Source organism: Blastococcus sp. SYSU DS0539, from assembly GCF_054050855.1.
The window spans coordinates 1-44,403 of sequence record NZ_JBJHAF010000019.1; the positions used below are offsets into that span (position 1 = coordinate 1).

Annotated in this window: 44 protein-coding genes and 1 tRNA gene; 16 read left to right on the forward strand and 29 right to left on the reverse strand. The window is 74.8% G+C overall.

Features of this window, described 5'->3' with window-relative positions; translation table 11 throughout:
* Positions 1–127: 127 nt before the first annotated feature.
* The 4 genes from ACI790_RS18720 (at position 128) to ACI790_RS18735 (ending at position 3,882) form a co-directional block, all read left to right on the forward strand.
* Positions 128–1,654, forward strand: a complete 1,527-nt coding sequence (locus ACI790_RS18720) for an AMP-binding protein (protein ID WP_456571296.1) — start codon at positions 128–130, stop codon at positions 1,652–1,654.
* Between the two features lie 9 nt (positions 1,655–1,663).
* Positions 1,664–2,170, forward strand: a complete 507-nt coding sequence (locus ACI790_RS18725) for a mycothiol transferase (RefSeq protein WP_456571297.1) — start codon at positions 1,664–1,666, stop codon at positions 2,168–2,170.
* 969 nt (positions 2,171–3,139) lie between these two features.
* Positions 3,140–3,682, forward strand: a complete 543-nt coding sequence (locus ACI790_RS18730) for a hypothetical protein (protein WP_456571298.1) — start codon at positions 3,140–3,142, stop codon at positions 3,680–3,682.
* A 53-nt stretch (positions 3,683–3,735) separates the two neighbouring features.
* Entirely contained in the window at positions 3,736–3,882 is a 147-nt protein-coding gene (locus ACI790_RS18735; protein ID WP_456571299.1) for a hypothetical protein, read from the forward strand.
* Here ACI790_RS18735 and ACI790_RS18740 read toward each other — a convergent pair.
* Both ACI790_RS18740 and ACI790_RS18745 read right to left on the reverse strand, forming a co-directional pair.
* On the reverse strand, positions 3,879–4,913 hold the full coding sequence (locus tag ACI790_RS18740) for an ion channel (protein ID WP_456571300.1): 1,035 nt from the start codon (positions 4,911–4,913) through the stop codon (positions 3,879–3,881). The two genes, ACI790_RS18735 and ACI790_RS18740, sit on opposite strands and share 4 nt — an antisense overlap.
* A 36-nt stretch (positions 4,914–4,949) precedes the next feature.
* A complete protein-coding gene (locus ACI790_RS18745) occupies positions 4,950–6,071 on the reverse strand; it encodes a glycerate kinase (protein ID WP_456571301.1) in 1,122 nt (373 codons plus the stop codon).
* Positions 6,072–6,110: 39 nt separating this feature from the next.
* On the opposite strand from ACI790_RS18745, the gene ACI790_RS18750 reads away from it, so the two are divergent.
* On the forward strand, positions 6,111–7,298 hold the full coding sequence (locus ACI790_RS18750) for an acyl-CoA dehydrogenase family protein (RefSeq protein ID WP_456571302.1): 1,188 nt from the start codon (positions 6,111–6,113) through the stop codon (positions 7,296–7,298).
* Positions 7,299–7,390: 92 nt separating this feature from the next.
* Here the strand turns inward: ACI790_RS18750 and ACI790_RS18755 are convergent, their stop codons facing one another.
* Positions 7,391–7,651 carry a hypothetical protein gene (locus tag ACI790_RS18755; RefSeq protein WP_456571303.1) on the reverse strand — a complete coding sequence of 87 codons (261 nt, stop codon included), beginning with the start codon at positions 7,649–7,651 and terminating at the stop codon, positions 7,391–7,393.
* A gap of 174 nt (positions 7,652–7,825) precedes the next feature.
* On the opposite strand from ACI790_RS18755, the gene ACI790_RS18760 reads away from it, so the two are divergent.
* From ACI790_RS18760 to ACI790_RS18775, 4 genes are all read left to right on the forward strand, one after another.
* Positions 7,826–8,131, forward strand: coding sequence for a hypothetical protein (locus ACI790_RS18760; RefSeq protein ID WP_456571304.1), 306 nt, complete (start codon positions 7,826–7,828; stop codon positions 8,129–8,131).
* A 28-nt stretch (positions 8,132–8,159) separates the two neighbouring features.
* The gene (locus tag ACI790_RS18765) at positions 8,160–8,933 is read left to right on the forward strand and encodes an esterase/lipase family protein (RefSeq protein WP_456571305.1); all 774 of its coding nucleotides are present in this window, start codon (positions 8,160–8,162) and stop codon (positions 8,931–8,933) included.
* A gap of 54 nt (positions 8,934–8,987) precedes the next feature.
* Positions 8,988–9,272, forward strand: coding sequence for a hypothetical protein (locus ACI790_RS18770; protein WP_456571306.1), 285 nt, complete (start codon positions 8,988–8,990; stop codon positions 9,270–9,272).
* A gap of 100 nt (positions 9,273–9,372) precedes the next feature.
* The gene (locus ACI790_RS18775; RefSeq protein WP_456571307.1) at positions 9,373–9,783 is read left to right on the forward strand and encodes a VOC family protein; all 411 of its coding nucleotides are present in this window, start codon (positions 9,373–9,375) and stop codon (positions 9,781–9,783) included.
* A gap of 64 nt (positions 9,784–9,847) precedes the next feature.
* Here ACI790_RS18775 and ACI790_RS18780 read toward each other — a convergent pair whose 3' ends face one another.
* The 3 genes from ACI790_RS18780 to bluB are packed head-to-tail and all read right to left on the reverse strand — an operon-like array spanning position 9,848 to position 12,893.
* Positions 9,848–10,654: an adenosylcobinamide-GDP ribazoletransferase gene (locus ACI790_RS18780; protein WP_456571308.1), complete on the reverse strand. Its 807-nt coding sequence runs from the start codon at positions 10,652–10,654 to the stop codon at positions 9,848–9,850.
* Positions 10,651–11,196 carry a bifunctional adenosylcobinamide kinase/adenosylcobinamide-phosphate guanylyltransferase gene (locus tag ACI790_RS18785; RefSeq protein WP_456571309.1) on the reverse strand — a complete coding sequence of 182 codons (546 nt, stop codon included), beginning with the start codon at positions 11,194–11,196 and terminating at the stop codon, positions 10,651–10,653. Before ACI790_RS18785 ends, ACI790_RS18780 begins: the two co-directional genes overlap by 4 nt.
* A complete protein-coding gene (bluB, locus tag ACI790_RS18790; protein WP_456571310.1) occupies positions 11,193–12,893 on the reverse strand; it encodes a 5,6-dimethylbenzimidazole synthase in 1,701 nt (566 codons plus the stop codon). Before bluB ends, ACI790_RS18785 begins: the two co-directional genes overlap by 4 nt.
* 280 nt (positions 12,894–13,173) lie before the next feature.
* On the opposite strand from bluB, the gene ACI790_RS18795 reads away from it, so the two are divergent.
* Positions 13,174–14,712, forward strand: coding sequence for a phosphatase PAP2 family protein (locus ACI790_RS18795; protein ID WP_456571311.1), 1,539 nt, complete (start codon positions 13,174–13,176; stop codon positions 14,710–14,712).
* 52 nt (positions 14,713–14,764) lie between these two features.
* Positions 14,765–15,676 (forward strand): alpha/beta fold hydrolase, encoded by a 912-nt coding sequence (locus ACI790_RS18800; RefSeq protein ID WP_456571312.1) that lies wholly within the window; start codon positions 14,765–14,767, stop codon positions 15,674–15,676.
* Here the strand turns inward: ACI790_RS18800 and ACI790_RS18805 are convergent.
* Complete coding sequence (locus ACI790_RS18805) at positions 15,646–17,142, reverse strand: molybdopterin-dependent oxidoreductase (RefSeq protein ID WP_456571313.1); 1,497 nt, start codon at positions 17,140–17,142, stop codon at positions 15,646–15,648. The two genes, ACI790_RS18800 and ACI790_RS18805, sit on opposite strands and share 31 nt — an antisense overlap.
* Positions 17,143–17,368: 226 nt before the next feature.
* On the opposite strand from ACI790_RS18805, the gene ACI790_RS18810 reads away from it, so the two are divergent.
* On the forward strand, positions 17,369–18,727 hold the full coding sequence (locus ACI790_RS18810) for a class I SAM-dependent methyltransferase (protein WP_456571314.1): 1,359 nt from the start codon (positions 17,369–17,371) through the stop codon (positions 18,725–18,727).
* On the opposite strand, the gene ACI790_RS18815 is transcribed toward ACI790_RS18810, so the two are convergent.
* Both ACI790_RS18815 and ACI790_RS18820 read right to left on the reverse strand, forming a co-directional pair.
* The gene (locus tag ACI790_RS18815) at positions 18,724–20,418 is read right to left on the reverse strand and encodes a flavin monoamine oxidase family protein (RefSeq protein ID WP_456571315.1); all 1,695 of its coding nucleotides are present in this window, start codon (positions 20,416–20,418) and stop codon (positions 18,724–18,726) included. The two genes, ACI790_RS18810 and ACI790_RS18815, sit on opposite strands and share 4 nt — an antisense overlap.
* Complete coding sequence (locus ACI790_RS18820; RefSeq protein ID WP_456571316.1) at positions 20,415–20,786, reverse strand: nuclear transport factor 2 family protein; 372 nt, start codon at positions 20,784–20,786, stop codon at positions 20,415–20,417. Before ACI790_RS18820 ends, ACI790_RS18815 begins: the two co-directional genes overlap by 4 nt.
* A 106-nt stretch (positions 20,787–20,892) precedes the next feature.
* On the opposite strand from ACI790_RS18820, the gene ACI790_RS18825 reads away from it, so the two are divergent.
* A complete protein-coding gene (locus ACI790_RS18825; RefSeq protein WP_456571317.1) occupies positions 20,893–21,297 on the forward strand; it encodes an MmcQ/YjbR family DNA-binding protein in 405 nt (134 codons plus the stop codon).
* A gap of 24 nt (positions 21,298–21,321) precedes the next feature.
* On the opposite strand, the gene ACI790_RS18830 is transcribed toward ACI790_RS18825, so the two are convergent.
* The 3 genes from ACI790_RS18830 to ACI790_RS18840 form a co-directional block, all read right to left on the reverse strand.
* On the reverse strand, positions 21,322–22,461 hold the full coding sequence (locus tag ACI790_RS18830) for an FAD-dependent monooxygenase (RefSeq protein ID WP_456571318.1): 1,140 nt from the start codon (positions 22,459–22,461) through the stop codon (positions 21,322–21,324).
* Positions 22,458–23,057: a TetR/AcrR family transcriptional regulator gene (locus tag ACI790_RS18835; RefSeq protein WP_456571319.1), complete on the reverse strand. Its 600-nt coding sequence runs from the start codon at positions 23,055–23,057 to the stop codon at positions 22,458–22,460. Before ACI790_RS18835 ends, ACI790_RS18830 begins: the two co-directional genes overlap by 4 nt.
* Positions 23,058–23,268: 211 nt before the next feature.
* Positions 23,269–23,341: transfer RNA gene (locus ACI790_RS18840), tRNA-Asn, on the reverse strand.
* A 135-nt stretch (positions 23,342–23,476) separates the two neighbouring features.
* Between ACI790_RS18840 and ACI790_RS18845 the strand changes: the two genes are divergently transcribed.
* Positions 23,477–23,686 (forward strand): hypothetical protein, encoded by a 210-nt coding sequence (locus ACI790_RS18845; protein WP_456571320.1) that lies wholly within the window; start codon positions 23,477–23,479, stop codon positions 23,684–23,686.
* 7 nt (positions 23,687–23,693) lie between these two features.
* On the opposite strand, the gene ACI790_RS18850 is transcribed toward ACI790_RS18845, so the two are convergent.
* The 10 genes from ACI790_RS18850 to ACI790_RS18895 all read right to left on the reverse strand — a co-directional run bounded on the left by ACI790_RS18850 (position 23,694) and on the right by ACI790_RS18895 (position 35,031).
* Positions 23,694–24,251: a hypothetical protein gene (locus tag ACI790_RS18850; RefSeq protein WP_456571321.1), complete on the reverse strand. Its 558-nt coding sequence runs from the start codon at positions 24,249–24,251 to the stop codon at positions 23,694–23,696.
* On the reverse strand, positions 24,248–27,082 hold the full coding sequence (gene dnaG / locus ACI790_RS18855) for a DNA primase (protein ID WP_456571322.1): 2,835 nt from the start codon (positions 27,080–27,082) through the stop codon (positions 24,248–24,250). The genes ACI790_RS18850 and dnaG overlap by 4 nt, the downstream gene beginning before the upstream one ends.
* Positions 27,082–27,555 (reverse strand): hypothetical protein, encoded by a 474-nt coding sequence (locus ACI790_RS18860; RefSeq protein WP_456571323.1) that lies wholly within the window; start codon positions 27,553–27,555, stop codon positions 27,082–27,084. Before ACI790_RS18860 ends, dnaG begins: the two co-directional genes overlap by 1 nt.
* A 13-nt stretch (positions 27,556–27,568) precedes the next feature.
* Positions 27,569–28,192: a YdcF family protein gene (locus tag ACI790_RS18865; RefSeq protein ID WP_456571324.1), complete on the reverse strand. Its 624-nt coding sequence runs from the start codon at positions 28,190–28,192 to the stop codon at positions 27,569–27,571.
* A gap of 67 nt (positions 28,193–28,259) precedes the next feature.
* Positions 28,260–30,965, reverse strand: a complete 2,706-nt coding sequence (ppdK, locus tag ACI790_RS18870; protein WP_456571325.1) for a pyruvate, phosphate dikinase — start codon at positions 30,963–30,965, stop codon at positions 28,260–28,262.
* A gap of 176 nt (positions 30,966–31,141) precedes the next feature.
* Entirely contained in the window at positions 31,142–31,582 is a 441-nt protein-coding gene (locus ACI790_RS18875) for an Rv0361 family membrane protein (RefSeq protein WP_456571326.1), read from the reverse strand.
* A complete protein-coding gene (dusB, locus tag ACI790_RS18880; protein WP_456571327.1) occupies positions 31,579–32,739 on the reverse strand; it encodes a tRNA dihydrouridine synthase DusB in 1,161 nt (386 codons plus the stop codon). Before dusB ends, ACI790_RS18875 begins: the two co-directional genes overlap by 4 nt.
* A 121-nt stretch (positions 32,740–32,860) precedes the next feature.
* Positions 32,861–34,264, reverse strand: coding sequence for a glycine--tRNA ligase (locus ACI790_RS18885; RefSeq protein WP_456571328.1), 1,404 nt, complete (start codon positions 34,262–34,264; stop codon positions 32,861–32,863).
* Between the two features lie 71 nt (positions 34,265–34,335).
* A complete protein-coding gene (locus tag ACI790_RS18890) occupies positions 34,336–34,731 on the reverse strand; it encodes an HNH endonuclease (protein ID WP_456571329.1) in 396 nt (131 codons plus the stop codon).
* Positions 34,732–34,755: 24 nt separating this feature from the next.
* A complete protein-coding gene (locus tag ACI790_RS18895; RefSeq protein ID WP_456571330.1) occupies positions 34,756–35,031 on the reverse strand; it encodes an antibiotic biosynthesis monooxygenase family protein in 276 nt (91 codons plus the stop codon).
* A 60-nt stretch (positions 35,032–35,091) separates the two neighbouring features.
* Here ACI790_RS18895 and ACI790_RS18900 point away from each other — a divergent pair, with 60 nt between their 5' ends.
* Positions 35,092–35,517, forward strand: coding sequence for a Fur family transcriptional regulator (locus ACI790_RS18900; RefSeq protein WP_456571331.1), 426 nt, complete (start codon positions 35,092–35,094; stop codon positions 35,515–35,517).
* Between the two features lie 30 nt (positions 35,518–35,547).
* Here ACI790_RS18900 and ACI790_RS18905 read toward each other — a convergent pair whose 3' ends face one another.
* On the reverse strand, positions 35,548–37,143 hold the full coding sequence (locus ACI790_RS18905; protein WP_456571332.1) for an AMP-binding protein: 1,596 nt from the start codon (positions 37,141–37,143) through the stop codon (positions 35,548–35,550).
* A 182-nt stretch (positions 37,144–37,325) separates the two neighbouring features.
* Between ACI790_RS18905 and ACI790_RS18910 the strand changes: the two genes are divergently transcribed.
* Positions 37,326–38,201 carry a LysR family transcriptional regulator gene (locus ACI790_RS18910; RefSeq protein ID WP_456571333.1) on the forward strand — a complete coding sequence of 292 codons (876 nt, stop codon included), beginning with the start codon at positions 37,326–37,328 and terminating at the stop codon, positions 38,199–38,201.
* Here ACI790_RS18910 and ACI790_RS18915 read toward each other — a convergent pair.
* The 6 genes from ACI790_RS18915 to ACI790_RS18940 all read right to left on the reverse strand — a co-directional run bounded on the left by ACI790_RS18915 (position 38,182) and on the right by ACI790_RS18940 (position 44,258).
* Complete coding sequence (locus ACI790_RS18915; RefSeq protein ID WP_456571334.1) at positions 38,182–39,096, reverse strand: LysR family transcriptional regulator; 915 nt, start codon at positions 39,094–39,096, stop codon at positions 38,182–38,184. The two genes, ACI790_RS18910 and ACI790_RS18915, sit on opposite strands and share 20 nt — an antisense overlap.
* Before the next feature lie 84 nt (positions 39,097–39,180).
* Positions 39,181–39,945, reverse strand: a complete 765-nt coding sequence (locus ACI790_RS18920; RefSeq protein WP_456571335.1) for an SDR family NAD(P)-dependent oxidoreductase — start codon at positions 39,943–39,945, stop codon at positions 39,181–39,183.
* Positions 39,946–39,976: 31 nt separating this feature from the next.
* Positions 39,977–41,107 (reverse strand): thiolase family protein, encoded by a 1,131-nt coding sequence (locus tag ACI790_RS18925; protein WP_456571336.1) that lies wholly within the window; start codon positions 41,105–41,107, stop codon positions 39,977–39,979.
* A gap of 157 nt (positions 41,108–41,264) precedes the next feature.
* Complete coding sequence (locus ACI790_RS18930; protein WP_456571337.1) at positions 41,265–42,041, reverse strand: SDR family NAD(P)-dependent oxidoreductase; 777 nt, start codon at positions 42,039–42,041, stop codon at positions 41,265–41,267.
* A gap of 23 nt (positions 42,042–42,064) precedes the next feature.
* A complete protein-coding gene (locus ACI790_RS18935; RefSeq protein ID WP_456571338.1) occupies positions 42,065–43,261 on the reverse strand; it encodes a CaiB/BaiF CoA transferase family protein in 1,197 nt (398 codons plus the stop codon).
* Positions 43,254–44,258, reverse strand: a complete 1,005-nt coding sequence (locus ACI790_RS18940; RefSeq protein WP_456571339.1) for an NADPH:quinone oxidoreductase family protein — start codon at positions 44,256–44,258, stop codon at positions 43,254–43,256. Before ACI790_RS18940 ends, ACI790_RS18935 begins: the two co-directional genes overlap by 8 nt.
* Positions 44,259–44,403 lie beyond the last annotated feature (145 nt).

Below are 44,403 nucleotides of genomic sequence, written 5' to 3' on the forward strand. Positions count from 1 at the left end.
CACGCGCCCCCCCCCCCGCCCCCCCCCCCCCCCCCCCCCCCCCCCCCCCCCCCCCCCCCCCCCCCCCCCCCCCCCCCCCCCCCCCCCCCCCCCCCCCCCCCCCCCCCCCCCCCCCCCCCCCGCGGCGGTGGCGCTGAGGTACTTCGACGGCACGATCACCCGGCAGGAGCTGGACGAGCTCAGCGACGGGCTGGCCGCCGGGCTGCTCGCGCACGGGTTCGGCCCCGGTGACCGGCTCGCGGTCTACCTGCAGAACGTGCCGCAGTTCGTCATCGCGATGGTCGCCGCCTGGAAGGCCGGCGGCACCATGGTCTCGATCAACCCGATGAGCAGGCAGCGGGAGCTGTCCTACCTGCTCAAGGACTCCGGTGCCGTGGTGCTGCTCTCCCTCGAGTCGCTCTACGACCAGGTGGCCCGCGAGGTGGTGCCCGACACCGACGTGCGCCTGGTGCTGACCACCAGCGAGCTGGAGTTCCAGACCCGGGACGACGAGCGGCTGTTCGCCGGCACCAGCCGGCAGCGGCACGAGGGCACGACCGACCTCCTCGAGCTCGTCGCGGCGCACCGCGGCGAGGTCCCGCCGCCGGTCGGCCTGCGGGCCGACGACGTCGCGTTCCTGACCTACACGTCGGGGACCACCGGCGTGCCGAAGGGCGCGATGAACACCCACCGGAACGTGGTGTTCACCGCGCAGGTCTACCGCGACTGGGTGCACGCCGGGCGGGACGGCGCCATCTTCGGCGTCGCCCCGCTGTTCCACATCACCGGGCTGATCGGGCACATCGCGGTCAGCCTGCTGGTGCCGGCGCCGCTGATCCTGGCCTACCGGTTCGAGCCGCAGGTGGTGCTCGATGCGTTCGCCGAGCACCGGCCGGCCTTCACCATCGGCGCCATCACCGCGTTCAGCGCGCTGCTCAACGCACCGGGGTTCAGCAAGGACCACTTCGCGTCGTTCACCTCGGTCTACTCCGGCGGCGCGGCCATCTCCCCGACGGCCGAGCAGAACTTCCTGGCCGCGACCGGCAAGCAGGTGCACAACGCCTACGGCCTCACCGAGACGACGTCGCCGATGACGGTCACGCCGTTCGGCGCGGCCTCACCGGTGGACCCGACCTCGGGCGCGCTCTCGGTGGGCGTCCCGGCGCCGAACACGATCGTGCGCATCCAGGACGACGAGGGCCGCGACCTCCCGCTCGGCGAGATCGGGGAGATCGTGGCCGAGGGGCCGCAGGTCGTCGCCGGCTACTGGGGCAAGCCCGAGGAGACGGCGGCGAACCTGCCCGGCGGCGCGCTCAAGAGCGGCGACGTCGGCTTCATGAACCCCGACGGCTGGGTGTTCATCGTCGATCGCAAGAAGGACATGATCAACGCGTCGGGCTACAAGGTGTGGCCGCGCGAGGTCGAGGACGTGCTGGCCGAGCACCCCGCCGTCCGGGAGTCCGCGGTCGTCGGCGTCCCCGACGAGAAGCGCGGTGAGACGGTCAAGGCGTTCGTCAGCCTCAAGCCCGGGGCCACGGCCACCGAGGAGGAGCTGATCGCGCACTGCAAGCAGCGCATGGCCGCCTACAAGTACCCGCGCAGCGTGGTCGTCGTCGACGAGCTGCCCAAGACGGTCACCGGCAAGATCCTCCGCCGGGAACTCCGCGAGCAGTAGGACGACGACGTGCGCACCGCCGAGCTCCTGGAGCACGCCTACGACCAGGTGCACGAGACGGTGCACCGCAGCCTCGACGGCCTGACCGCCGACGACCTGCACCGCCGGCCCGGCCCGGCGACCAACCCGATCGGCTGGCTGGCCTGGCACCTGCTCCGGGTGCAGGACGACCACCTGTCGGACGTCGCCGGGCACGGGCAGACGTGGACGGCGCAGGGGTGGGCCGACCGGTTCGGCCTCCCCTTCGCCCCGGACGCGACCGGCTACGGGTTCGACGCCGAGCAGGTGGCCGCCGTCCGGATCCGGTCGGTGGACCTGCTGACGGGCTACGCCGGCGACGTGCATGCCCGGTCGGTGGAGTTCCTGCGCGGGTTGTCGGACGCCGACCTCGACCGGGTGGTGGACCGCTCCTGGGATCCGCCGGTGACCCTCGGGGTGCGGCTGGTCAGCGTGCTCTCCGACGACCTCCAGCACCTCGGCCAGATCGGCTACGCCCGGGGTCTGCTGGGGGTCTGAGCCGGCCGGCCCGGACAGGCGCGATGCCGTCCCGGAACAACTCCCGGACACCCGTCGCGCCGGTTACCGTTCCGCCACTGCCGCCCGGCCGTTCTCCGGGCTCGTCGACGCTGGCGGTGATGACGATGACCACCCCGCCTGAGCCCCCGGTCGGGGCCGTGCCGGCCCCCGGGGCAGACCTTCCCGCGCCTGCACCGGGAGCCGCTGCGGTGCGGCGGCCGTCGCCGGTTCCGCGCGATCCCTCCGCCGTCCGGCCGGCGGCCCGGCCGGCGCGCCGGCGCGTCGCGCGGAAGCGGACGACGACGCCGGAGCCGTCGCCCCTGGCGCACTGCTCCGCCGAGCTGGCGGCCCGCCGCCGGTTGCGCGCGCTGGCCGTTCTGACGGGCGGGCTCGGGTCCGCCGCGCTGGTGACGCTGAGCGGGATCGGCGGGCCCGCGGCCGGGTTCGCGGCGGGGTCCGCGGCGGGGTCCGGCGCCCTGCAGGTGGCGGTCGACGACCGGGCGGACGCACGGGCCTGGCTGCCGTCCGAGGACGCCGGCATGGGCCCGCTGGTGATCCCGACGATCGGCGTCCTGCCGCCGGGAGCCGACGACTGGTTCCTTCCCCGGTGCACCACCCGTACCCCTCGGCGCCCCTCTCCCGCCGGTCGACCCGCAGGTCCCGGCACAGCCGCCCGTCCCCTCGCCGCCGGCGCCACCGCCCGCCGCCGATCCGGCGGGCGCCGACGCGTCCGAGGAGCCGGCTGCTGCGGCGTCGGCGGAACAGGTGCCGCCGGCGGAGCAGCCCCCCGCCGAGCAACCACCGGCCGAGGTGCTTCCTCTCGAGGGGCCACCTCTCGAGGATCCGCTCGCCCAGGCACCGCCGGTGGAGGAGCCGCCTCTCCAGGACCCGCCCGCCGGGGAACCGCCTCCCGAGAAACCGCCGGTGGAGGAGCCACCTCCCGGGCAGCCGCCCGCCGGGGAACCGCCCGTGGACGCATTCTCCGTCGGGGAGCCGCCCACCGCGGAACCGCCGGCCGAGGAGCCACCGGCCGAGGAGCCGCCCACCACGGAACCACCGGCCGGGGAGCCGCCCACCGCGGCCCCCGAGCCCCCGGCCGCGGTGCTGGTGCCCGGGGAGGCCGTGGAGGTCCGGAACCCCGCGACCGGCGGCCTCGTCCTCTCCGTGACCGTGGCCGAGGTGCTGCCGGGCGTGTCCTGCACCGATCCGGCCGTCGTCGCGAACAACGGCTCGCTGGTGGCGGTGCGGGTCACCGTGACCACCGGCGCCGACCTGACCGTCCTGGGTGGCGAGCACGACCTGGGAGCCGGCGAATTCCGGCTGGACGGCGACGACGGCACCGTGGCGACCGGCAGCGCCCCGGCCGGGGTCTGCGACACCGGGGCGACGCCCTTCCCGGGCGGTCCGCTCGGGCCGTCGCAGGAACTGACCGGCACCGTGGTGCTGGACGTGCCCGCCCTCTCGGGCGTGGTCCGTTACCAGCCGGAGTGGCTGACCGCCGGGGACGCCTGAGCCCCGGCGACGACCGAGGAGCGGAGCACGCCCTCCTGCGGCAGGGTGGGGGCATGACCACCCCTTCCGAGACGCCACAGCCCCGCGACATCGCCCTGGAACAGGAGACGCCCGAGATGGCGGCGTCCCTCGAGGAGCAGAGCTCGTCGCCCGAGGCGCCGCAGGGCGACGAGAGCGACGTCGCGGGCCACCCCTCCTAGGAGCGGTGCCCGCCGGTCAGCTGCCGGGCCGGGATGCGGTGGGCGGCGACGTAGTACAGCGTCGTCCCCGCCGCCAGGCGGGTGTCCCACGGCGGGCTGACCGCGAGCCCGTCGGGGTCGCGCACCGCCAGCACGGTGGCGCCGAACGCCGTGCCGAAGTGACGCTGGCACTCGCCGAACGTGGCGTGCGGGAAGTCCGGGGGCACCGTCAGCGAGTAGGTGTTGCGCCCGCCGTGGGTCATCAGCTCGCTGTAGACCTGGGTGATGCCCGGGTCATTCGCCTCCTCGGTGAGCAGGAACGGCATGTGCCACTGGGCGCCCTGCACCCCGGCGCTGACGTAGCGCAGCGTGTCCAGCCGGCCCAGGTCGCGCAGCGCCGCGACGAGGTGGACCCCCGGGTGGGCGTGCTCGACGGCGACCGCGACCGCGAGCGTCTCGTTGTCGTCCCGGGCGTCGATCACCACCGTCCGGGCCTCCGGCACGCACGCCCGCTGCATGACGTCCTCGTGGGTGAGGTCGCCGCGGACGAAGTGCACCGCCGACTGGTCCGGCATCGGGTTCTCCGGGACGTCGTCCCAGGCGCACAGCGCGACCTGGGTGCGCCCCTCGGCGGTCAGCTCCGCGATGATCCGCTCGGTGCGCCCGGGCCAGTAGCCCAGCAGCACCACGTGGTCGGACATGTCCAGGGGGACCACACCTCTCAGGCGCCGGCCCCGCACCGACTGCAGGGCCTCGGACAGCTGCGTGAACAGCAGGGTCAGGGTGACGATGCCGCCCACGATCACGTAGGCGCCGATGACCCGGCCGCCGATCGAGCTGGGGAAGACGTCGCCGTAGCCCACGGTCGCGGCGGTGACCAGGAAGTACCACCAGTACGTGCCGGAGGCGGTGATCCCGCTGCCGGCCGGCTCCACCAGCGTCATGGCCAACCAGCTGGAGAGGAAGACGAACACCGCGACCGCCAGCGGCAGCCGCCAGCCGCCCAGTCGCAACCGCACGAACCGCGTGAAGCGGTGGAGGAGGAACGGCAACGGAACTCCTGGGGGCGGGGGCCGGGACGAGGCAAGCTACCGCGGCGCGGCCGGGGGCAGCAGCGCACCGACCACCCGCGCGGCGAGCTCGGGCAGCAGCGTCGCCGCCTCCGCGCGGCACCGGGCCACGTCGGGCTCCACCTCGGTCAGCGCGTGCGCGGCGACGAACCCCGCCGCGCGCAGCCGCTCCGCCGGCAACCGCACCGCTCCGGCCAGCGCGAGGCAGGGCACGCCCGCGGTCCCGGCCCGGGCGGCCACCTCGGCCGGGGCCTTGCCGTGCAGCGTCTGCTCGTCCAGCGCGCCCTCCCCGGTGATGGCCAGGTCTGCGCCACCGAGCGCGTCGGAGACGCCCATCAGGTCGCACACCAGGCCGGCTCCGGACACGATCCGGCCGCCGACCGCCAGTGCCCCCGCCGCCGTGCCGCCCGCGCCCCCGGCGCCGGGTACGGCGGCGACGTCGGCGCCCAGGTCCCGGGCGAGGACGGCGGCGTAGCGGGTCAGGGCCGCGTCCAGCGTCCGCACCTGGTCGGGTGCGGCGCCCTTCTGCGGAGCGAAGACGTGCGCCGCACCCGAGGGCCCGGTCAGCGGGTTGTCGACGTCGGAGGCGATGACCAGCTCCACCCCGGCCAGCCGGGGGTCGAGCCCGCGCGCGTCGGCCCGGGCGAGGGAGAGCAGCCCGCCGCCACCGGCGGGGACGTCGCGCCCGTCGGCGTCGAGCAGCCGGATGCCGAGCGCCTGCAGCATGCCCGCGCCGCCGTCGGTGGTCGCGCTGCCGCCGATGCCGAGCACGATCCGCCGCACCCCGCGGTCGAGCGCGGCGACGATCAGCTCACCGACACCCCGGGTGGTCGCGGTCAGCGGCGCCGGTGCGGCCAGCCCGAGGCCGGCCGCGGTCGCGAGCTCCAGCACGGCGACGCCCGGCCGCAGCGCGAGCAGCGCCTCCCGCGGCCGCCCGTCCGGCCCGCTGACGGTCACCGGGTCCGGCCGGAATCCTGCCGCCAGAGCGGCGGCCACCGTGCCCTCACCGCCGTCGGCGACCGGCCGCAGCACCACCTCGACGTCGGGGCGCACCCGGACGACGCCACGGGCGGTGGCCTCCGCGGCGTCGGCGGCGGTGAGGCTGCCCTTGAACGAGTCGGGTGCGATCACGACGTGCACGACGGGCAGCATGCCCCGCGGCGTCGTAGCGTCGAACGGGTGACCGACTCAAGCCCCGACTTCTACGCCATCGAGGACCTGCTCGAGCCCGCTGAGATCGAGATCCGCGACCGGGTTCGCGCCTTCTGCGACGCAGAGGTCATCCCGTACATCAACGACTACTGGGAACGCGCGGACTTCCCCTTCGAGATGGCGCAGAAGCTGGCCGGGCTCGGCATCGTCGGCGGCACGATCGAGGGCCACGGCTGCCCGGGCATGAGCAACGTCGCCGCCGGCCTCGTCGCCGCCGAGCTGGCCCGCGCCGACGGCAGCATCGGCACCTTCAACGGGGTGCACAGCTTCCTGGCGATGCAGTCGATCGCCGTCCTCGGGGACGACGAGCAGCGCGCGCGCTGGCTGCCGGAGATGGCCCGCCTGGAGAAGATCGGTGCCTTCGGCCTGACCGAGCCCAAGCACGGCTCCGACGCCGTCGGCCTGGAGACCTCGGCCCGCCGCGACGGCGACAGCTTCGTCCTCGACGGGCAGAAGAAGTGGATCGGCAACGGCTCGATCGCCGACTACGTGATCATCTGGGCCCGCGGGGAGGACGGCAAGGTAGGCGGCTACGTCGTCGAGAAGGGCACTCCCGGCTACGAGGCGACGGTCATGACCGGCAAGACGGCGCTGCGCGCGGTGTGGCAGGCCGAGATCACCCTGACCGACGTGCGGGTGCCGGCGGAGAACAAGCTGGCCAACTGCCACTCGTTCAAGGATGTCTCCTCGATGCTCGACCGCACCCGCTACACGGTGGCGTGGCGCGCGCTGGGCCTGGCGACGGCCTCCTACGAGCTGGCGCTGGCGCACGCGCTGCAGCGGGAGCAGTTCGGCCAGCCCATCGCCGGGTTCCAGCTGGTGCAGGACAAGCTGGCCCGGATGCTCGCCGAGATCACCTCGATGCAGCTGATGTGCTGGCGGCTGTCGAAGCTCGCCGACTCCGGCCGGATGACCGCGGCGATGGCCTCGCTGGCGAAGATGAACCACGCGGCCAAGGCGCGGGCGATCGTGGCCGACGCCCGCGACATCCTCGGCGGTGACGGCATCCTGCTCGACCACCACATCGCCCGTCACCACGCCGACATGGAGGCGATCTTCACCTTCGAGGGGACCGACTCGGTGCAGGCGCTGATCGTCGGCCGCGCGATCACCGGGATGTCGGCGATCAGCGGGCGGAAGCCGGAGCAGCGCTGACCGACCAGGGCTGCACGGCCATCGCCGTGGAGCCCCGGGCAGGCAAGAGCCCCGGGTCCCTCGAGCGGGATCCGGGGCTCGGTCGCGCCGGCTCAGCGGGCGCTGGTCAGCCGGTTGTCGACGGCGGTGAGGCGCGCGCACTCCGGGCAACCGGTGCGGCCGACGCCGACCCGCTCCCACTTCTGCGTGCCCCACACCTGGACGATGGCACCGCACACGGCCAGCTCCACCTCGCCGTCGAGCTCGGCCGGCGGTCGGTGGGCCTCCACGGCGTGCCAGGGGTAGGTCTGCTCGGTCTGCGTCCCACCCGTCCAGCGGTCGGGACGGGCGAACCCCACGGCGTACGTTTCCACGAGGTTAACGATTCCCCGGCCGCCCGGCGTCCAATCCCCCTGATCGGGCGAAAACGGCTGCCCGGCAACCGACTGCCGCCGCCACGCTCCGCAGTCGCCGCCCGCGGGGCCGACCCCGGCGGGTGACGCGCTGGGCGCGCTACCGTCGGAGTCCTCGCGGGAGGAGCACGCACGATGGATCCGATCAGCCTGCTGGTGGGTGCGGCGCTGCTCGGCGCCGGCTTCGTCGCCGGGCGGCTGGGCCGGGGCCGGCAGACGGCTCCTCCCCCACCGGTGACCCCGCTGTGCGGCTGCGGGCACACGCTCAGCCAGCACGACACCGAGACCAACACCTGCTACGCCGAGCTGCGCCGCGACACCTACGACAAGCGCGGCCGCTGGTCGGGGCACAGCTGGGTGCCCTGCACCTGCCGCCAGTACGTCGGCCCCCGCCCGATCGACGAGGTGTTCGTCCCGCGCGTGCTGCCGCCCGGCGACTGATCCACCGGTTTCCGGGCATCGAGGGCAGGTGAGTCCTCGATCCGAGCCGGCCCGCCGCGAGCGCACCGACACCCTGCTCGCCCTCACCGAACCCGCGCGCGCCCTGGTCAGCGCCGGGGCGCTGGCCGCGGGGATGCCGTTGCTGCGCCTGGCGCCGCGCGGGGAGCCGCACCCCGTCGTCGTCCTGCCCGGCTGGCTGGCGTCCGACGTCTCCACCCGCACGCTGCGCCGGTGGATCGGCCGCCTGGGCTACCCCACGGTGGGCTGGGACCTCGGCCGCAACCACGGGCCGCGGCCCGAGGTCGTCGACGGCGTCCGCGCGCTGGTGCAGCGGCTCGCCGACGAGCACGGCGGGCCGGTGAGCATCGTCGGTCAGAGCTTGGGCGGCATCTTCGCCCGGCGGCTGGCCGAGCGCAGCCCGCGGCTGGTCCGGCAGGTGGTGTCCCTCGGCTCCCCGTTCTCCGGGGTCGCACCACGGCCGCGCCGGGCCGCCGGCCGCGACGGCATGGTCCGGGAGTACCGCCGGCTGCGGGCGGTGCAGGAGGTTCGTCCGGCCCGGGCGCTGCCGGTGCCGAGCACCTCGGTCTACTCGCGCTGGGACGGCGTGGTCGACTGGCGCACCTGCCTGCAGCAGGAGGGGCCGCGCAGCGAGAACGTCGCCGTGCACGCCAGCCACCTGGGTATGGGCGTGGACCCGGCGGTGCTCTGGATCGTGGCCGATCGGCTGGCCCAGCCGCGGGACGGCTGGCAGCCCTTCGTCCGGCCGACCCGGCTCGGCGCGCGCTCGCTCTTCCCCGAATAGTGAGCGGGGCCCGGCCGAGCCGCCTCCGTGCCGGGCGGATGCCAGGATCGCCGGATGGCGACCTATCGGGTGGTGGTGACCTGCACCGTCGATGTCGTGGACCAGGAGGCGTTGCTCCACGCCGGCGCGGCCGCGTGGGAGGCGTCGGCGGGCGGGTGGGCGGTCCGTGCCTCTGACGAGGGAGATGTCGCGGCGGCCACGGCCGAGGAGGCGGCGGCTGTCGCTCCCGGCCCGGAGGCCAGCATCGCCTTCCTCCTGGGCGCCCAGCCGTACCCGACCGTCCCAGGGGTGCGGTTCGGCACGTCGTCCGTCGACGTCCAGCCAGGCGCCGGCCTGTAGCTCGTAGTGCGGCCGCCCCGGCGAGGGAGAGTGCGGCGAGCCCCGCGGGGCTCGTCGGGGTGCAGCGACGCCGCTGCACGCCCCGTGCGACGCTCCGGTGATGTCGTCGTCCGTGTCGCACACCAGCGTCGACTGCACCGACGCCTACGCCCTGTCACGGTGGTGGCGAGCCGTGCTCGACTACGTCGAGGACCCGGACGATCCCAACCGGCCCGGCCAGGAGGAGCGCCTGATCGGGTCGCGCGACGGGCATCATCACCTGCTGTTCGTCGAGGTCCCCGAGGCGAAGCGGGTGAAGAACCGGGTCCACCTCGACCTGCGTCCGCGCGAGGATTCGCGCGACGACGAGCTGGCCCGCCTCCTCGCCCTCGGCGCGACGGCTCTCGACGACCGCCGCAAGCCGGACGGCACGGGATGGGTGGTGCTCGCCGACCCCGAGGGCAACGAGTTCTGCATCCTGCGCAGCGAGGCGGAGGTCGCGGCGACGAGCGGGTCCTCGGGCGGCGGCTGAGCGGGCACGATCCCGGCCGTCGTCGCGGACGGACGGCCGGCGCCAGCGCGCGGTGCCGCCGGGCTCAGGTCCAGGTGACCCCGGCGGCCAGCACGACCAGGGTGGCGGTGGTGGCCGTCTCGACCACCGCGCCGAAGACGTCGCCGTTCACCCCGCCGAGGCGCCGGGCGGCGTGCCGGGCCAGCAGGGCGGCGACCAGCAGCGCGACGACGACGGCGGCGGCCGACCACAGCGCCTCCGCGACCGAGCCCCCGACGGCGAGCCGGGCCCCGAGGGCCGCGGCGAGCAGCACCGCCGTGACCGCCCAGCGCAGCGCCGCGGAGCCGGACCCGGCGACCAGGACGCCGAGCGACGACCCGGCAGCGGCCGACCGGGCGGCGGCGTGCAGCACCGCGGTGCGGCCCGTGACCGTCGCGAGGACGACGGCCAGCACGCCCTCGGGAAGCGCGGCATCGCCGAGCACCGCGCCCAGCGCCGCCACCTGGACCAGCAGCGTGCAGCCCAGCGCGGCCACCGCGAAGGCCCCCACCTCGGGCCGGCGCATGATCGCCAGCGCCTGCTCGGCCGGCCGCCCGCTGCCCAGCCCGTCGGCCAGGTCGGCGGTCGCGTCGAGGTGCAGGCCACGGGTGAGCAGGGCCAGCGCGGTGACCACCAGCGCCGCGGCGAGCAGCGGCGACCCCGCCTCCGCACCGCGCCACACGGCGAGGGCCGGCAGGCAGGCCAGCGCCCCCAGGACGAGGCCGACCACCGGCAGCCAGCGCAGCACACCGGAGCCGGGGACGCGGGCGCGCTCGGGCACCGGCAGCACGCTGAACAGGCCCAGCGCGGCGAGCGGCCCACCGGCGCCCGCGGCGCGTTCCGGTGCGCTCATCGCAGCCGCTGGGGCAACCCGGCGGTGAGCAGCCACACCCGCTGGGAGGCGGCGGCGACGCGGGCGTTGAGGATGCCCAGCTCGTCGCGGAACCGGCGACCCGACGCGGTGGCCGGCACCACGCCGGAGCCCACCTCGTTGCTCACCGCCACCACCCGGCGGCGGGTGCCGGTCCACGCGGCCACGACGTCGTCGACGGCGGAGGCGAGGCGCGCGTCGGCCTCGGCGCCGCCGTCCCACACCCCGCAGTCGTCCATCACCCGGGCCAGCCAGGTGGACAGGCAGTCGACGAGCACCGGCGGGCCGGTCTCCCCCAGCACGCCGACCAGGTCGACGGTCTCCACCGTCCGCCACGAGCCGGGCCGGCGGTCGCGGTGCAGCGCCACCCGGTCGGCCCACTCGGGATCGCCGCCGTCGGCGGGCAGCCCGCAGGCGACGTACTCGACACGGCGTGCCCGCGCGAGCAGCTGCTCGGCGTGCCGGGACTTGCCGGAGCGGGCGCCGCCGAGCACCAGCGTCCGGCGGGGTGGCCGGCCGATCACGACACCCGCCCCGCGGTGCGCCGGGCGCGCAGCGCGGTGAGCAGCAGCTGCGCGCCCAGCACCGCGCCGACGCCCTCCCCCGAGCGGAGCCGGAGGTCCAGGAGCGGCTCCAGACCCAGCTCGGTCAGCACCTCGGCGTGCGCCCGCTCGCGGCTGCGCTGGCCGGCGACCAGTGCGGTCCGGGCGGCGGGCTCCAGCCGCACGGCGACGACGGCGGAGACGGAGGTGACCAGCCCGTCCAGCACCACCGGGACGCCCGCGGCGGCCGCCCCGAGCGTGACGCCGGCGAGCACCGCGAACTCCGGCCCGCCGAGGGCGGCCAGCGCGGTCCGCGGCTCGGTCAGCGCCGCGCCGTGCTCGGTGCGGGCCCGCGCCAGGGCCGCGGTGGCGACGGCGCGCTTGCGGGCCAGCATCTCCGCGTCGGCTCCGGCACCCAGCCCGACGGCCTCCTCGGGGTCGAGCCCCAGCAGCGCGCAGGCCAGCGCCGCGGCGACCGTGGTGTTGCCGATGCCCACCTCGCCCAGGCACACGAGCCCGTGCCCGGCCAGCTCGCGGCCCAGCTCCCGGCCCTCGGCGACCAGCGCGTCGACCGCCGCGGGGGTGAGCGCGTCGGCGGCCACCAGGTCGCCCTGCGGGTCCGGCGACACGGCGGCGTGGGCCCGCACCGCCAGGCCGGCCTGGGCGGCGGTGGCCGCGCCGAGCGACTCGCCGGTGCCGGTGGCGGCGAGCACGTCGGCGGTCACCGACGCCGGGTACGCCGAGACCGCGTGCGCGGTGGCGACGGGGTGGTCGCCGACGACGACGACCAGCGTTCCGGTGGCCGGCTCGGCGCCGGGCAGGGCGAGCACCCGGTCGACGGCGCGGTCGAGCACCCCGAGCGACCCGGGGACGGAGAGCAGGTCGTCGCCGGTGTCCCGGGCGGCCACCACGGCCTCCGGCTCGGGCCCGGCCAGGTGGGAGACCGGGGCCTCCGGGCTGCCGTCGGCGGGCCAGCGCTCGGCCAGGACGACCTCGTCCAGCGACATGCGGGTGGACCAGCCGTGCCGCATCAGCCCGGGCTCGGGCGGCCGCTCGTCGGGCCAGCCCAGGCACAGCCAGCCGAGGGTCTCCACCCCGTCGGGCAGGTGCAGCAGCTCGGCCAGGTCGGCGGGCTGGAAGAGCGTCACCCAGCCCAGGCCCAGGCCGGAGGCCCGGGCGGCCAGCCAGATGTTCTGGATGGCGCAGGCGCAGCTCCACAGGTCGGCGTCGGGGAACGTCGCCCGGCCGAGCACGCCGGTGGCGTGCGCCCGGCGGTCGCAGGCGACGACGATGCCGACCGGGGCCTCGCGGATGCCCTCCAGCTGGAGGTCGAGCAGCCGGGCGCGCCGGTCGGGCGTGAGCAGCTCGGCCTGCCGGAGCCGCTCCCGGTCGGCCAGCGCCGCGGCGCGGTCCCGGGTCGCCTGCTCGGTGACGACGACGAACCGCCAGGGCTGCGAGTGCCCCACCGACGGAGCGCGGTGCCCGGCGCCGAGGACCGCGCGCAGCAGCTCCTGCGGCACCGGGTCGGGGCGGTAGCGGCGGATGTCGCGGCGGGCGTCGACGACCGCGTGCAGCGCCGCCACGCTGTCGGGGTCGAACGCCCAGCCGGACGGGTCGGCCGCGCGCTGGGCCGCGTGGGTGCGGTCGCCGATCACGGGGACCGGCCGGGGCCAGCTCATGCCAGGAACTCCTCCGTCAGGTGCGCCCGGGACCACCCTCGCGCGCCGACCGCGCCCGTCCGTGCACCCGAGCGCAGGTGCTCCCCCGTGCGGGCGATCAGCCGGTGGCCGGCGCGGTCGGCGCGCGGGAGAGCGTCGGGCCCGGCAGCTGCGCTGCCGCCCGGGACACCGGGCACGATACTTCCTCCCGTGTCCGGCGCCCCGCGTCCGCCGGACCGCCTGCCCGGGAACCCGAGGTGGGCACCGGGAGCGGCCGGCCGCGCCGTCACACGATCGTCAGGTGCCGGCCGTTGGCGCCCGCGCCGCCCGGGTACCTGCTCTGCCCATGAACCGGCTCGCCGCGCACGCCGCCACCTCGCCCCCGGACGCGTCCGAACCGGCCGACGAGGGCACCGCCGGCGCCGGCCGGTTCGGCGTCCGCGTCGTCCTCGGGGTCACCGCGCTGCTGGCCGGGGCCGTCCCCTTCCTGCTGCTCCTGCTGCTCGTCCAGCAGAACTGGTCACCGCTGGAGACGCTGGACGGCGGGGTCGCCGCGGACCTCAACGCGGTGGTGAGCGACTCCCCCGCGCTGGTGGGCGTGCTGCAGGCGGTCACCGATCTCGGGGGCAACGGGGCCGCCGTCCTGGTGTTCACCCTCACCACGGTCTTCCTGCTGATCCGCGGTCAGCGCCGGCTCGCCGCGTTCGCCGTGGTCACCGGGGTGGCGCTGGCCGTCCTCGTGCCGGTGACCAAGGCGCTCGTCGGCCGGGCTCGGCCGGTGGTCGACATCCCCGTGTCCGAGCTGCCCTCCAACGCCAGCTTCCCGAGCGGGCACGCGATGGTCTCGGTGGTCACCTACGGGATGCTGGCGCTGCTGGCGATGCCCGCCGTGGGCCGCGGAGCCCGCCGCTGGGTGCTGGCCGCGGCCGTGCTGATCACCCTGGCCGTCGGCTTCACCCGGCTCGCGCTCGGCGTGCACTTCGTCTCCGACGTCCTCGCCGGCTGGTTCCTGGGGCTGGGCCTGCTGGCGGTGACGACGGCGGCCTTCCGCGCCTGGCAGCACGACCACCACCGGCCGGCGACGGTGGATCCGCTCGAGGTCGATCCGCACGACGCGCCGCACCTGGCGCCGTCGGGGCAGCCGGCGCTCCCCGACGGCAGCCGGACCGTCGGCCGGCTGCTGGCCGGCGCCGCGGCGCTGACCGGGGTGCTGGTGGTGCTGGGCCTCCTCGTCACCGCCGTGCTGGGCGACACCGCGCTGGGCCGCTTCGACCGGGCGGCGGTGCGCGCGGCCGTCGACCTGCGCAGCGAGACGCTGACGGACGTCACGACGGCGGTGAGCCGGCTGTCCGGGACGCCCATGGTCATCGCGGTGAGCCTCAGCCTCGTCGTCGTGGCGCTGGCGGTCACCGGCAGCTGGCGCCCGGTGGCGTTCGTCGTCGTCACGGTGCTCGGGGAGCTCGGCATCTACTTCGTCGTGTCCCAGGCCGTGTCCCGGGCCCGCCCCTCGGTGGCCGACCTGACCTCGGGTCTACCGACGGCGGCGAGCTGGCCCTCCGGCCACGCGGCGGCCGCGGTGGCGATCTACGGCGCCCTCGCCGCGCTCGTCGTCACCTGCGCGCGGAGCCGGTGGCGGTGGGCGGTGCTGGCGGTGCCGCTGCTCGTGGCGCCGGCCGTCGCCCTGTCCCGCATCTACGTGGCCGCGCACTACCCCACGGACGTGCTCGCCGGCCTGGTGCTCGGCACGGTCTGGGTGCTGGTGTGCGCCCGTTACCTGCTCCCCGGGGTCCGCGACGCGGTGCGGTACCCCCGGGCCCGCGACGCAGCTGCCGCGCGCTGAGTGTCACGACAACGACACACCGCGGCCCGTCGCCCTGGGTAGTGGGGCCGACATGACCGACGTGACCTCCTTCGACGGAACCCGGCTGGCCCTCTACACCCGGGGGCCGGAGGACGCCCCGCTGCTGGTGCTGGCGCACGGGCTGGGGATGTCCGCCGACTCCTGGGGTGAGGTGCCCGAGCGGCTCGCCGGGAGGTTCCGGGTGGTGGCCTACGACCTGCGCGGGCACGCCCAGAGCGGTGACGCCCGGTCGGGCAGCTACGGCATCGCCGCGCACGCCCAGGACCTGTCGGCCGTGCTCGGCGCCGTGGTGCCCGACGGCGGCTCCGCGGTCGTCGTCGCCCACAGCCTCGGCGGGGGGATCCTGCTGCAGCACGTCGCCGGCTCGGCGGACGTTCGGGTCGCCGGGGCGGTCTTCGTCGGATCGGGAGGGTCCGGTGTCACGGCCCCCGGTTTCCCGGCGCGCAGCCTGCCGCCGTGGGCCCGTGTCCGGCTGCGCTCGGCGTGGTTCGCCCTGCTGCGCTCCGGTGCCCGGCTGGGCCGGCGGCTCCGGCCGGTCCGGGCGGTGTCCGACCGCGCCATCCGGCATTTCGCCTTCGCGCCGGGCGAGCCGCAGGAGCTCGTGGAGCGGATGCGCGACGACTTCCTCGCCACCCGGCCGCTGGCGCTGGCCGGGACCAGCCTGGCCGGTCTCTCCCACGACGGCGTCGCCCTGGCCGCGAGCCTCACCGTGCCGACGTTGATCGTGCACGGCAGCCGTGACCCCGAGGTACCCGGCGACGAGGCCCGGCGGTTGCTGGGAGCGCTGCCCGACGGGGAGCTGTTCACGATCCCGGGGGCCGGCCACATGCTGCCGCTGACCCAGCCGGACGTCGTCGTCGAGCAGGTGTCCCGGTGGGTCGACCGGCTCGGCCCGGTCGTCGACGCCCGCCGTCAGGAGACGACGACCTCGATGACCGGGTAGCCGGCGGCGCCGTCCGGCGCGACCGGCGTCCGCTGGTCGGTCTGCACCTCACCGCGGCCGTCGGTCGCCCGGGCGGCGATGCGGTGCCGGCCGGTCGTGGCCTCCCACGGCAGCACCCACTGGCGCCAGCAGTCGACGTCGAGGGACTCGGCGAGCTGGGCCTCCTGCCAGGGCCCGTCGTCGATGCGGACCTCGACCCGCTCGATTCCCCGCGTCGGTGCCCAGGCGACGCCGGCGATCGGCCGCCGCCCGGGCTCGACCGAGGTGCCCGGGCGCGGGACGTCGATGCGCGCCTGCGTCTTGATCGGCCCCTCCTTGGCCCAGCCGCGCGGGATCCAGTAGCCGTCGACGTCCCAGTCGGTGAGCTCGATGGCCGACAGCCACTTGGTCGCCGACACGTAGCCGTAGAGGCCGGGCACGACGAGCCGGGCGGGAAAGCCGTGGTCGGCCGGCAGCGGCTCGCCGTTCATGGCGACGGCGACCATGGCCTCCGCCACGTCGAGGGCGGTCAGCACGGGGAAGCCGGCGGTGAAGCCGTCGACGGAGCGGCCGACGAGCTGGGTCGCGCCGCGTTGCAGGCCGGCCCGGTCCAGCAGCGCCTTCAGCGGCACCCCCTGCCAGCGCGCGTTGCCGACCAGGTCGCCACCGACCTCGTTGGAGACGCAGGCCAGCGTCACGTCGGCCTCGATCTGCGGCAGCTCCATCAGCTCGGCGTAGGTCAGGGTGAACGGGTCGTCGACCATCCCCCGCACCTCCAGCCGCCATGTGCCGGGCTCGACGACGGGCACGCGCAGCGCGGTGTCGATCCGGTAGAACTCCTCGTTCGGCGTGAACAGCGGGGTGATCCCCGGGACGTCGAGGGTCGCGCCGGCCGGCACCGGACCGGCCTGCCGGGCGGGAACGGGCAGCCGGATCGCGGCGCGCAGCTCGTCGAGGCGCTCGCGGCCGGCGAGCAGGTAGCCGCCGACCCCGGCGAGCACGCCGAGCAGGGTGGCGCCGCCGGTGACGGCGAGGAAGCGCCGCCGGTCGACGGCGCTGAGCGGGGCCTCCCCCGCCGCCGCCTCGGCCGGCACGGCCGAGCTGCCCAGCACCGTGACCAGCAGGTGCAGCACCCCGATGCCCGCGGCGGCGCCCAGCGCCCCGACGAGGAGGGTGCGGAGGACGGGGTTGCGGTCGTCTGCCAGCGCGGCCGCCACCCCCAGCGCCGCGAACAGCGCGATGCCGGCCGCCGCCAGCAGGAACCGGCGGCGGGCGAGCATCCCGAGAGCGGCGCCGAGGAGCCCCGAGATCGCCAGGATGCCGCCGATGAGCACCGGCTTGTCAGCCGTGCCCAGGGTCGCGATGGCCGCGCGCTCCAGCCAGCCGGGCACGCTGTCGACGACGGCGTCCCCCACCGCGAGGACCAGTGACGGGGCGCGCGGCACCAGGCCCGCGACGAGCTCGGCGACGCCGAGGGCCACGGCCACCGCCGCGACCCCGGCGAGCGCCGCACCTCCCCGGCTACCCGGGCGGGGACCGCCCGCCGGTCCGTCCGTCGATCGCACTACCTGGGGCACAACCGGATGATGTCCCCTCGAGGCGCTCCGGACACCGGCCGGCCGGTGTTCGTCCCCGGAATGTCACGGGACCGGCCCGGGCCGGCCGGGCGGAAAGGCATCGCATCGGCGGCGGTGGTTCTGCCAGGGTGGACGGATGGCGCACCGAGGCGCGAGTCAGCTGGTCGAGGAGCTCGGCACCCTCCTGCTCGGCGCACCGCTCCCCCTGTCGGTGCGCTGCTGGGACGGGTCCGAGAGCGTCGTCGAGGGAGCACCCACCCTGGTCGTGCGGGACCGGAAGGCGCTGCGCCGCCTGGTCTACGCGCCGGGCGAGCTCGGCCTGGCGCGCGCGTACGTCAGCGGCGACCTCGACATCGAGGGTGACCTGTACGCGACGCTGAGCTTCCCCGACGACCTGCCGTCCCGACCGGACCTGCGGCTGGACCGACGGGCGCTGGCGCGGCTGGCCGGCCCCCTGCTGCGGCTCGGCGTGCTGGGCCCGCCCCCGGCACCCCCGCCGGAGGAGTCCCGGCTGCGCGGGATCCGCCACTCGCTGCACCGCGACCGGAGCGCCATCAGCCACCACTACGACGTCGGCAACGATTTCTACCGCCTGCTGCTGGGCCCCTCGCTCGTCTACAGCTGCGCCTACTACCCCGAGCCGGACGCGACGCTGGAGGAGGCGCAGGAGACCAAGCTCGACCTGGTCTGCCGCAAGCTCGGGCTGCAGCCGGGCATGCGGCTGCTCGACGTCGGCTGCGGCTGGGGCTCGCTGGCCCGGCACGCGGCGTCCCGGTACGGCGTCTCGGTGGTCGGCGTGACCATCTCCGCCGCGCAGGCGGAGCTCGCCCGCCGGCGGATCGCCGACGCCGGGCTCGCCGATCGCGTCGAGATCCGGCTGCAGGACTACCGTGAGGTCACCGACGGGCCGTTCGACGCCGTCGCGTCGGTCGGGATGGCCGAGCACGTGGGCCGCGCCCAGCTGCCGGCCTACGCCGCCCGGCTGCACGACCTGCTGGCCCCGGGTGGCCGGCTGCTCAACCACGCGATCGCCCGCGGGCCCGCGGCCGGTCCCGACCGCCCCGACCCGGGGTCGTTCCTCACCCGGTACGTCTTCCCCGACGGGGAACTGCAGCCCCTCGCGACCCACGTGCAGGTGCTGGAGGAGGCCGGCTTCGAGGTGTGCGACGTCGAGTCGCTCCGCCGGCACTACGCGCTCACCTGCCGGGCCTGGGTGCGCAACCTCGAGGACCACTGGGACGAGGCGGTGCGGGGGTCCTCACCGGGACGGGCCCGGGTGTGGCGGCTGTACCTGGCGGCGTCGGCGCTGGCCTTCGAACGGCACCGCGCCGGCGTGAACCAGGTCCTCGCGGTCAGACGGGGAGGAGACAGCCGGCTCCCGCTCCGCCGCCCGGACTGGAGCGGGGACGCCGCGAGGCGGAGCCGGGAGGACGACGCCGGCACCGCCCACCCGGAACCGCCCACCGCCGGCGGCTCCGAGTGGCAGGACGCCTAGTCGGGCAGCGCGATCGGGCCGAACTCGGCGAACACGTCTCCGGGGCCGGGGTTCCGCGCGTGGGTGCCGCCGCCGAAGTGCCGCATGATGCCCCAGACCGCGTTGAGGGAGGTCTGCACGGCGCCCTCCACCCAGGCCGGTGTCCACGACACGTCGTCACCGGCCAGGAAGATCCCCCGCTGCTCGGACGGGAAGTCGTCCTGCACGAAGTGCGCGTACATCCGCTGGTTGTACCGGTAGTGCCCGGGCAGGGCGCCCTTGAAGGCGCCGAGGAAGTTCGCGTCCGCCTCCCAGGAGACGGTGATGGGGTCGCCGATGATGTGCCGCGCGATGTCGACGTCGGGATAGATCTTCTTCAGCGCGCCGAGGGCCAGGCGCACGCGCTGGTCCACCGGGTACGGCAGCATCTTCAGCGCGTCGCTCATCCAGGAGTACGTCAGGCAGATGACGCCGGGCCGGTCGTCGCCGTGGTCGAACAGGTAGGTGCCGCGGGTCAGCCGGTCCGTGAGGGTCATGCTCATGACGTCGCGGCCGGTCGCCGGGTCCTTGTCCTTCCAGAACGGGCGGTCGACCATCACGAAGGTCTTCGACGACTGCATGTACCGGGTGCGGTCGAGCGCCGTCCACAGCTTCTGCGAGAACAGGCTCTCGTCGCAGTCGATCTGCGTCGTCAGCAGCCAGGTCTGGCAGGTGACGAGCACCGCCGGGTAGCGGACGACGTGGCCCCAGGCGTCCGTGACGGCGAAGCTCCCGTCGGCGTCCCGGGCGATGGCGGCGACACCGGCCCGCGCCCCACCGGAGTGCAGCTTCGCGAGCGTCGTCCCGGCCGGCCAGTGCGCCGGCTCGGACGGCGCGTGGTTCCACAGCCCCCACGGCACCTGCTCGACCCCGCCCACGACGAAGCGCTGGTCCTCGTCGCAGTTCGTCATCACGACGCGGAAGATCTCGAGCATCGAGTTCGGGAAGTCGGAGTCCCACCCGCCGGTGCCGAACCCCACCTGCCCGAAGACCTCCCGGTGGTGGAACGACAGCCGGGAGAACGCATCCGAGCTCGCGACGAAGTCGTAGAAGGTGCGGTCGTCCCAGAGCGGGACCAGCTCGTTCCAGAGCGACTTCAGCGTCACGGCGTCGCGAGCCCGGATCGCGGCCTGGATCTCCGCGAAGCCCACCGTCGCCAGGGCGTCGGCCCACGCCGTCGCCACCTCCCGGAACAGCGGCGGCAGCGCCTCGGAGGACTCCGCGTAGTGGGTCTCCCCCTCGATGTCGATCACCGTGCTGCCGGACGCGGGCGTCAGCGGGTTGGGGAACGGCCTCGTCGCCAGGCCGAGCAGGTCCACGTAGCGGTAGAAGGCGGTCGACGACACGGGGAAGCGCATGCCGCCCAGCTCGGCGACGATCTCCTCCGGCGCCCCCTCGAACCGGGCCGAGCGCAGCCGGCCGCCCATCTGCGAGGCCTCGTAGAGCACCGGCTTGAGCCCGAGCTTCATCAGCTCGTACGCCGCGACCAGGCCGGAGATCCCCGCCCCGACGATGGCGACCTCCTCGCCGTGCCGCTCGGGCGGGATGGCGCCGAGGCCCGAGGGGTGGGTGATCCAGTCGTCGAACGCGAACGGGAAGTCCGGACCGAAGATCGTGACCGGCGGCCGCTCCCCGTCCCGACCGGGCTCGCCCGACGCGTGTGGCGAGCTCACGCGAGGAGAGCCGCCATCCGCTCGCGGAGCGCGGTCGCGGCGGAGTAGGGGCGCACCATCACGGTCAGCTCGGTCAGCTCGCCGTCGTGGGCACGCAGGATGTCCACCCCCTGGATGACCCGATCGCCGACCTTGGCATCGAAGACGAGCACGTGGCCGTCGCCGCCGCCGTAGGACGCCGTGTATCGGAAGTCCTGGAACACCGTCATCACGCCGGTGAGGATCGCGCGCAGTGGGCCGGTGCCGCGGTACGGCTCGTGGACGACCGGGGAGAAGAAGGTGCAGTCCTCCGTGAAGAGCCGCACCGCCGCGTCGACGTCGCGGCTCTCGACGGCGGCTCGGAAGGCGGCGAAGGGGTCGGTCGGCACGGCAGTTCCTCTCTCCGTACGGCGCTGCGGAGGGCGGACGCGGGACCACCGCACCACCCGGAGGCACCTTTCCACGTACGCACCGAGAAGGGGTCACACTGCGGCAATGGCCACCTGGGAGGACGTCCGGCGCCTGGTCGCGGCGCTGCCGGCCACCGACGAGCACCCCTCGTACGGCGGGCACCCGTCGTGGCGGGTGCACGGCAAGGGCTTCGCGTGGGAGCGGCCGCTGCGCACGGCCGACCGAGCGGCGCTCGGCGCCGCAGCGCCGGACGAGGCCGATCCGGTGCTGGCGGTGCGCGTGCCCGACGACGGCGTCAAGGCCTCGCTGCTCGCGGCCGAGCCCGACGTCTTCCTCACCACGCCGCATTTCGACGGGTACGCCGTGGTCCTCGTCCGGCTGGACCGGATCCCCGTCGACGAGCTCGCCGAACTGGTGGAGGACGCCTGGCGGGCACGCGCGCCACGGCGCCTGCTGGCCGGGTTCGATGGCCGTGTCCGTCCGTCCTGAACGCAGGGACCGTGGCCGCCGGCGTTAGGAGGCGAGCCGCGGCACGAGCCTGTCCCAGCCCGGCAGGACCGACAGCCCCAAGACCGCCCGGCGCACCAGACGCCGCGTCGTCGACGACGGGAGGAACCACTCGGCGCTGCGCCGCCCGGCCTCCTGCCTGGCCCGGACGACCGGTTGCCAGAGCCGCTGATAGCGGGCCAGGGCGTCCTCGACCGGGCCGCCGGCCGCCAGCTGCTCGGCGAGGACGTGCGCGCCGGCCACCGCGAGCGAGGACCCCTGGCCCGCGAGCAGCGAGACGGCCTGGCAGGCGTCCCCGAGCAGGACGACGCGGCCCCGGTGCCACTCCGGTGCCTCGACCTGGGCCAGCTGGTCGTAGTACAGCTCGGCGGACGGCGGGCAGCTGTCGAGCGCGCGCGGAACGACCCACCCGAGTGACGTGTGACGGCTGGTCAGGGCGGCCCGGGTGTCCGACGGGAGCCGGGGCTCGGGCTCCCGGTGGACGGCGAAGGCAGCGACCCGCCCGTCGCGCAGGACGTAGAACCCCATCTCCCGGTCCACCGAGTCGGTCATGGCGAACCGGTTGCCCACCCGGGCCCGGACCTCCGGGTCCTCGAAGACGTAGGCGGCGGTGTGGCAGCCGAGGTAGCGGAGGAATCGCGACTCGGGCCCGAAGACCCTCTCGCGGACCGAGGAGTGGACTCCGTCGGCCCCGACCAGGAGCTCGGCGGCCAGCACGGTGCCGTCGGTCAGGGCGACGCGCAGACCGTCCGCCCGGGCGTCGATGCCCGCGACGGAGCAACCGAAGCGCAGGTCGACCCTGCTCCCGGCCCGTTCCCGCAGTGCCCGCTCCAGGTCGGGGCGCATGATGCTCAGGAGACGCCCGTCGAGCGCCCGGGCGAAGCGTTCGTAGTCCAGGCCGGCTCTGCGCCGTCCGGACGCGTCGACGTAGGCCAGCTCGTCGACGCGGTAGGCCAGTTCGTGGAGCCGGGGCAGGATGCCCATCGCCTCGGCGGCGTCGTAGCCGGGCCCGAAGAAGTCCATCATGTAGCCCTGCTCGCGGGGGCCGGGGGCCCGCTCGGCGACGGTGACGTCCCACCCGTGGTCGGCGAGCTGCCCGGCGAGCGCGAGGCCGGCGATCCCGGCTCCGCAGATCACTGCCTTCATCGCTGCTCCGTCCTTCCCGTACGCGTGCCCGGCCCGTGCAGGAGCCGGCGCAGCACCGGCGTGACGGCGGTCGAGGTCAGTCCCGGGTCCAGCGCCCGGTGCAGCAGCACGCCGTCGACCGCCGCGGTGAGGACCGCGGCGGTGTCGGCAGGGGTCTCCGCGCCCTGCGCGTCGAGCCAGGCGGCCAGTCCGCTCCGGAACTCGTCGAGGACGCGGCGGAGCTCCGCGCGCAGGTCGGCGTCCCGGGTCGCGGCCAGGTACGCCTCCAGGAAGAGCAGGGACGTCGGATCAGCGCCGTCGTGGTCGTCGAGCGCGGTGAGCATCCCGGCCAGCGCGTCGTCCCCCGACCCGGCCGAGGACAGGGCGGGGGCGAGCGAGGACAGCACCTGCCGCATCACCCGCAGCGACGCCTGCGTCAGCAGGGCCTGAACCGAGGCGAAGTGGTAGTGGACGACGCCGGGGGTCACCCCGGCCCGCCGGGCGACGACACGGGTGCTGACCGCGTTCCACCCCAGCTCCGGGATCAGCTCGGCCGCGGCCTGCAGAAGCCGCAGCCGGACCTCGGCACCCGGTCCGGTCGGCTCGGACGGTGGCATCGGCTCTCCCGGGTCTGGACGATCGCCTTGGTCATTCGTCCAGACGCTAGACCGGCCGCAGTGCGGGCGGAACCCCTGCGCCCGACCAGGCGCACGTCGCCCCGCGCGTCGGCACCCTGCGTCCCCCACCCACCCCGCGAAGGCTCCTGCAGGGCACCGCGCCCCGGGTACGACGAAGGCCCGCGACCGGAGGTCACGGGCCTGGTGGGAGCTCCCCCGACTGGACTTGAACCAGTAACCCTGCGATTAACAGTCGCATGCTCTGCCAATTGAGCTACGGGGGATCAGCGGTACGACCCGCTGGCCCGTCGAGAGTACCGCACGCCCGAGACGCCTCCGCGCGGGGCTCGCGAACGGCGGAGGGACGCGACCACAGGTAGCGTGTCGGCGTTCATCGCACGACACCTGGAGGAACCCCCATGGCCAAGCTCTCGTTCCTCGCCGGATTCGGTGCCGGCTACGTGCTCGGATCGCGGGCGGGCCGGGAGCGCTACGAGCAGATCCGGCGAGCCTGGGAGCAGGCGAAGGACGACCCGCGCCTGCAGAGCCTCGCCGGCATGGCCCAGGCCAAGGCCGACGACGCCGTCTCCACCCTCAAGGCCCAGCTGGGCGGCGAGCCCGAGCGCTGAGCCGGGGTCAGTCCGGCTGCTCGGCGGCGAGCGCCTCGGCGAGCTTCTGCCGGGCGGTCTCGCGGGCCACCGGGTCGTCGCGGTCGGCGTCGTCGTCGAAGACGACGGTCCACTCCCGCTCCGCCTGACCGGGCACCCGGCGGGCCACCAGGACCACGCCGCCCCGGCCCGGCAGCGGGATGCGGCGGCTGGTGACGATCGTCTGGTCCACCCGCCGGCGCACGACCGCCGGCAGGTCGCCGGCGTCGGTGAGCACGTGCCGGACCGCAGGCTGCCGCGCCTGCACGCCGGGTTCCACCTCGGTGAGCGGGGTGACGGTGAACGAGCCGCCGCCGTCGTTGGTCGCGGCCCAGCGGGCGTGCCCCACCTCGTGCCAGGGCAGCACCTCCGCTCCCCCGGCCGCATCGATCGTCCGCAGCCCCCGGGACGTGGCGACCAGCCACCCGGCGTCGCGGGCGAGCAGGCCCCACGCGAGCACCCGCTCGTCGGGGTCGGCCGCCACCGCAGCGCGCACCGCCTCCGGTGGCCGCGCGAACCGGCGCCGCAGCCCGTCCAGCAGGGTCACGACGCGAGCCCGCCCATCGCCCGCTCCCGCAGCGACCGGGCCTGCGCCTCGAGCGCCACGAGCTGGCCGAAGATCTTCGTGTACTCCTCGGCCTGCTCGACGGGGTTCATCCGCTGCAGCCGCCCCTTGAGCGCCGCCACCTGGCGGACGGTGGCCATCTCCGCCAGCCGGGCGAGGATCGCGTTGACGTAGCCGGGGTCGCCCTCGCCGGTCACCGAGCGCATCGGCTCCACCGCCAGCGCCGTCAGCAGCGCGCGGGCGCTCTCCCGGTCGCAGTGCGCGGCCACCTCGTCCAGCCAGGCCGGGCCGGTGACGGTCGCGCCCGCGGCCCCGCCCGCCCCGGCCACGGCCGCGGCGACGGCGGCGTAGTCGGCGTCGGTGTAGGCGGACGGCGCGACGGCGTCGAAGGCCGGCCCGGCGTACTCGGGCACCTGCAGCGCCGCCTTTACCGCCTCCCGCTCGACGGCCACCGCGGCGTCGTCCGGGCTGCGCTTCGGCGTTCGGGGGCGGCCGCGCGACGGCGCCCCTCCCCCGTCCCCGGTGAGCCGGCGCACCCGCTCCTGCACCTCGGACTCGTCGGTGTTACCGATCATCCCGGCGAGCTCGCGGGCGTAGGCCGGCCGCAGCGCGTGGTCCTTGATCTGCGCGACCAGCGGCACCGTCTTCTCCAGCGCGGCGACCCGCCCCTCCACGGTGTCCAGGTCGTAGCCGGCCAGCGTCGTCTTCAGCACGAAGGCGATCAGCGGGGTGCGGCGGGCGACCAGGTCGCGGACGGCGGCGTCACCGTGCTCCTGCCGCAGCTCGCACGGGTCGCGCCCCTCCTGCTCGACGGCGACGAACGTCTGGCCGACGAACCGCTGGTCCTCGGCGAAGGTCTTCATCGCCGCGGCCTGGCCGGCGGCGTCGCCGTCGAAGGTGTACACGACCTCGCCGCGGAACTCGTCCTGGTCCATCAGCAGCCGGCGCAGCACCCCGATGTGCTCGGCACCGAACGCGGTGCCGCAGGAGGCCACCGCGGTGGTCACGCCGGCCAGGTGGCAGGCCATGACGTCGGTGTAGCCCTCGACCACGACGGCCTGGTGCCGGCGGGCGATGTCGCGCTTGGCGCGGTCGATGCCGTAGAGGACGCTGCTCTTCTTGTAGAGCGGGGTCTCCGGGGTGTTGAGGTACTTCGGCCCGGGGTCGTCGTCCATGAGCTTGCGGGCACCGAAGCCGATGACGTCGCCGGTGATGTCGCGGATCGGCCACACCAGGCGCCGGTGGAACCGGTCGATCAGCGTGCCGCGGGACGACTCCTTGGCCAGCCCGCCGGTGACCAGCTCGGCCTGGGTGAAGCCCTTGGCCCGCAGGTGCCGGGTGAGCCCGTCCCACCCGCCCGGCGCGTAGCCGCAGCCGAAGTCGAGAGCGGCCTGCCGGTCGAAGGCGCGGTCGGCGAGGAACTGCCGGGCCGGCGCCGCCTCCGCGGTGCCCAGCTGCTCGGCGTAGAAGGCGGCCGCCGCGGTGTTGGCCGCGACCAGCCGCGCCCGCTGGCCGACGGAGGCGCGGTCCGGGCCCGCGGTGGGACGGCCGCCGTCGTCCTCGTACTTCAGCTCGACGTTGGCACGGCCGGCCAGCAGTTCGACGGCCTCGGAGAACGACAGGTGGTCGATCTCCTGCACGAAGCGGATGACGTCACCGCCGACCCCGCAGCCAAAGCAGTTCCCGGTGAGGATGTTGTCCTCGAGCGTGAATGCACGGGTCCCGGGAACCTCGGCGCAGAACACCTCCTCGACCCGATCGCTCCACTCGACGGCTTGCACCACCCAGTTCTTGCGCTCGTACTTCTTGTCGTTGGCGAGGAAGCGCTCACGATGCTGCTCGAGCAGGAAGAACGACTCGGGCAGACCCTTGGTCATGAAGCGCACGTTGTAGATGTCGCTCGCCACGCCGTCGATGCCGATGCGGTTCTGCTTCGCGACGCCGAACGTCCCGATACCGAGGCGAGTGCACAGAGCGCGGACGTACTCGAGGTCGTCCTCACGAGCCGAGTTGAGTATCGCGTCGCCGTCCTCGGCCACGCATCCATCGGCTGCGAAGTACCCGGCGAGCCAGCCGAGCAGGTACGAGGCGTCGTCGTCCAGAGATGGACGCTCGTCCTTGAAGTACGCGGGCATCCCGTAGAACTTCGTGACGCCCTCACCCTGCCAACGGCGGCAACCGGTGAAGTAGTGCGCCAGCTGAGCGTCCTTGTCGCCGAAAAGGTTGGCGATGGACCCGGCTCCACCTCTCGTCCCGTCGCCGTAGACGACGCCACGCGCGATTCCGAAGGGCGACGGCATCGTGGCCGGGTTGAGCACCCGGGACATCGGGAAGGAGTGCGACAGCCGGTCCCCCGGTCGCAGATCCTTCGTCAGCTTCTCGCGCCGGTCCTGCCGCAGGGCACCGGCAGGAACGAACCACCGATGTTCGTCGGTCGCATGGATGACCTTGGTGCGGCTGTTACGGGTCAGCGTCAGTTTCATCAAACGCTGGACGCCGTACGACATGAACGGTGCGTCAACCCAGCCACCGTTGCCGTTGAGCACTCGGACGGTCTTCCCGGCCAGCTCCCGGATCGGGACGACGCCGTCCTCGGTCAGGACCCCGGTCTCGCCTGCCAGACAGTGGTAGAGCCCGCGACTCGGCGTGACCTGGAACGACGGCGACTTCTCGTCGTGGAAGGGGCACAGCCCCTTGAGGCTGCCGCCGCCGGCGCGCTTGAGCTGCAGGTGCTCGCCGACGATCTCGTCGATCTTGCTCCGCTCGCGGACCAGCGCGATGTCCGCGGCCCGGATGCGTCCCCGGCCGGCCATCAGGCCGCCGCCGCCGCGACCCGCCGGCGGAGCACGTGCTCCCACCACAGCAGGAAGATCTGCTGGGCCAACGGCAGCTCGCCGTCCATGGTGATCGTGGCCCGCGGGGCCCAGCCCGGGGTGCTCCCGCTCTCGGCCACCGGGCGCCCGTGCTGCACGAACCGGTGCGTCCCCCGCCACCGGGACGCCGGCTGCACCTCGACCGTGGAGCCCTCCAGGTCGATGGCCCAGGTGCCCTTCCAGGCCGAGGTCTGCCGCGCGCGCAACCGGGCGGGGCCCTCCGGGTCGCCCGACCGGCGCCCGGTGAGCTCGCGCCTGTGCCGCGCGAACTCCCAGGTCGTCCCGTCGACCGCCACCGTCGCGGACTCCGTCCACGTCGCCGACCGCAGGGCCGCCACGACCTCGTCGTCGCGGAGCACGGGCAGGACGCCCTCCGGCATGCCGTGCGTGCCGGCCTTGCCCAGTTCGAGCACCGTCGTCCCTCCCTCAGCCGATGCCGGGTGCGCCGGCGATGCTCTCGCCGGTGACGCGGTAGAGCAGGTAGGCAGCAGTCTCCCGCAGGATGTAGCGGAACTGGGTGGCGCGGGTCTGGACCGCCGGCCCCTGCCGGGTGGGCGAGCTCTCCGCCGCGATCCCGGCGTCCTCGGCCATGCGCTCGGCGCGCATCGCGTGCCAGGGGTCGGTGACCAGCACCGCGCGCTCCCAGCCGCGCTCGGCGAAGGCCGCCCCGACCACGCGCATGCTCTCCAGCGTGTCCACGCCCTCGGGCACCGCGAGCAGCGCCTCGGCGGGCACGCCGGCCCGGGCCAGGTAGTCGCGGCCCGTCCCCGCCTCGGTGAACGCGTCCCCCGCGGCCTTGCCCCCCACGGTCACGATCACCGGCGCGACGCCGGCCTCGTACAGGGACAGGGCGTGCTCCAGCCGCGCCGCGAAGATCGACGACGGCACGCCGTTGTACTGCGCCGAGCCGAGCACCACGATCGCGTCGGACGCCGGGCGGGAATCCTGCCGCGCCGTCCACCAGATGGACAGCGCCGTGGAGGCGACCAGCAGCACGGCGGCCAGGACGCCGGCGCCGGCCACCCGCGACACCAGACTCCGCACACCCACCCGTCATGGGTACCACGCGGCACCGACCGTGCGCGCCCTTCCCGGAGGGTGTGCCGCAGCACCCCGGTCAGAAGCCGGCGCGCTCCCCCTCCAGCGCGGCCCGCCCGGCCTCCAGCCGGGCCACCGGCACCCGGAACGGCGAGCAGGAGACGTAGTCCAGGCCGACCTCGTGGAAGAAGTGCACCGAGTCCGGGTCACCGCCGTGCTCTCCGCAGATCCCCAGCTTCAGGTCCGGCCGCGCGGCCCGCCCGGCCTCGGCGCCGAGCTGCACCAGCCGGCCCACCCCCTCCCGGTCCAGCGACTCGAACGGCGAGACGCCGAAGATGCCCTTGTCCAGGTACTGGTGGAAGAACGCCGCCTCGACGTCGTCGCGGGAGAAGCCCCACGTCATCTGGGTGAGGTCGTTCGTACCGAAGGAGAAGAACTCCGCCGACCCGGCGATCTCGCCCGCCGTGAGCGCCGCCCGCGGCACCTCGATCATCGTGCCGATCAAGCCCGGCACCTCGATGCCCTCCTCGCGGTGGACCTCGGCGAGCACCCGTTCGGCGTCCTCGCGGATCGCCTCCAGCTCCTGCACCGCGCCGACCAGTGGGATCATGATCTCCGGCCGGGGGTCACCGCCCGCCTTCGCCCGCTCGCAGGCGGCCTCGGCGATGGCGCGCACCTGCATGGCGAACAGCCCCGGGACGACGAGCCCGAGCCGCACCCCGCGCAGCCCCAGCATCGGGTTCTCCTCGTGCATGCGGCGGACCGCGGCCAGCAGCCGCAGCTGCCCCTCGTCGTGGTGGCCCTCGGCCTCGGCTACGGCGACCCGCACCGAGAGGTCGGTGAGGTCGGGCAGGAACTCGTGCAGCGGCGGGTCGAGCAGCCGGACGGTCACGGGAAGCCCGTCCATCGCCTCGAAGATCTCCAGGAAGTCCTGCTTCTGCAGCGGTTCCAGCGCGTCCAGCGCGGCCTGCCGGTCGGCGTCGTCCTCCGCCAGGATCAGCTTCTCCACCAGCTGGCGGCGGTCGCCGAGGAACATGTGCTCGGTCCGGCACAGGCCGATCCCCCGCGCGCCGAAGCGCCGGGCGCGGGCGGCGTCCTCCGGGGTGTCGGCGTTGGTGCGGACGTCGAGCCGGCGCACCTCGTCGGCGTGGGTGAGGATCCGGTGCACGCTGCGCACCAGGTCGTCGGCGTCCTCGGACCCCGGGTCGATCTCGCCCTCGAAGTAGCGGACGACCGACGACGGCTCCACCGGCACCTCGCCCAGCCACACCCCGCCGGTGGACCCGTCGATGGAGATGACGTCGCCCTCGGCGACCACGGTGCCGTCGGGCGCGGTGAACCGCTTCCCCTTGGTGTCGACCTGCAGCTCCTCCGCACCGCAGACGCAGGTCTTGCCCATGCCCCGGGCGACGACGGCCGCGTGCGAGGTCTTGCCGCCGCGGCTGGTCAGCACGCCCTGGGCGGCGATCATCCCGGAGAGGTCGTCGGGGTTGGTCTCCCGGCGGACCAGGACGACGTCCTCCCCCCGCTCCGCCCACTCGACGGCCGTCTCCGAGGAGAACACCGCCTTCCCGACGGCGGCGCCCGGGGAGGCGTTCATCCCCAGGGTGAGCCGGGTGGCGTCCCCGCCCGAGACGAACCGCGGGAACATCAGCTGCGACAGCTGCTCGCCGGTGACCCGCCGGACCGCCTCGTCCATGTCGATGAGGCCCTCGTCGACCAGCTGGGTGGCGATCACGAAGGCGGCGGCCGCGGTGCGCTTGCCGACGCGGGTCTGCAGCATCCAGAGCTTGTTGCGCTCGACGGTGAACTCGATGTCGCACAGGTCGCGGTAGTGCGACTCCAGCCGCGCCATCGTCGTCATGAGCTCGTCGTAGGCGCCCTTGTCGATGCCCTCCAGGTCGGCCAGCGGCACCGTGTTCCGGATGCCGGCGACGACGTCCTCGCCCTGGGCGTTCTGCAGGTAGTCGCCGTAGACGCCCTGCGCACCGCTGCCGGGGTCGCGGGTGAACGCCACGCCGGTGCCCGAGTCGGCGCCCAGGTTGCCGAACACCATCGAGCAGACGTTGACCGCGGTCCCGGCGTCGCTCGGGATGCGTTCCCGGCGGCGGTAGATGATCGCCCGGTCGGAGTTCCAGGAGTCGAAGACGGCGTTGATCGCCATGTCCATCTGCCGGCGCGGGTCCTGCGGGAAGTCCTCGCCGGTGTGGTCCCGCACGATGGCCTTGAACCGGCCGACGACGTCCTCGAGGTGCGCGGCGTCCAGGTCGAGGTCGGAATCGGTGCCCTGCTCGGCCTTGACCTCGTCGAGGGCGTCGTCGAACCGCTCGCCGTCGATGCCGAGCACCGTCTTGCCGAACATCTGGATCAGCCGGCGGTAGGAGTCCCAGGCGAACCGGTCGCTGCCGGACTGCTGCGCCAGGCCCCGCACCGACTCGTCGTTGAGGCCGACGTTGAGGACGGTCTCCATCATCCCGGGCATCGAGGCCGCGGCCCCGGAGCGGACCGACACCAGCAGCGGGTCGTGCGGGTCGCCCAGGGTCTTGCCCATGCCCTTCTCCAGCGCCGCCAGGTGCTCGCTGACCTGCGCATCCAGTTCCGGCGGGGTGCTGCCGTGCTCCAGGTAGTACCGGCACGCGTCGGTGGTGATCGTGAAGCCGGGCGGCACGGGCAGCCCCAGGTTGGTCATCTCGGCGAGGTTGGCCCCCTTGCCGCCGAGCAGGTCCTTCTGGTCCTTGCTGCCCTCGCTGAAGTCGAAGACCCACTTGCTGGGCTGGCTGCTCATCCCCGCACCTCCACGCTCGACGACCGGCCTCCGCCTGGTCGAGATGGTGCCGCACCGGGCCGTCCCGGGTCGCCCTCCCGGCCACCGGCGCCGCCCACGGGTGGACGGCCCGCGCCGGAGGACAGACCAGTGATCGTGACGCAGCGGCGCGAGGTGCGCGATTCGGTCGGGCCGGGTCAGCCGATCCCGCAGACGCGGGGGCCGTCCTCGTTGACGACCGCGAGCTCGGCGGAGGCGCCGTCCTCCCAGCGGACGGTCACCTGCTGGATCCGGGCGCCGTCGACCGGGTCGTCCTGCACGCCGGCGATCTCGGCCGAGCCCGGCCGGAGGTACTCGGCCTCCATCCCGCTGACGTCGAGCCGGCGTCGCTCCTCCTCGCAGAGGAGTTCGTACGAGGTCTCCGTGTCGCCGGCGGCCAGCGCCGCGAGGAACACCTGGGTGACCTCCGTGGCCTGGTCGCCCGGGGACCCCCGGACCACGTACAGACCGGCGACCATGCCGCCGGCCAGCAGGACGACGCCGAGGATGCCGGCGATCAGCCAGCCCTGCCGCCTGCGGGGCGTGCCCGTGTGCAGCGGCGCCGGGCCGTCGTCGTAGAGGAAAGGCCCCTGCGTCATCCGCCGCTCGTCTCCAGTTCTGCCCCCACCGGAGGCCGGGGGTCGTCGCGATCGGCCAGCCAGCCCTCGGGCAGGGCCACCGGGCGCGGCGAGCTCGTGCGGCCACGCGGCGCGCCCAGGACGGCGGTCGGGTACGGCTGGTCGGGGATGCTGCCGAGCAGCGCGGCGAGCTCGTCGAGGCTGCTCACCATCGCCAGCGCCCGCCGGGTGTCCGACCCCACCGAGAACCCCTTGAGGTACCAGGCGACGTGCTTGCGGAAGTCGCTGCAGCCGTGCCGCTCGCCGTGCTCCTCGGCCAGCAGCGTGGCGTGCCGGTGCATGACGGCGGCGACCTCGCGCATCGAGGGCAGCGCCCGGCGGCTCTCGCCGGCGAAGGCGGCGGCCAGATCGCCGAACAGCCACGGCCGGCCCAGGCAGCCCCGCCCGATGACGACGCCGGCGCACCCGGTCTCGGCGACCATGCGCAGCGCGTCGTCGGCCTCCCAGATGTCCCCGTTGCCGAGCACCGGGATGTCCACGGTCTCGACCAGCCGGGCGATCGGCGACCAGTCGGCGGTGCCGCTGTAGAGCTGGTCGGCGGTGCGCCCGTGCAGCGTGATCGCCGCAGCGCCCTCGTCCTGGGCGATCCGGCCGGCGTCGAGGTAGGTGACGTGGTCGGCGTCGATGCCGATGCGGGTCTTGATGGTGACCGGCACGTCCCCCGCGGCGCGGACCGCCGCCCGCACGATGTCGCGCAGCAGGACGCGGCGCCACGGGAGCGCGGAGCCACCGCCCTTGCGGGTCACCTTGGGCACCGGGCAGCCGAAGTTGAGGTCGATGTGCGCCGGGCGGGTACCGGCGACGCCCTCGTCGACCAGCATCTCCACCGCCCGGCCAACGGTGGCCGGGTCGACGCCGTAGAGCTGGACGGAGAAGGCGTCCTTCTCGTCCGCGGTGGCCCGGATCATCCGCAGCGTCTTCTCGTTGCGCTCGACCAGCGCCCGCGTGGTGATCATCTCGCAGACGTAGAGGCCGGCCCCGAACTCCCGGCACAGCGTCCGGAACGCCGGGTTGGTGATGCCGGCCATCGGCGCGAGCACGACAGCGGGGTCGACGGTGAGGCCGCCGAGCCGCAGCGGCGGCTGGGCCGTCGTCGTCGGCTCGAGCGTGGCGGTCACGGAACCCAGAGTAGGCGGCAGCCTGCCTGTTCCCCCCTCCCGGCCGAGTGAGCAGTTGTGGTTCGCGTTACCGGCGCGCCGTCCCGTGTCGGCGACCACAACTGCCCACTCGTGGCGCCCGTCAGCAGCCGGGGAGGCGGGCGGCCAGGTAGGACTCGACCTGGTCCAGGCCGACCCGCTCCTGGCTCATCGAGTCGCGCTCGCGGATGGTCACGGCCTGGTCCTCGAGGGTGTCGAAGTCGACCGTGATGCAGAACGGCGTCCCGACCTCGTCCTGCCGGCGGTACCGACGGCCGATCGCACCGGCGTCGTCGAAGTCGACGTTCCAGTTCCGGCGCAGCGCGGTGGCGAGGTCCTTGGCCTTGGGCGAGAGGTCGGCGTTGCGCGACAGCGGCAGGACGGCGGCCTTCACCGGCGCCAGCCGCGGGTCGAGCCGGAGCACCGTGCGGACGTCGACGCCGCCCTTGGCGTTGGGCGCCTCGTCCTCGGTGTACGCCTCGACCAGGAAGGCCATCAGCGACCGGGTGAGACCGGCCGCGGGCTCGATGACGTACGGCGTCCAGCGGGTGTTGCTCGCCTGGTCGAAGTACGACAGGTCCGTGCCGGAGTGCTTCGAGTGCGTGGAGAGGTCGAAGTCGGTGCGGTTGGCGATGCCCTCGAGCTCACCCCACTCCGAACCCTGGAAACCGAAGCGGTACTCGATGTCGACGGTGCGCTTCGAGTAGTGCGACAGCTTCTCCTCCGGGTGCTCGAAGTGCCGCAGGTTGTCCCGGTCGATGCCGAGGTCGGTGTACCAGGCCGTCCGCTGGTCGATCCAGTACTGGTGCCACTCCTCGTCGGTACCGGGCTCGACGAAGAACTCCATCTCCATCTGCTCGAACTCGCGGGTGCGGAAGATGAAGTTGCCCGGCGTGATCTCGTTGCGGAAGGACTTGCCGATCTGGCCGATGCCGAACGGCGGCTTCTTGCGCGCGGCGCCCATCACGTTGGCGAAGTTGACGAAGATGCCCTGCGCGGTCTCCGGGCGCAGGTAGTGCAGGCCGGACTCGTCCTCGACCGGGCCGAGGTAGGTCTTGAGCATCATGTTGAAGTCGCGCGGCTCGGTCCACGCGCCCTTCGTGCCGCAGTTCGGGCAGGAGATGTCGGCCAGGCCGTTCTCGGGCAGCCGGCCCTTCTTCTCCTCGTAGGCCTCCTCCAGGTGGTCGGCCCGGAAGCGCTTGTGGCAGCTCTGGCACTCGGTCAGCGGGTCGGTGAAGACGCCGACGTGACCGGAGGCCACCCACGTCTGGCGCGGCAGGATCACCGAGGAGTCCAGGCCGACGATGTCGTCCCGGCTCTGGACGACGGTGCGCCACCACTGCTTCTTGATGTTCTCCTTGAGCTCGACGCCCAGCGGACCGTAGTCCCAGGCGGAGCGGGTACCGCCGTAGATCTCCCCGGACGGGAAGACGAAGCCCCGGCGCTTGCAGAGGTTCACGACCTTGTCGAGGCGGGCGGGGTCGTGCTTGGCGGTGCTGTCGCTCACGGCGAGAGGCTCCATCCGGCTGGCGGTCGGCGGTTGACCCGTCCACGGTAGTTGGCGGCCGTCCGGCCTCCTCAGTCGGTGACCGCGGCCGGTTCCTCCGCGGCGGCGGACGCCGGGTCGGGGCCGAACCGCAGCGCGAGCGCGGCCCGGATCTCGGCGTGCCGCACGAGGAAGGCCCGCTCGTCGAGGCGCTTGCGGCGCAGCCAGCCGGTGACCTCGTCGTTGCACTTGCTGGCGTTGCACGAGCGGCAGGCCGGCGCGATGTTGTCCAGGGTGTACCGGCCGCCGCGGGACAGGGCCTGCACGCAGTCCCGCTGCAGCGGGGTGCCGGTCGCCCCGCAGTAGGCGCACCCACCCCAGGCCGCCTGCAGCGCGCTCCACTGCTCGGCGCTCAGGTCGTGCTCGACCGCGTCCATGCGGCGCTTGCGACGGCGGGCGTACCGGGCGGTGCGGGTGCGGCTGGCCACCTCACCGACCGTAGGCGCTGACCCTCAGTCGGTCAGGTAGACACCCGGCTCGTCGACGGCGTGCACCCAGACCGGTGCGCCGGCGATCTTGACCTCGGCGGCCGACAGCGCCCGGCGGTAGGAGCCGACGCCGTCCCAGCGGGTCACCAGCGCCCAGAGCCCGGGGTCGTCGGCCGAGCGGCCCAGTTCGCCGTCCCGGAAGCCCGGCCGGCCGGCGAGCGCGGCCAGCAACCGGGTCACCTCGTCGGCCAGGCCCGGCGCGTCCGCCGCCGTCACCCGCAGCCGTGTCACCGCGAACACCCCTGCTCCCCTCGTCCGGCCTGCGCAGACGCTCCCACGCGGGCCTGTCACCATGGACGCATGGTCCGCACCACCCGGCAGCGCGCCGCCGTCCGAGCCGTGTTCGCAGACCTCGACGGCTTCCACAGCGCGCAGGAGGTGCACGCGCGGCTCCGCGACGCCGGCGACTCCGTCGGGCTGTCCACGGTCTACCGCGCCGTCCAGTCGCTGGCCGACGACGGCGAGCTGGACTCGATCCGCACCGACACCGGCGAGGCGCTGTACCGCCGGTGCAGCCCCCAGCACCACCACCACCTGGTGTGCCGCGACTGCGGCCGCACCGTGGAGGTGGCCGGCCCCGCCGTCGAGGCGTGGGCCGACCGCGTCGCCGCCGAGCACGGCTTCGCCGACGTCAGCCACACCCTGGAGATCTTCGGCACCTGCGCCACCTGCCGGGACGCGGCGGCCGGCCGGACGGACGCCTCCCCGGAGCGCTCCACCGCCTGAGCGCGGGGCACGCTCCGCGCCGGCCGGACGTCAGCGCGGCCCGAAGCGGGCGCGCAGTGCCTGCTTGTCCGGCTTGCCGACCTGCGTGAGCGGCAGCTCGGACACGAACTCCACCCGCTTGGGCGCCTGTACCGGCCCCTTCCGCTCGCGGACCAGCGCGATGATCTCCTCGGCCGCCACGGCGGCACCAGGACGGGGGACGACGACCGCCACGACCACCTCGCCCCAGCGCGCGTCCGGCACGCCGACGACCGCCACGCCGCCGACCGCGGGATGCGCGGCCACGACGTCCTCGACCTCGCGCGGGAACACGTTGAACCCGCCGGTGACGACCATGTCCTTCTTCCGGTCGACGATGGTGAGGATGCCGTCGGCGTCCCGCACCGCGACGTCGCCGGTGTGCAGCCAGCCGCCGGCGAAGGCGGCCGCCGTCTCGGCCGGCTTGCCCAGGTACTCGCGCATGGTGAGCGGCCCCCGGACGCAGATCTCCCCCGGGAGCCCGTCGGGGACCGGGCGGCAGTCGTCGTCGAGCAGCTCGACGTGCACCCACGGCACCGGCCGGCCGCAGGCGGCCAGCCGCCCCGGGACCGTCGGGTCGTGGTCGGCACGGCGCAGCACCGTCAGGGTCATCGGTGCTTCGGCCTGGCCGTAGAACTGCGCGAAGACCGGACCGATCCGCGCCATCGCCTCCCGGAGCCGGCTGGGCGCCATCGCCGACGCCCCGTAGAAGACGGTCTCCAAGCTGGACAGGTCGAACCGGTCGAGCCGGGGGTGGTCCAGGAGCGCGTAGATCATCGTCGGCACCAGCATCACCGAGGTGATCCGGTGGGTCTCGATCGCGGCGAGCACCTGCTCGGCGTCGAAGCGCGGCAGCACCCACAGCGACCCGGCCCGCAGGAGGACCGGCAGCACCGCGGTGCCCCCGGCGTGGCTCAGCGGGGCGCAGACCAGGTGCCTCGGCTGGTGCGGCCACTCCCACTCGGTGGTCATCAGCTGGGTGACGGCGGCACGGGAGGCGAAGGTGTGGACGACGCCCTTGGGCCGCCCCGTCGTCCCGCCGGTGTAGGAGAGCCGCTGCACGGCTGCGGGGTCGGCGGCGGGGGCGTGCAGCGGGCGCGGCGTCATCGTCGCCGCGTCCGCCACCAGGTCGGCTCCTCGCTCGCTCGGGCCGAGGGCGATGAGCCGGAGCCCGGGATGGCGGGCGGCGAGCTCGACCACCCGGTCGCCGTGGGCGGCGGGGTCGAAGACCAGCGCGTCCGCCCCCGAGTCGGCCAGCACGTAGGCGTGGTCCTCCAGCGACCCCAGGGGGTGCAGGGAGGTGCTGGTCGAGCCGACGAGCAGCTCGGCGCACATGAGGGCCACCAGCTCCGGGCTGTTGGGCGCCAGCGTCGCCAGCACGGTGCCCGGGCCGACCCCGAGGGACCGCAACGCCTGCTCGTACCGGCTGACGAGCCCGGCCAGCTCCCGGGCGGTCAGCACCCTCCCGTCGATGTGCAGTGCGGGCCGGTCCCCCGCCCGGCCCAGGGCGGTGACGAGCATGTCGGCCATGAGCACCGGGCGGTGGACGCCCGCCGGGCCGGCGGGCGGGCGCTGCCCATCGCTGCCGACGGCCGGCGACTCGGGCACGTCGGTCCACCTCCCTCCGGGCGCGGCACCCGGAGGGCCGGGAGCGGTGTCGTCCGCCCCCGGGAACTCAACCAGCCCGGCCGGCCGGCTGACCACGACCGGTTGGCGAAGGCACCGATAGCCGCTTCCTATGGGAGCCGCAGCGCCGCGGTGCCCGCCTGCCCGCCGGTTAGGGTGCGCGCGTGGACCTGCGGCTCGTCGAGTACTTCGTCGCCGTCGTCGACCACGGGGGCATCACCAAGGCCGCCACGGCTCTCTACATCGCCCAGCCGTCGCTGTCCCAGGCCATCCGGAGCCTCGAACGCCAGCTCGGGGTCACCCTGTTCGACCGGGTGGGCCGGCAGATGGTGCTCACGCCGGCCGGCATCGCGTTCGAGGTGCCGGCCCGCCGGGTGCTGCAGACCACCGCCCGTGCCCGCGCCCGGGTGGAGGCGGTCCGCCGGCTGCAGGCCGGCCGCCTGTCGCTGGCCGCGCTGTCCACCCTGGCGGTGGATCCGCTCCCGCAGCTGGTCAGCCGGCTGCGCCGGCGCCATCCGGGCATCCAGGTGCACGTGTCCGACCCCGGTGGCCCGGTCGACATCGAGAACGCGGTCCGCCAGGGGCGCGCCGAGATCGGCCTCACCGAGCTGCCCACCCGGAGCGAGTCCCTCGAGTCGCGGACGCTCGGCACCCAGCGGATCGCCCTGGTGCTCCCGCCCGCGCTGGCCGAGCACCTGCCCGACCCGGTGCCACTCGCGGCGGTGGCGGACCTGCCCCTGGTCCTGCAGTCCCCGGCCCCTTCGAACCGGTCGGCGATCGACGAGGCCGTCGAGCGCGCCGCCGCGAACGTCGTCGTCCGCTCGGCACACCGTCAGGCCGTCTGGCAGCTGGTCATGGCCGGCGCCGGCGCCACGCTGCTCCCCCGCTCCATCGCCGAACAGGAGCTCTCCGGGGTCGTGGTGCGGGACACGGTGCCCGAGATCCGGCGCACCACGGCCCTGGTCTTCCGGCCCGGCCCGCTGTCCCCCGCCGGGTGCGCCTTCCTGCAGGCGGCCGGGGTCAGCCCGCCGTCGTCCTGAGCTGCGCGACCTCGAGGAACGCCCGCCCCAGCGTGGAGATCGACTGCGGGCTGTAGACGAGGCCGAACGGACGGCTCAGCGGCGGGTCGAACGCGCGGATCACGGCCCCGCGCTTCCGGGCCGCCTCCGCCGTGCTGCGCTCCAGGAAGGTCCCGCCGACACCGGCGAGCACGAAGGCCAGCCGGGCCTCCCGGTGCTCCACCACGGCGGACGGCGGCTGCAGCCGGCCGGCGCGGGCGAGCGCGGCACGGATCTCCGCGGCGTGCCCGCTCCCCTCCGGCACGGTCACCAGCGGGATCTCCGGCATGTCCGTCCAGGCCATCGGGTCCCGCTCCGGGACCTGGTCGGCGTACTGCGGGGGCAGCGCGATCCAGTACTCCTGGCTCCCCAGCCCGAGCAGCGACAGCGGCTCGTCACGGGGCCGCTGCTCCGGCCCGGTGTCCAGGGGGAAGTGCGTCACGACGATGTCGCTGTGGCCCTCCCGCAGGGTCGCCGCCGCGGCCGCCTCCTCCTGCAGGAAGCCGAGCGTGATCGACACCTTGGGGTAGAGGCGGCGGAAGTCGGCGATGCACTGCGTGAGCACCCCGCCGGCCAGCGAGGGGATGGCGGCGATCTCCAGCGTGCCGCGCACCTGCCCCTCGCCGTCGCGGACCGAGCTCTCCGCCGCCGAGATGTCCCGGAGGATCTGCCGGGCCGGTCCGACGAGCGCGTGCGCGGCCGAGGTCGCCACCATGCCACGGCCGATCCGGTGGAAGAGCGGGACCCCGAGGTCCCGCTCCATCGCCCGGATGGCCTGGGAGATGGTGGGCTGGGCCACCCCCAGGCTGCTGGCCGCGGCGTTGATGCTGGTGTGCTCCAGCACCGCGAGGAAGTACTGCAGCCGCTGCAGGTCCATGGCTGCGAACCCTAGGGCCCGCCCGCACCGGCACCCGCCGGCCGGGTCTCCGGCCGGGTCACCGGAGCACCGCGGCCGGTCCGGTCAGCGCGGCGCCATCCGGATCGCGCCGTCGAGCCGGATGGTCTCGCCGTTGAGGTAGCCGTTCTCCAGGATCTGGGTGGCGAGCAGGGCGAACTCCGAGGTGTGCCCGAGTCGGGCCGGGTTGGGCACGGTCGCCTCCAGCGAGGCCCGGACGTCCTCGCGCAGCCGGGCGAGCAGCGGGGTGTCCATGATCCCCGGCGCGATCGTGCAGACCCGGATCGCCTTGCTGGCCAGGTCGCGCGCGGCGTTCAGGGTCATCCCGACGATCGCCGCCTTGGAGGCGGTGTAGGGCATCTGGCCGATCTGCCCCTCGTAGGCGGCGACCGAAGCGGTCAGCACGATGGCCCCCCGCTCCCCGTCCACCGCGTCGTTGCGCGCCATCCGCGCCGCTCCGAGCCGCAGCGCGTTGAAGGACCCGGTGACGTTGAGCTTGATGACCCACTCGAAGTCCTCGAGGGAGCCCGGCTCGCCCTCCTTGTCGAGGACGCGCACCTTGCGCCCGGCGCCGGCGCAGTGCACGAGCCCGCGCAGGGGGCCGTCCGCGCACGCGGCGTCGAGCGCGGCGGCGAACTGGTCGCTGTCGGTGACGTCGGCCGGGACGAACCGGGCGGCGGCGCCGAGGTCGGCGGCCACCTCCTCCCCCGCGGAGCTGGGCAGGTCGATGATCGTCACGTGGCCGCCGGCGGCGACCAGCCGCTGGGCGGTGGCCAGGCCGAGGCCCGAGGCCCCGCCGGTGACGGCGGTGGTGAGTCCGTGGAGCTGCATCGGTGCTGGAGTCCTCTCGGGGGAGCCGAGCTCAGAGGAGCTCGAGGATGGTGGCGTTGGCCTGGCCGCCGGCCTCGCACATGGTCTGCAGGCCGTAGCGGATGCCCTGGTCCTTCATGTGGTGCACCAGCCGGGTCATCAGGACCCCGCCGGAGGCGCCGAGCGGGTGCCCGACCGCGATGGCGCCGCCGAGCGGGTTCAGCACCTCGTCGGGCACCCCGAACTCCGCCTGCCAGGCGAGCGGGACGGGCGCGAACGCCTCGTTCACCTCGTAGGCCCCGATGTCGGCCGGCGACAGCCCGGACTTCTTCAGCGCCTTGTGCGTCGCGGCGATCGGCGCGGTCAGCATGATCACCGGGTCCTCGGCGGCCAGCGCGACGGTGTGCACCCGGGCGATCGGCGTCAGCCCGAGCCGCTGCGCGGTCTCGCTGCTGGTCACCAGCGTCGCCGCGGCGCCGTCGGAGATCTGCGAGGAGTTGCCGGCGGTGATGACGCCGTCCTCCCGGAAGGCGGTGCGCAGCGTGGCGAGCTTCTCCACCGTCGACCCGCGGCGGATGCCCTCGTCGGCCTCCAGCCCGGCCAGTGGCGCCAGCTGGCCGGCCAGCGCACCGGAGTCGACCGCCGCGGCGGCGCGCTCGTGCGAGCGGGCCGAGTACTCGTCGAGGCGGGTGCGGCCCAGGGCCCACTTCTCGGCCACCATCTCGGCGCCGATGCCCTGGTTGAACCCGGGGACGCCGTAGCGCTCCAGCACGCTGTCCGGGTACTGCGCGGCGCCCTGGGCGTTGGACCCCATCGGGACCCGGGTCATCGACTCCACCCCGCCGGCGACGACGACGTCGTAGTGCCCGGCCACCACGCCGGCCGCCGCGAAGTGGACCGCCTGCTGCCCCGATCCGCAGCGGCGGTCGACCGCCGTGCTGGGCACCGAGTCCGGCCAGCCTGCGGCCAGCACGCCGACCCGGCCGATGTTGCCGGACTGCTCCGCGACCTGGCTCACGCAGCCCCAGACGACGTCGTCGACGAGCGCGGGGTCGAGGCCGTTCCGCTGCACGAGCGCGTTGAGCACGTGCGCGGTGAGCTCACCGGGGTGGATGTCGGCGTAGGCGCCGTTGCGCTTGCCGACGGGGGTACGGACGGCATCGACGATGACTGCATCTCGCATGGGGGGTCTCCTCGGTCGCGGCCGACGCCGCGAGCTCGTGGCGCCCCGCGGAGGCGGGCGCCCGTCTACCTGGATGACGGAACCACGCCCCCGCGCCCGGGCACAAAGACGTGTTGGTGAAAGCAGCCATAGCCCGCACCTATGGAGCGGGCCGGTCTCAGACGACGGGGGCCAGACCTCCGTCGACGTTGATCGCGGCCCCGCTGACGTAGCCCGCGCGCGGGGACAGCAGGAAGGCGGCCAGGTCACCGAACTCCTCGGCGCGACCGGCCCGGCCGAGCGGCACGCCGAGCTGTCCGGCCCGGCGGGCCATGAGCTCCTCGACCGGTTCGTCGCGCGCCCGGGCCTGGCGCACCCACTGGTCGCTCTCGATGTAGCCGACCAGGAGGGCGTTGACCCGGATGCCGTAGCGGCCCAGGTCCTTGGACAGCGTCTTGGTGAGGACCATCCCGGCGCCGCGGGACAGCGAGCTGGGCATCGACGCCGCCGCCGGCGCCTTGGCGTGCGTGCTGAGCACGTTGAGGATCGATCCGCGGGTGCGCTTGAGGTGCGGCAGCGCCAGCCGGACCGCGCGGATGGCGGCGAAGACCTTCAGCTCGAGGTCGGCGCCCCACTCGTCGTCCCCGATGTCCTCGAACGGCTTGCCGGCGTGCACCCCGGCGTTGTTGACCAGGCCGTCCAGCCGGCCCCACCGGTCGGTGACCGCCGTGACGGCGTCGGCGAGGGCGCCCGGGTCGGTGACGTCGGCGCAGAGGGCCTCGACCTCCCCGCCGTGCCGGGCGAGGCGGTCGGCGGTCGCGTCGAGGGTGGCCCGGGTGCGGCCGCAGATCGCGACCCGGGCGCCCTCCCGGGCGAGGCGGTCCGCGGTGGCGGCACCCAGGCCGGTGGAGCCACCGGTGACGAAGTAGACGTGGTCCTGGATCTCGAGATCCACGGGCCCTCCTCGGGCTGGTCGGGTCAGGACGGGGCCGGTCCCCGGAGGCCGAACTCGGCCAGCACCGCGTCGGTGTGCTCCCCCAGCGCGGGCACCGGCCCGGGGGCGGGCTGGAAGTCACCGCCGCCGGGCAGCCCCGGCCACGGCAACGGGCGTCCGGCGTGGTCCAGCTCGGCGAACAGCCCGGTGTGCCGGGCCTGCGGGTGCGTGCGCACGTCGTCGGGCGTGCGCACCTTGCTGATCAGCACGTCCGACGACGCCAGCGCCAGTTCCCACTCGTCCGCGGTGCGGTGCGCGAGGGTCTCCGCCAGGCGCGCGTGCAGGTCCTCGCGACGGCGCAGCCGGCCGACGTTCGTGGCGAGCTCCTCGTCCGCCAGCCAGTCGTCGAACCGCAGCGCCCCGGCCAGCCGGGTGAACATCACGTCGGTGAGGGCCCCGACGTACAGGTGGCCGTCGGCGGTCTCGAACACCCCGCTGGGTGCGGCGAAGGAACGGACCTCGCCGGCGGCGAACAGGTCGTCGTCCGGGAACATCGCCTCGTCGAGGACCAGGTAGGACACCAGGGACGCGGCGGCCTGCAGCAGCGTGACTTCGATCCGCCGCCCGCGCCCGGTGCGCGCCACCCCGTACAGGGCGGCGGCGACCTGCCCGGCGGCGTGCGAGGCGGCGGTCAGGTCGACCACGTAGAACCCGACCCGGCGGGGCGTCCCGGCGGCGTCGCGGTTGGCCTGCATCAGCCCGCCGGCCGCCTGCAGGACCGTGTCGACCGCGGGGACGCCGGCCAGCGGTCCCGCGGAGCCGAAGCCGTCGATGGAGACGTACACCAGGTCCGGACGGCGGTCGGCCAGGTGCCGGTGGTCCAGGCCCATCCGGGCGGCCACCCCGGGCCGGAAGCTCTCCACCACCACGTCGCAGCGCGCGGCCAGCTCGGTGAGCGCCGCCCGGCCGGCCGCGGTCCGGGTGTCGAGGACGACGCTCTCCTTGCCGGCGTTGCTGGACGCGAAGATCGCGGTGGCGCCGCCCAGCGTCCGACCCATGGTGCGCGCCCAGTCGCCGTGCGGTGGTTCGACCTTGATGACCCGCGCGCCCTGCTCGGCCAGGATCTGCGTGCACCGCGGCCCGGCCATCCCCTGGCTCACGTCGAGCACGGTGAGCCCGGTGAACGGCCGGGTCCCCGGCCCGTCGGCCGGCGCCGGGCCGGCCGCGGTGGGTTCAGACATCGAGGAGCACCTTTCCGAGCGAGCGCCGGGACATGACCGTCTCCACCGCCTGCTCCCAGTGGGCGAGCGGGAAGTGCTGGGTGACCGGCCGTGGGAGGGCGCCCCGGGCGACCGCGTCGAAGATCGCCGCGACCATGCGGCGGACGGCGGGTGCGTGGTCCCGCCGGTCGTCGATGGGACCCCAGCCGATGAGGTGGCCGTAGTTGTGCCCGATGACCGACACGCCCTTGACCAGCAGGAGGTTCGCCGGGATCTGCGGGATCCGCCCGGCCGCGAAGCCGAGGGTCAGCACCCGCGCGCCCGCGGCGACGCAGCGCAGCGACGCGTCGAAGAGGTCGCCGCCGACGGGGTCGACGACCACGTCGACGCCCCCGCCGGTGAGCTCCTTGACCCGCGCGGCGAGCGTGCCGGCGTCCGAGGGCAGCACGTGGTCGGCGCCGTTCGCCAGGGCGCTGCGCCGCTTGGCCTCCGTGCCGGCGGTGGCGAGGACGCGGGCCCCCATCAGCCGGGCGACCTGCACCGCGGCGGAGCCGATGCCCCCGGCGGCGCCGTGCACCAGGACGGTCTCGCCGGCGCGCAGGCCCGCCCGCCAGTCGAGCGCCGACCACACCGTGCCGTAGGTGATCGGCAGCCCGGCGGCGTCGGCGAGGTCCACGCCGTCGGGTACCGGGTAGACGGTCTCCTGGGTGGCCACCGCCTCCTCGGCGAAGCCGCCCCAGTCGAGGGCTGCGGCGACGCGCTGGCCGACCGACAGCCCCGTCACGTCGGGGGCGACCTCCAGCACGTGGCCGGAGATCTCGGTGCCGGGGGTGAAGGGCAGCGGGGGCCTGCGCTGGTAGGTGCCGCCCACGATGAGGCTCAGCGCGAAGCCGACCCCGGCGTGCCGGACGCGGATCCGGACCTGGCCCGGCTGCAGGGGCGGGCGCGCGACGGTGGTGAGATCCAGGTCGCGCCAGTCCCCGTAGCGGGTGCACAGCAGCGCAGCGACGTCGTCCACGGTGGAGCGGTACCGCCCGTTCGCTCGGAGGGATGGCCGGTCGGTGGGACCGCGGGGGGGGGGGGGGGGGGCGGCCCCCCCCCCGCCGGGCGCCCCACACGAAACAATATAAATAAGCCCACAGAAAGCGCATTACAAAACAACA

What these genes read in the sequence shown, in the direction of transcription:
- ACI790_RS18830 (WP_456571318.1), bottom strand. Translation starts at nt 22,461, where the DNA reads ATGAAGGCAGTGATCTGCGGAGCCGGGATCGCCGGCCTCGCGCTCGCC.
- ACI790_RS18770 (WP_456571306.1), top strand. Translation starts at nt 8,988, where the DNA reads ATGGCGACCTATCGGGTGGTGGTGACCTGCACCGTCGATGTCGTGGAC.
- ACI790_RS18925 (WP_456571336.1), bottom strand. Translation starts at nt 41,107, where the DNA reads ATGCGAGATGCAGTCATCGTCGATGCCGTCCGTACCCCCGTCGGCAAG.
- ACI790_RS18800 (WP_456571312.1), top strand. Translation starts at nt 14,765, where the DNA reads ATGACCGACGTGACCTCCTTCGACGGAACCCGGCTGGCCCTCTACACC.
- dnaG (WP_456571322.1), bottom strand. Translation starts at nt 27,082, where the DNA reads ATGGCCGGCCGGGGACGCATCCGGGCCGCGGACATCGCGCTGGTCCGC.
- ACI790_RS18825 (WP_456571317.1), top strand. Translation starts at nt 20,893, where the DNA reads ATGGCCACCTGGGAGGACGTCCGGCGCCTGGTCGCGGCGCTGCCGGCC.
- ACI790_RS18835 (WP_456571319.1), bottom strand. Translation starts at nt 23,057, where the DNA reads ATGCCACCGTCCGAGCCGACCGGACCGGGTGCCGAGGTCCGGCTGCGG.
- ACI790_RS18935 (WP_456571338.1), bottom strand. Translation starts at nt 43,261, where the DNA reads ATGTCTGAACCCACCGCGGCCGGCCCGGCGCCGGCCGACGGGCCGGGG.
- ACI790_RS18920 (WP_456571335.1), bottom strand. Translation starts at nt 39,945, where the DNA reads ATGCAGCTCCACGGACTCACCACCGCCGTCACCGGCGGGGCCTCGGGC.
- ACI790_RS18875 (WP_456571326.1), bottom strand. Translation starts at nt 31,582, where the DNA reads ATGACGCAGGGGCCTTTCCTCTACGACGACGGCCCGGCGCCGCTGCAC.
- ACI790_RS18915 (WP_456571334.1), bottom strand. Translation starts at nt 39,096, where the DNA reads ATGGACCTGCAGCGGCTGCAGTACTTCCTCGCGGTGCTGGAGCACACC.
- ACI790_RS18775 (WP_456571307.1), top strand. Translation starts at nt 9,373, where the DNA reads ATGTCGTCGTCCGTGTCGCACACCAGCGTCGACTGCACCGACGCCTAC.
- ppdK (WP_456571325.1), bottom strand. Translation starts at nt 30,965, where the DNA reads ATGAGCAGCCAGCCCAGCAAGTGGGTCTTCGACTTCAGCGAGGGCAGC.
- ACI790_RS18900 (WP_456571331.1), top strand. Translation starts at nt 35,092, where the DNA reads ATGGTCCGCACCACCCGGCAGCGCGCCGCCGTCCGAGCCGTGTTCGCA.
- ACI790_RS18810 (WP_456571314.1), top strand. Translation starts at nt 17,369, where the DNA reads ATGGCGCACCGAGGCGCGAGTCAGCTGGTCGAGGAGCTCGGCACCCTC.
- ACI790_RS18780 (WP_456571308.1), bottom strand. Translation starts at nt 10,654, where the DNA reads ATGAGCGCACCGGAACGCGCCGCGGGCGCCGGTGGGCCGCTCGCCGCG.
- bluB (WP_456571310.1), bottom strand. Translation starts at nt 12,893, where the DNA reads ATGAGCTGGCCCCGGCCGGTCCCCGTGATCGGCGACCGCACCCACGCG.
- ACI790_RS18735 (WP_456571299.1), top strand. Translation starts at nt 3,736, where the DNA reads ATGACCACCCCTTCCGAGACGCCACAGCCCCGCGACATCGCCCTGGAA.
- ACI790_RS18845 (WP_456571320.1), top strand. Translation starts at nt 23,477, where the DNA reads ATGGCCAAGCTCTCGTTCCTCGCCGGATTCGGTGCCGGCTACGTGCTC.
- ACI790_RS18760 (WP_456571304.1), top strand. Translation starts at nt 7,826, where the DNA reads ATGGATCCGATCAGCCTGCTGGTGGGTGCGGCGCTGCTCGGCGCCGGC.